General features: G+C 61.8%; 51 protein-coding genes (1 of these 51 cut by a window edge). 16 read left to right on the top strand and 35 right to left on the bottom strand.

The window, feature by feature from the left end:
• The 10 genes from ACGYK2_RS12055 to ACGYK2_RS12100 all read right to left on the bottom strand — a co-directional run.
• Nucleotides 1–1,773, bottom strand: partial view of a cellulose biosynthesis cyclic di-GMP-binding regulatory protein BcsB gene (locus ACGYK2_RS12055; protein ID WP_271689240.1) — the 5' portion only. It extends 171 nt beyond the left edge of the window; the window shows 1,773 of its 1,944 coding nt (coding positions 1–1,773); the start codon lies at nucleotides 1,771–1,773; the stop codon falls past the left edge of the window.
• A gap of 12 nt (nucleotides 1,774–1,785) precedes the next feature.
• Nucleotides 1,786–2,121 (bottom strand): Hpt domain-containing protein, encoded by a 336-nt coding sequence (locus tag ACGYK2_RS12060; protein ID WP_271689239.1) that lies wholly within the window; start codon nucleotides 2,119–2,121, stop codon nucleotides 1,786–1,788.
• 244 nt (nucleotides 2,122–2,365) lie between these two features.
• Nucleotides 2,366–4,666: a xanthine dehydrogenase family protein molybdopterin-binding subunit gene (locus ACGYK2_RS12065; protein ID WP_271689238.1), complete on the bottom strand. Its 2,301-nt coding sequence runs from the start codon at nucleotides 4,664–4,666 to the stop codon at nucleotides 2,366–2,368.
• 4 nt (nucleotides 4,667–4,670) lie between these two features.
• Nucleotides 4,671–5,141, bottom strand: a complete 471-nt coding sequence (locus ACGYK2_RS12070) for a (2Fe-2S)-binding protein (protein WP_067268082.1) — start codon at nucleotides 5,139–5,141, stop codon at nucleotides 4,671–4,673.
• A gap of 150 nt (nucleotides 5,142–5,291) precedes the next feature.
• Nucleotides 5,292–6,050 (bottom strand): SDR family NAD(P)-dependent oxidoreductase, encoded by a 759-nt coding sequence (locus ACGYK2_RS12075; RefSeq protein WP_271689237.1) that lies wholly within the window; start codon nucleotides 6,048–6,050, stop codon nucleotides 5,292–5,294.
• 27 nt (nucleotides 6,051–6,077) lie between these two features.
• Nucleotides 6,078–7,700: an ABC transporter ATP-binding protein gene (locus ACGYK2_RS12080; RefSeq protein ID WP_276154458.1), complete on the bottom strand. Its 1,623-nt coding sequence runs from the start codon at nucleotides 7,698–7,700 to the stop codon at nucleotides 6,078–6,080.
• Nucleotides 7,697–8,536, bottom strand: a complete 840-nt coding sequence (locus ACGYK2_RS12085; protein ID WP_271689235.1) for an ABC transporter permease — start codon at nucleotides 8,534–8,536, stop codon at nucleotides 7,697–7,699. Before ACGYK2_RS12085 ends, ACGYK2_RS12080 begins: the two co-directional genes overlap by 4 nt.
• A complete protein-coding gene (locus tag ACGYK2_RS12090) occupies nucleotides 8,533–9,504 on the bottom strand; it encodes an ABC transporter permease (RefSeq protein ID WP_271689234.1) in 972 nt (323 codons plus the stop codon). Before ACGYK2_RS12090 ends, ACGYK2_RS12085 begins: the two co-directional genes overlap by 4 nt.
• Before the next feature lie 75 nt (nucleotides 9,505–9,579).
• Nucleotides 9,580–11,154, bottom strand: a complete 1,575-nt coding sequence (locus ACGYK2_RS12095; protein ID WP_271689233.1) for an ABC transporter substrate-binding protein — start codon at nucleotides 11,152–11,154, stop codon at nucleotides 9,580–9,582.
• Between the two features lie 99 nt (nucleotides 11,155–11,253).
• Complete coding sequence (locus ACGYK2_RS12100) at nucleotides 11,254–12,072, bottom strand: GntR family transcriptional regulator (RefSeq protein ID WP_271689232.1); 819 nt, start codon at nucleotides 12,070–12,072, stop codon at nucleotides 11,254–11,256.
• On the opposite strand from ACGYK2_RS12100, the gene ACGYK2_RS12105 reads away from it, so the two are divergent.
• From ACGYK2_RS12105 to ACGYK2_RS12125, 5 genes are read left to right on the top strand one after another with little or no spacing between them, the layout of a single operon-like run.
• Nucleotides 12,037–13,065 carry a histone deacetylase family protein gene (locus ACGYK2_RS12105; RefSeq protein ID WP_271689231.1) on the top strand — a complete coding sequence of 343 codons (1,029 nt, stop codon included), beginning with the start codon at nucleotides 12,037–12,039 and terminating at the stop codon, nucleotides 13,063–13,065. The two genes, ACGYK2_RS12100 and ACGYK2_RS12105, sit on opposite strands and share 36 nt — an antisense overlap.
• Entirely contained in the window at nucleotides 13,062–14,624 is a 1,563-nt protein-coding gene (locus tag ACGYK2_RS12110) for an acetolactate synthase large subunit (protein WP_271689230.1), read from the top strand. The genes ACGYK2_RS12105 and ACGYK2_RS12110 overlap by 4 nt, the downstream gene beginning before the upstream one ends.
• A gap of 17 nt (nucleotides 14,625–14,641) precedes the next feature.
• The gene (locus ACGYK2_RS12115; protein ID WP_394374302.1) at nucleotides 14,642–15,931 is read left to right on the top strand and encodes an ArgE/DapE family deacylase; all 1,290 of its coding nucleotides are present in this window, start codon (nucleotides 14,642–14,644) and stop codon (nucleotides 15,929–15,931) included.
• Entirely contained in the window at nucleotides 15,928–17,040 is a 1,113-nt protein-coding gene (locus ACGYK2_RS12120; RefSeq protein WP_271689228.1) for a phosphotransferase, read from the top strand. The genes ACGYK2_RS12115 and ACGYK2_RS12120 overlap by 4 nt, the downstream gene beginning before the upstream one ends.
• 3 nt (nucleotides 17,041–17,043) lie before the next feature.
• On the top strand, nucleotides 17,044–18,375 hold the full coding sequence (locus ACGYK2_RS12125; RefSeq protein WP_271689227.1) for an aspartate aminotransferase family protein: 1,332 nt from the start codon (nucleotides 17,044–17,046) through the stop codon (nucleotides 18,373–18,375).
• A gap of 10 nt (nucleotides 18,376–18,385) precedes the next feature.
• Here ACGYK2_RS12125 and ACGYK2_RS12130 read toward each other — a convergent pair whose 3' ends face one another.
• The 9 genes from ACGYK2_RS12130 to ACGYK2_RS12170 all read right to left on the bottom strand — a co-directional run bounded on the left by ACGYK2_RS12130 (nucleotide 18,386) and on the right by ACGYK2_RS12170 (nucleotide 30,177).
• Nucleotides 18,386–20,002: an ABC transporter ATP-binding protein gene (locus ACGYK2_RS12130; RefSeq protein ID WP_271689226.1), complete on the bottom strand. Its 1,617-nt coding sequence runs from the start codon at nucleotides 20,000–20,002 to the stop codon at nucleotides 18,386–18,388.
• 19 nt (nucleotides 20,003–20,021) lie between these two features.
• Nucleotides 20,022–20,840 carry an ABC transporter permease gene (locus ACGYK2_RS12135; protein ID WP_082852164.1) on the bottom strand — a complete coding sequence of 273 codons (819 nt, stop codon included), beginning with the start codon at nucleotides 20,838–20,840 and terminating at the stop codon, nucleotides 20,022–20,024.
• A 2-nt stretch (nucleotides 20,841–20,842) separates the two neighbouring features.
• On the bottom strand, nucleotides 20,843–21,799 hold the full coding sequence (locus tag ACGYK2_RS12140; RefSeq protein ID WP_271689225.1) for an ABC transporter permease: 957 nt from the start codon (nucleotides 21,797–21,799) through the stop codon (nucleotides 20,843–20,845).
• Between the two features lie 82 nt (nucleotides 21,800–21,881).
• Nucleotides 21,882–23,453, bottom strand: a complete 1,572-nt coding sequence (locus ACGYK2_RS12145) for an ABC transporter substrate-binding protein (RefSeq protein ID WP_271689224.1) — start codon at nucleotides 23,451–23,453, stop codon at nucleotides 21,882–21,884.
• A 395-nt stretch (nucleotides 23,454–23,848) separates the two neighbouring features.
• Entirely contained in the window at nucleotides 23,849–25,459 is a 1,611-nt protein-coding gene (locus tag ACGYK2_RS12150; protein WP_271689223.1) for a BCCT family transporter, read from the bottom strand.
• A gap of 48 nt (nucleotides 25,460–25,507) precedes the next feature.
• Nucleotides 25,508–26,635 carry a mechanosensitive ion channel family protein gene (locus ACGYK2_RS12155; RefSeq protein ID WP_271689222.1) on the bottom strand — a complete coding sequence of 376 codons (1,128 nt, stop codon included), beginning with the start codon at nucleotides 26,633–26,635 and terminating at the stop codon, nucleotides 25,508–25,510.
• A 3-nt stretch (nucleotides 26,636–26,638) separates the two neighbouring features.
• A complete protein-coding gene (locus ACGYK2_RS12160) occupies nucleotides 26,639–28,240 on the bottom strand; it encodes a sodium:solute symporter (RefSeq protein WP_271689221.1) in 1,602 nt (533 codons plus the stop codon).
• A gap of 60 nt (nucleotides 28,241–28,300) precedes the next feature.
• Nucleotides 28,301–29,068, bottom strand: a complete 768-nt coding sequence (locus tag ACGYK2_RS12165) for a PRC-barrel domain-containing protein (protein ID WP_271689220.1) — start codon at nucleotides 29,066–29,068, stop codon at nucleotides 28,301–28,303.
• Nucleotides 29,069–29,160: 92 nt separating this feature from the next.
• A complete protein-coding gene (locus tag ACGYK2_RS12170) occupies nucleotides 29,161–30,177 on the bottom strand; it encodes a sodium:calcium antiporter (protein ID WP_271689219.1) in 1,017 nt (338 codons plus the stop codon).
• A 205-nt stretch (nucleotides 30,178–30,382) separates the two neighbouring features.
• Between ACGYK2_RS12170 and ACGYK2_RS12175 the strand changes: the two genes are divergently transcribed.
• From ACGYK2_RS12175 to ACGYK2_RS12210, 8 genes are read left to right on the top strand one after another with little or no spacing between them, the layout of a single operon-like run.
• Entirely contained in the window at nucleotides 30,383–30,994 is a 612-nt protein-coding gene (locus tag ACGYK2_RS12175) for a gluconate 2-dehydrogenase subunit 3 family protein (RefSeq protein ID WP_231886308.1), read from the top strand.
• Nucleotides 30,994–32,778, top strand: a complete 1,785-nt coding sequence (locus ACGYK2_RS12180; protein ID WP_271689218.1) for a GMC family oxidoreductase — start codon at nucleotides 30,994–30,996, stop codon at nucleotides 32,776–32,778. Before ACGYK2_RS12175 ends, ACGYK2_RS12180 begins: the two co-directional genes overlap by 1 nt.
• 22 nt (nucleotides 32,779–32,800) lie before the next feature.
• Nucleotides 32,801–33,619 carry a c-type cytochrome gene (locus ACGYK2_RS12185; protein WP_271689217.1) on the top strand — a complete coding sequence of 273 codons (819 nt, stop codon included), beginning with the start codon at nucleotides 32,801–32,803 and terminating at the stop codon, nucleotides 33,617–33,619.
• An 8-nt stretch (nucleotides 33,620–33,627) separates the two neighbouring features.
• Nucleotides 33,628–34,128 carry a cytochrome c family protein gene (locus ACGYK2_RS12190; protein WP_271689216.1) on the top strand — a complete coding sequence of 167 codons (501 nt, stop codon included), beginning with the start codon at nucleotides 33,628–33,630 and terminating at the stop codon, nucleotides 34,126–34,128.
• Nucleotides 34,125–35,066: a cytochrome c oxidase subunit II gene (coxB, locus tag ACGYK2_RS12195; RefSeq protein ID WP_271689215.1), complete on the top strand. Its 942-nt coding sequence runs from the start codon at nucleotides 34,125–34,127 to the stop codon at nucleotides 35,064–35,066. The genes ACGYK2_RS12190 and coxB overlap by 4 nt, the downstream gene beginning before the upstream one ends.
• On the top strand, nucleotides 35,063–37,600 hold the full coding sequence (ctaD, locus tag ACGYK2_RS12200; protein WP_271689214.1) for a cytochrome c oxidase subunit I: 2,538 nt from the start codon (nucleotides 35,063–35,065) through the stop codon (nucleotides 37,598–37,600). The genes coxB and ctaD overlap by 4 nt, the downstream gene beginning before the upstream one ends.
• Nucleotides 37,597–37,926, top strand: a complete 330-nt coding sequence (locus ACGYK2_RS12205; RefSeq protein ID WP_271689213.1) for a hypothetical protein — start codon at nucleotides 37,597–37,599, stop codon at nucleotides 37,924–37,926. The genes ctaD and ACGYK2_RS12205 overlap by 4 nt, the downstream gene beginning before the upstream one ends.
• A gap of 18 nt (nucleotides 37,927–37,944) precedes the next feature.
• A complete protein-coding gene (locus ACGYK2_RS12210; RefSeq protein ID WP_271689212.1) occupies nucleotides 37,945–38,661 on the top strand; it encodes a cytochrome c oxidase assembly protein in 717 nt (238 codons plus the stop codon).
• A 5-nt stretch (nucleotides 38,662–38,666) separates the two neighbouring features.
• On the opposite strand, the gene ACGYK2_RS12215 is transcribed toward ACGYK2_RS12210, so the two are convergent.
• The 10 genes from ACGYK2_RS12215 to ACGYK2_RS12260 all read right to left on the bottom strand — a co-directional run bounded on the left by ACGYK2_RS12215 (nucleotide 38,667) and on the right by ACGYK2_RS12260 (nucleotide 47,547).
• Nucleotides 38,667–39,308, bottom strand: coding sequence for a TrkA family potassium uptake protein (locus ACGYK2_RS12215; protein ID WP_271689211.1), 642 nt, complete (start codon nucleotides 39,306–39,308; stop codon nucleotides 38,667–38,669).
• 10 nt (nucleotides 39,309–39,318) lie between these two features.
• Entirely contained in the window at nucleotides 39,319–40,788 is a 1,470-nt protein-coding gene (locus ACGYK2_RS12220; protein WP_271689210.1) for a TrkH family potassium uptake protein, read from the bottom strand.
• 36 nt (nucleotides 40,789–40,824) lie between these two features.
• The gene (locus tag ACGYK2_RS12225; RefSeq protein ID WP_271689209.1) at nucleotides 40,825–41,520 is read right to left on the bottom strand and encodes a c-type cytochrome; all 696 of its coding nucleotides are present in this window, start codon (nucleotides 41,518–41,520) and stop codon (nucleotides 40,825–40,827) included.
• Between the two features lie 3 nt (nucleotides 41,521–41,523).
• Nucleotides 41,524–41,958: a cytochrome c gene (locus tag ACGYK2_RS12230; RefSeq protein ID WP_209217580.1), complete on the bottom strand. Its 435-nt coding sequence runs from the start codon at nucleotides 41,956–41,958 to the stop codon at nucleotides 41,524–41,526.
• 3 nt (nucleotides 41,959–41,961) lie between these two features.
• The gene (locus ACGYK2_RS12235; RefSeq protein WP_271689208.1) at nucleotides 41,962–43,566 is read right to left on the bottom strand and encodes a flavin monoamine oxidase family protein; all 1,605 of its coding nucleotides are present in this window, start codon (nucleotides 43,564–43,566) and stop codon (nucleotides 41,962–41,964) included.
• A gap of 88 nt (nucleotides 43,567–43,654) precedes the next feature.
• Nucleotides 43,655–44,623 (bottom strand): Gfo/Idh/MocA family protein, encoded by a 969-nt coding sequence (locus tag ACGYK2_RS12240; RefSeq protein ID WP_271689207.1) that lies wholly within the window; start codon nucleotides 44,621–44,623, stop codon nucleotides 43,655–43,657.
• A gap of 17 nt (nucleotides 44,624–44,640) precedes the next feature.
• Nucleotides 44,641–45,285 carry a hypothetical protein gene (locus ACGYK2_RS12245; RefSeq protein WP_271689206.1) on the bottom strand — a complete coding sequence of 215 codons (645 nt, stop codon included), beginning with the start codon at nucleotides 45,283–45,285 and terminating at the stop codon, nucleotides 44,641–44,643.
• A 204-nt stretch (nucleotides 45,286–45,489) separates the two neighbouring features.
• Complete coding sequence (locus ACGYK2_RS12250) at nucleotides 45,490–45,636, bottom strand: hypothetical protein (RefSeq protein WP_156505615.1); 147 nt, start codon at nucleotides 45,634–45,636, stop codon at nucleotides 45,490–45,492.
• A gap of 17 nt (nucleotides 45,637–45,653) precedes the next feature.
• The gene (locus tag ACGYK2_RS12255; protein ID WP_271689205.1) at nucleotides 45,654–46,841 is read right to left on the bottom strand and encodes a zinc-dependent alcohol dehydrogenase; all 1,188 of its coding nucleotides are present in this window, start codon (nucleotides 46,839–46,841) and stop codon (nucleotides 45,654–45,656) included.
• 10 nt (nucleotides 46,842–46,851) lie between these two features.
• Nucleotides 46,852–47,547, bottom strand: a complete 696-nt coding sequence (locus ACGYK2_RS12260) for an SRPBCC family protein (protein WP_271689204.1) — start codon at nucleotides 47,545–47,547, stop codon at nucleotides 46,852–46,854.
• 206 nt (nucleotides 47,548–47,753) lie between these two features.
• On the opposite strand from ACGYK2_RS12260, the gene ACGYK2_RS12265 reads away from it, so the two are divergent.
• A complete protein-coding gene (locus ACGYK2_RS12265; RefSeq protein ID WP_271689203.1) occupies nucleotides 47,754–48,509 on the top strand; it encodes a transporter substrate-binding domain-containing protein in 756 nt (251 codons plus the stop codon).
• Nucleotides 48,506–49,522 carry a cation transporter gene (locus ACGYK2_RS12270; RefSeq protein ID WP_271689202.1) on the top strand — a complete coding sequence of 339 codons (1,017 nt, stop codon included), beginning with the start codon at nucleotides 48,506–48,508 and terminating at the stop codon, nucleotides 49,520–49,522. The genes ACGYK2_RS12265 and ACGYK2_RS12270 overlap by 4 nt, the downstream gene beginning before the upstream one ends.
• A 98-nt stretch (nucleotides 49,523–49,620) precedes the next feature.
• On the opposite strand, the gene ACGYK2_RS12275 is transcribed toward ACGYK2_RS12270, so the two are convergent.
• Nucleotides 49,621–50,475: an SDR family oxidoreductase gene (locus ACGYK2_RS12275; RefSeq protein WP_271689201.1), complete on the bottom strand. Its 855-nt coding sequence runs from the start codon at nucleotides 50,473–50,475 to the stop codon at nucleotides 49,621–49,623.
• A 270-nt stretch (nucleotides 50,476–50,745) separates the two neighbouring features.
• Here ACGYK2_RS12275 and ACGYK2_RS12280 point away from each other — a divergent pair, with 270 nt between their 5' ends.
• Nucleotides 50,746–50,970, top strand: coding sequence for a hypothetical protein (locus ACGYK2_RS12280; protein ID WP_276154454.1), 225 nt, complete (start codon nucleotides 50,746–50,748; stop codon nucleotides 50,968–50,970).
• Between the two features lie 21 nt (nucleotides 50,971–50,991).
• Here ACGYK2_RS12280 and ACGYK2_RS12285 read toward each other — a convergent pair whose 3' ends face one another.
• The 5 genes from ACGYK2_RS12285 to ACGYK2_RS12305 form a co-directional block, all read right to left on the bottom strand.
• Nucleotides 50,992–52,056, bottom strand: a complete 1,065-nt coding sequence (locus tag ACGYK2_RS12285; protein WP_271689198.1) for a calcium-binding protein — start codon at nucleotides 52,054–52,056, stop codon at nucleotides 50,992–50,994.
• On the bottom strand, nucleotides 52,056–52,298 hold the full coding sequence (locus ACGYK2_RS12290) for a hypothetical protein (protein WP_271689197.1): 243 nt from the start codon (nucleotides 52,296–52,298) through the stop codon (nucleotides 52,056–52,058). The genes ACGYK2_RS12285 and ACGYK2_RS12290 overlap by 1 nt, the downstream gene beginning before the upstream one ends.
• A 437-nt stretch (nucleotides 52,299–52,735) precedes the next feature.
• Nucleotides 52,736–54,580, bottom strand: a complete 1,845-nt coding sequence (locus ACGYK2_RS12295; RefSeq protein ID WP_271689196.1) for a TniQ family protein — start codon at nucleotides 54,578–54,580, stop codon at nucleotides 52,736–52,738.
• On the bottom strand, nucleotides 54,577–55,560 hold the full coding sequence (locus tag ACGYK2_RS12300; protein ID WP_271689195.1) for a TniB family NTP-binding protein: 984 nt from the start codon (nucleotides 55,558–55,560) through the stop codon (nucleotides 54,577–54,579). The genes ACGYK2_RS12295 and ACGYK2_RS12300 overlap by 4 nt, the downstream gene beginning before the upstream one ends.
• Before the next feature lie 3 nt (nucleotides 55,561–55,563).
• On the bottom strand, nucleotides 55,564–57,045 hold the full coding sequence (locus ACGYK2_RS12305; RefSeq protein WP_394374303.1) for a hypothetical protein: 1,482 nt from the start codon (nucleotides 57,043–57,045) through the stop codon (nucleotides 55,564–55,566).
• Nucleotides 57,046–57,242: the final 197 nt, after the last annotated feature.

Here is a 57,242-nt window from a genome sequence, read left to right on the forward strand (position 1 = left end):
GGTGGCGGTGGCAAGGATCACCCCCTCCTGCCCGATCAGCGCCAGATCGCCGCGGTCCAACACCATGGGGCGTTCGGGCGTCAGCTCTGGTGCAGGGCCATTGCCCGGACGCAGCCACAGGCCACGGGTGTCGCCCCGGGTGACGATCTGCACCACGCCAAGCCGCGACAGGTCTTCGCCCGAATAGATCAGGTTGTCTTGACGGTCGCGCACCTCGATCCGGCCCTGATCGAAGGTGATCAGTGGCTCTGCATCGCCGGGGTTCTGGTCAGAGATCACAAAGAAGGGCTCGTCCCCCTCAAGCGCGTCGACCGAGGCGCGCGGCAGGATAGGCGCGCGGTCCGGGATCACACTGCCCGCAACGCCCGCAAGCCACGGCAGGGTCTGCGCGAAATCAAGCGAAAGCGCGGGGTCGAGCACGACCTGAACGCCATCGGCGAATTCCTGTCGCAGGGTAAAGAAGTCCCGATCCTGCGCTGTGGAATCTGAAAGCAGCAAGGCGCTGCCGGGAAGGATTTGCGCCGGATAGCCCTGCGGTTTGAACCGGCACTCGCCGCCCGAGGGCTGGCGCTGGATCGACACGCGCAGCAGGTTATCCCGGCCCAGCAGGCCGCTCGGAACTGAAAAGGTCAACTGCTCTGGACGGCCACTGTCAAGCGGGCGGTTGCCCAGCAGCGTGTCATTCAGAAAGACCGAGGCCGTCGCCCCCCGCCCTTCGGGATCAAGCGCTGCGGCGACATGCAGGTTCACGCCAGACACGCCCTTGCCCGCCGGAAGGTCGGAGGATTGGAACGGCACGAAGAAGTCTTCGGTCGAGACCACGGGACGCGGGGTGAGGTCGCCCTCCAGCGCCGACAGCGGCAAACGGTCGTCAAAGCGGGCCGGTCCCCCGGCCACATCGACCACGGTCGCGCCTTCGTTCGACAGGGGCGACCATTCCGAGACCAGTTGCCACAGCCCCACCTGCGGATCGCTGCCGCGCAGGTTCAAGACGGGCAGGCCCGCTTGATTGTCCACGGCCATCTCGCTCGCCACGCCCGAGTTGGTCACGTCCAGTTCGATGGCCCCTTCGGACCATGCGCCCGATGTGCTGGCCCCGTCGCCGCCAAAGGTCAGCCGCCCGGCCTCAGCGTCAAACAGCGCAGCGGCGCGGGTCGCAGCGGCCAAGGCGGCGAGGGAGTCGTTGCCCCCGATGGCCAGACGCGTGTCCGCAGGGCGCAGCCCGGCGAATGCCGCCGATGTGTCGATCTCAGACGGGTCCAATTGCAAGGTCACGGAAGAAGCCGCCGTGATCTCAAGAAAATCGCCCGAAGCGCGTTCGTCCACGCAGACCCGATCGCTGAAAGCCCCGGAATAGGACAGGCCCACGGCGATGAACCCGCCCGACACGTCTTCGGGGCTGAGCGGCACCGGAACGCTCAGGCGCCCTGCCCCATCAGGCAGCGCCTGCGACAACACCGGGCGGCCCGCGACCGAGACCTGCAAATAGCGATCCACCTCGGTGGTGGAGGCATGTTCAAGCTCAAGCTGCAAGCTGCCCGAACTTAGCGCATCCGGGTTGGGCAGCGGGATATAGATCGTCGCATTGCCCGACAGCTGCCGGAAGGACAGACCATTTTGAAAGCCAAGCTCCGCCAAATCGAAGGTCCGCGCGATCAGCCCTTCTTGGACCTGCTCCGTGGGGGCGTTCGCCGCATCCTCACCCTGGGCCGTTTGGGCGTGAACTTGAAACGGCAGCAGGGCCGCCAACAAACCGATTGCGGGATACTTCATGGATAGGCTCTCTTAAATTTCTTCAGTGACACTGCGGGCATCGGCCAGAGCCGTTTCAATTATACGAATGTCATCGGTCGACAAGGGCGCGGAGGATTCATCGGCATCTTCGGCGACGCGCAGCCCCTTGCGTAGGCGATCTTCGATCTCGGCATATTCCAGCATCGCGGCATTGCCAGCCAGATCGTGCAGCATGCGGTGGACCTTGCGCGCCTTGGTCTCGCGCGGGTCAGCGCCATCCGTCTCGCGCAGCGCATCGGCCACGGCCTGCAACCGCTCCGGCATCCCTTCGATAAAGCGCTTTCGCGTCGCGGCGACGCGTTGTTCATATGTCTCGGTAGGTGCCACAGATCGTCCTTCGCACCCGCCCGCAAAGGAGCCCAGATAGCCCGTTTAGATTATTGTTCGAAACCTGTCAGAATTATGGCGCAATGGGCGATTTTCTAAGTTTTTAAGCGTTAATACTCAAAATTTCAGCCGTTGAATTTAGGCAGCCGCCGCGCTGCCCAGCGAATGCGCAGCCCGCCTCACTAGCCGGCGCCATCAGACCAAATGGAAGGCGGGCGCGACATGCCGCGCCCGCCTTCTCCTATCAGTTTTCCAGCGCCGCAAGAATCGCATCGCCAGTGATCGGCAGATGACGCACCCGCGCCCCATTGGCGTTGAAGATCGCATTGGCAATCGCCGGGGCGATGACCGTGGTGCCCGGCTCTCCAAGACCCACGGGCACTTCCGTGCTCTCGACGAAAGCGACCTCGATCTGAGGCACATCGACCATCCGCAGCGGCGTGTAAGACCCAAGGTTCAGGTCGACGACATTGCCGTCTTCAATCCGCGTGCCCTCATGCAGAGCCATGGACAGACCCCAGAGCGCTGCGCCCTCGCATTGCGCGCGCGCGCCGTCGGGGTCGACCACAGTGCCGCAATCGAAGGCCAGCCACATCTTCTCAACCGCGACGTCACCGGTTTCGGCATCCACCGCCAGTTTGACGGCGGCGGCGGTCCAAGTCGGCATGGTGCGCGACTGGCCAAAGGTGGTGGCGATCCCGATTGCCGTGCCCTCGGGCAACTCCGTCTGGCCATAGCCTGACATCTCGGCCACGCGCTGCAAAACAGCCGCTTGCCGCGATGCTCCGCCCACCGCATTGGGGGCGGAACCTGCGTTGAGACCCTCGGCCTTCAGGTGATCCAGGCGGAACTGCAACGGATCCGCGCCGACTTTATGCGCCGCCTCATCCATGAAGCTTTCCACGGCGAAGTTGGTCCAGCCCGGCCCGACCGAGCGCAGCCAACCGGGGCGGAAGGTTGCATTGGCCAGATCGTTCGAGATCGCCCGCACGCGATGCGCTCCGACAGAATACCAGTGATCCGCGCCGTCGATGGCAAAGGGGTCATAGGGTTCTTCGTTGACGCCCTTGGGCATGAAGCCCGGTGCCATCACCTGCGTCGGCCAACCGGCGGCGGCGTGATGCTCCATCCCGGTGATGGCCTTGCCCTCATCGAAAGCCATGCGCAGCTTTTGCACCGAAGGCGAGCGGATGCTGTCGAATTGAGCATCTTCCTCGCGGGAGAAGACCAGTTTCACCGGCTTGCCCACGGCCTTGGAGGCCAGCGCGGCGGGCACAATGTAATCGCCGTTCAGACGCCGGCCAAAGCCACCGCCCAGCATATAGCTGCGCATCACGATCTTGTCTGCGGGCACCTCCAGCGCGGCCGCTAGTGTCGGCAGGATCAGCGATTGCCACTGGTTGCCTGCATGGGTCTCCCAAACGCCATCGGCGTTTTGAAAGACGGTCGCGTTGACCGGCTCCATCTGGAAGTGCAGCACGGATTGCGTGGTGTATTCGGCCTCTAGCGTCTCGGCGGCGGCATCGAAGGCGGCGCCGGTCTCGGGCTGCTCGGTATGCAGGATCGACCCGGCATCGCTGTCGATCAATTCGCGTGAGCGGGCTTGGATATCGTCTTCGGAGACATCCGCCGTCTCGCCCGCCGTCCAATCGACGCTGATCTCATAGGTGGCCATCCGCGCGGCGTGGAGCGTTTTGCCCAGCACCACGACCCAGCCCGGCACGGTGCCCGAGGGATCGTCCAGCACCACGGTCTCAAGATAGCCTTTGACCTCTTTCGCGGCGCTGTCATCGACGGAATTGACCTTAGAGCCATAGCGCGTCGGCGGCAGCATCGGCACGCCGTAGACCATGCCATCGACCTTGGCATCCAGACCATAGATCGCCTGACCGGTGGTTTTCGTGTCCAGATCAAGCGGATGCACGTCCTGCCCCACGAGCCGCAGATCGGCATGGGGTTTCAGCGGCAGGGCCGCCAGTTCGTCTTCGGTAAAGCTGCGGTCAAGCCCTTCGGCCACCAGATCGCCATAGCTGATGCTCTGCGTGCCATCGGTCACGGCCCCGTCGCGCGCGGTCAGACCGGCGGGATCGACGCCCCATTTGGCCGCCGCCGCTTCGATCAGCGCGGTGCGCCCGGCGGCACCCGCCTGACGGTAGATCGGCCAGCTTTGCCAGATCGACCAGCTTCCGCCGGTGACCATCAGGCCCCATTTCTCAGCCGTATCGACGTGGGTGATGTGAACATCTTCCCATGCCACTTCCAGCTCATCCGCCAAAATACGCGCGATGGCAGTGCCGACGTGCTGGCCCATCTCGGCGCGAATGATGTTGACGTTGACCTGACCTTCGGCGTCGATCCAGTACCACATCGACGGCTCAAAGGGCTGGCCATTGGGCGCGATCGGCGTGCCATCGGGCACGGCAGGGTTCATCGCGGCATTCGACGCCTGCGGGAAGCCAAAGGCAACGCCAGCGGCGGTCATCGACACCAGAAACCCGCGGCGGGTCATCTGCGGTTGCGCGTCGGAGCCTTTCAGGCGGGACATCAGATTAGCCATTGTCGGAGCCTCCCATTGCGGTTGCGGCGTCGCGCACGGCTTGGCGGATGCGCGGATAGGTCATGCAGCGGCAGAGGTTGCCGGTCATCACCGCGTCGATGTCTTCGTCGCTGGGGTTGGGCGTGTCTTTCAACAAAGACGCCGCCTGCATGATCTGGCCCGACTGGCAGTAACCGCATTGCGGTACGCGCAGGTTGCGCCATGCTTCTTGAACCGGGTGCTTGCCCTCTTCGTCCAGCCCTTCAATCGTGGTGACCGACAGGCCCTCGACGTCCCCCAGATAGGTGATGCAAGACCGTGTCGCGGTGCCGTCGATATGCACGGTGCAAGCGCCGCATGCGCCGATGCCGCAGCCAAACTTGGTGCCGGTAAGACCGATTTCATCGCGGATCGCCCACAGTAGGGGCATGTCCGGGTCTGCGTCGACAGAGATCTGCCGCCCGTTCAATTCGAATTTTATCATGAAGTGGTGTCCCTTGGGGTATGCTTTGCCTGAGGGGAGCGCGCGTATAGCTGCCCTGATTGAGCGGCTGTACATAGGTCTAATGGCCGGGGATGACAGCGCAAGACTGCGCTGATCACGCGATTGTCAGAATGGTCGCGCGCCGCGCGGTCAGACGTGCTGCCCGCCGTTCACCTCGATCTCGGTCCCCGAGACATAGGAGCTTTCCGCGCTGCACAGGAAATAGATCGCCCGCGCGACCTCATCAGGCTGGCCGAGGCGGCGCATGGGGATGTCGCGCACGATCTTATCGGTGCCTTCGCTGAGGATCGCCGTCTCAACCTCGCCCGGGGCGATTGCGTTGACCCGCACGCCGAGGGGGCCGAAATCATGGGCCATCTCGCGCGTCAGCGCCGCCAGAGCTGCTTTGGAGGTGGCATAGGCCGCCCCGGCAAAGGGATGCACCCGCGACCCGGCGATGGAGGTGACATTCACCACCGATCCACGCCCGGCAGAAAGCTCATCCTGAAGCCCGCGCGCCAGCACCACGGAGGCGAAGAAGTTCACATGAAACACCTCGCCCCATGTCCGCAGATCGGTGTCGAGCGTGCTGAGCCGCGCGCCATCCTCGCCCTTGGGCGAGACGCCCGCGTTGTTCACCAGAGCATGCAAAGGGTTGCCCCCCAAAAGCCTTTTGACCTGCGCGACCGCCTCTATCGTCTGGTTCGGGTCACTCAGATCGACCTGCACATGGTCCTGCGCCCCGCCCGGCCAAGGGCATTCGGGCGAGAACGCCTGCCGCGAACAGCCGATCACCCGCCAGCCCTTGTCGGCGAAAGCCTTGGCCGTGGCATGGCCAATGCCCCGGCTGGCACCGGTCAGCAGCAGTGTCTTTTGGTCGTGATCCGCAGGTTTCATCGTCTGATCCATCTTGGGCGCAGCGGCTGAGGTAGCGCCCTAATCGGCCGCCGCCAGCGCGCGTTCATAGTCCTGCCCCGGAATAGCGTCGAGCAGGCTGCGCGTATAGGCGGTATCGGGGTCGTGCAGCACTTTGCTGACCGGCCCCGCCTCAACGATCTGGCCCTTTTGCATCACGATGATCCGGTCGCAAATCCGCGCCGCGACGCGCAGGTCGTGGGTGATGAAAAGCATCGACAGATGGAGCCGGGTTTTCAACTCGGCCAGCAGGTCGAGCACCTGCGCCTGAATGGAGACGTCGAGGGCCGAGACGGCCTCATCCGCGATGATGATCGACGGGTCCAGCGCCAATGCGCGGGCGATGCCGATCCGCTGCCGTTGCCCGCCCGAGAACTCATGCGGGAAACGTTTCATCGCGCTTTCGTCCAGCCCGACCAGTTCCAGCAACTCGCGCGCCTTGGCCTTGGCCTCCTTATCCGGGGTGCCATAGGCAACCAGCCCCTCGGTCAGGATGCGCGACACCCGCGCGCGGGGGTTGAGTGATGAAAACGGGTCTTGAAAGATCATCTGCAACTTGCGCCGTTGCGCCCGCAGTTCTGGCCCCGACATCTCTGCAATGTCGACGCCGTCCATCAGGACGCGGCCCCCGTCCGGGTCGAGCAGCCGCACCAGACAGCGCCCGACGGTGGATTTGCCCGAGCCGGACTCCCCCACGATGCCGATGGTTTCGCCGGCATAAAGCTCGAAACTCACATCCTGCACGGCCTTCACCACCCGACGCTTGCCAAAAAGCGTGCCAGAGCCGGTGGAGAAGGTCTTTTGCAGGCCCTCAACCTTCAAAAGCGGGCTACGTTCGACTTCTGCCGCGGCTTCGGTCTTGGTCAGCCGGGGGATCGCGTCGATGAGGGCGCGGGTATAGGGGTGCTGGGGCTTCAGCAGCACCTCTTGGGCCGGGCCAGCCTCGACGATCTCCCCCTTTTTCATGACGATCACCCGGTCGGCGATATCGGCCACCACGCCAAAGTCATGGGTGATGAAGATCACCGCCATGCCACGCTTGCGCCGCAGGTCTTCGATCAGCTTGAGGATCTGCGCCTGCGTGGTCACATCAAGCGCGGTGGTCGGCTCATCCGCGATCAGGATGTCAGGCTCCAGCGCCAAGGCCATCGCGATCATCACCCGCTGCCGCTGCCCGCCCGAAAGCTGGAAGGGATAGGCCCGGATCGTTGCTTCGGGGTCGGGAATACCGACCTCCTCCAACAGCTTGAGCGCCCGCGCGCGGCGTTCGGCCCCGGTGAGCGCGCCGTGGGCCTCGAACACCTCGGCGATTTGCGCGCCGATGCGCATCAGCGGGTTCAGCGCGCTCAGGGGTTCTTGAAAAATCATCGAAATGCGGCTGCCGCGCAGTCTCAGCATCTCTTTCTCAGACAACCCAAGGATCGACTGCCCGTCAAAGGTGATGCTGCCCTTGTCGGGCAGAACCCCCTGCGGCAACAGCCCCATCACCGCATTGGCCGACATGGATTTGCCCGACCCGCTTTCGCCGACGATGCAGAGGATCTCCCCCGGGGCGAGGTCAAAATTGATGTCCTTCGCGGCATAGAGCCTGTCGGCCCCGACCGGCAGAGCAATGGAAAGGTCACGGATGCTAAGCAGGGTCATTCGGATTTCCTCGTCAAGCGCGGGTTCAGCGCGTCGTTCAGCCCCTCGCCGATCAGGTTCAGCGCCAGCACGGTCAAAAGGATCGCCATGCCGGGCAGGAAGGACAGCCACCAAGCGGTGCGGATCACGGTGCGCGCGGCCCCGATCATATAGCCCCAGGACATGATGTTCGGATCGCCCAGCCCCAGAAAGGACAGCGAGCTTTCCAGCAGGATCGCCTGCGCCACCATGAGCGAGGCCAGCACGATGATCGGCGGCAACGCATTGGGCAGGATGTGGCGGGTAATGATCTGAAGATTGCCGAGGCCCGACAGGCTCGCCGCCTCGACGAACTCACGCGTTCTGAGCGACAGCACCTCGCCCCGCACCAGACGCGCGACCGGGGGCCATGACACGATGGAAATCGCGATGATCACAAAGGTCAGGCTGGGCTGGAAGATCGCCAAGAGCACGATGGCGAGCGCAAAGCTCGGGATGGTCTGAAAGAACTCGGTAAAGCGCATGAGCGCGTCGTCGATCCGGCCTGCGAAATACCCCGCCGCGGCCCCCACCGGCACGCCGATGGCCAGCGCCACAATGGTCGAGACCAGACCCACCAGCAGGCTCACATAAGCGCCATGGGCCAGCCCCGCCATGACATCGCGGCCAAGCGCATCGGTGCCCAGAAGCAGCCCGTCTTGGGTGAAAGGCGGCAGGAAGGGGCGCTGCACCATTTTCCACGGGCTCTGCGGAAAGAGGATGGGCGCAAGGATGGCGGCGGCTATGACGAAGGTCAGGATGACCAAGCCGATCACCGCGCCACGGTTATAGCTGAAACGTTTCCAAAAACTCATCATGTCGTCAGCCTTATCCGCGGATCAACAATGACATAGATGACATCCGTGATCAGGTTGAACAGCAGCACCATGGCCGCCGAGATGTAGAAGACCCCGAGGATCACGTTGTAATCCCGCTGGTTGATCGCCTCGAACATCAGCCGCCCGATGCCGGGCCATGCAAAGACGGTCTCGGTCAGGATGGCCCCGCCAAAGATTTGCCCGGCCTGAAGCCCGGCCAGCGTGATCACCGGCAAAAGCGCATTGCGCAGGATATGCCGCCGCTGGATCACGCCGCGGTTCAGCCCCTTGGCGCGGGCGGTTTTCACGAAATCCAGCCGCGAGACTTCGAGCATCGAGGCCCGCGTCATGCGCATGTAGATCGCCGTGAAAAACAGCCCCAGCGTCGAGGCCGGCAAGATCAGATGTTTCGCCACATCCAACACATGGGCGAGGCCCGTATAACCCGCACCGATGGTGGAATAGCCAAAGCCCGGCAACCATTCGAGCCAGACCGAGAACACCAGCGTCGCCATCAGCGCCACCCAAAAGAGCGGAGTTGCATAGAACAGCAGCGCGAAGGTCGAGATGATCGTGTCACCCCACCGCCCCTGCCGGGCAGAGGCCGCAACACCGGCGGTCACGCCCAGCACCAGCGACAGCACGAAGGCCACGCCGGTCAGCAAAAGCGTCGCGGGCAGGCGGTCGCCGATCATCTCGGCCACTGGCATCTGCTGGCGGAAGGAATAGCCAAGGTCGAGCTGCACCGCGCCTTTGATGTAAATCCACAACTGCATGTAGAGCGGCTGATCCAAGCCGAAACGCGCCCGCAGGTCTGCAAGAAATTTCTCGTCCGCCGCCCCGGCTTCGCCCGCCATGACCGCCGCAGGGTCACCCGGTGCCGCATGGATCAGCAGGAAATTGAAGACAAGGATCGCCAGCAGGATAAACACTGCCTTGACCAACCTGCCCAATATGAAACGTATCACGCTATCCGCCCCGTGTTGTTCTGTTAGATGCCCGAGCCGCCGTGGCGGCTTGGGCCATGAGCATTGTCGCTCTTGTTACTTATCGAGCCATACGTCGCGGAAACCGTCGTTCACGCCAAAGGCGGTGTTGACCGGGTTCTTCACATCGCAGCGGTAGATGGTGGGGAAGCCCAGTTCCAGAAGCCAGATGTTCGGCACATCCTCGACGATCGCGTCTTGGATCTCCTTATAGGCGGCCTTGCGCCCCTCCGGGCTGGCCATCAGGGCCGCTTCGGCAAAGAGCTTGTCGGTCTCGGGGTTTTGATAGTTTGCCACGTTGTTCCAAGGCGAACCGGGGGCGGCATTGTCGCCCATATAGGTCCGCGAAACGCCAAGCGCCGGATCGCCGTATTGGTAGAGATAGGTAAAGGCGAGGTCGAAGTCGCGGTCGGCAACCTTCTGGTTCCAGCCCGCCACATCCGAGGGCACGATCTCGGACTTCATGCCGATCTCGCTCAGGTTCTGTTTGACCGCCTCGGCCCAGCGCTGCCAAGTCTCACCGTAAGGCAGGCCCAAGATGCGGATGGTTTCGCCGTCATAGCTGCTCTCTTCCAGCAGGGCTTTGGCCTTTTCCGGATCATAGGAGATATCCGGCGTGTCGCCGTCATAGAAACGCGTGGAGGACGACAGCGGGCCGGTCGAAACCTTGCCCAGACCGTTCCACAGCGCGTCCTTGGCGAACTGGCGGTCGACGCCATGCATGATCGCCTTGCGCACCTTCACATCGTCGAGCGGCTTGTTGTCGTTGTTCACCCACATCCAAGACAGCGGACCGAAATATTCCCAGCCCTTGTCGGTGATGCAGGTATTCTCCATCGCCTGAATGCGCGCCACGTCGAAATTCTCGACCGAGCCGCCGGGCAGCACGTCGACCTTGCCGGTCTCATAGGCCACGGCGCGGGAGGCGGCGTCGGGGATCACATGGTAATAGACTTCGTCAACGTAGGGTTTCCCCTCCATATAGTAGTCTTCGTTCTTCACCAGATGGATGAAGCTGCCTTTTTCCCATTTGTCGAACTTGAAGGGGCCGGTGCCGATGGGCGTATTGTTCGCCTCGTTATTGGCGAAATCCGTGCCTTCATAGATGTGCTTTGGGATCATCGGCGCGGTGCCCGGCTCGAAAATACCGATGAAGGGGCCGAAGGGCTGCTTGAGGTTGAAGACCACCGTGTGATCGTCGGGCGTCTCGATGCTTTCGACATGTTCCATATAGGTGCGCATCCGCGAGTGGCTCTCGCGCAGGAACTTGTCCATGGAGAATTCGACATCCTCCGAGGTGAAGGGCTCACCGTCATGGAACACCACGCCCTCGCGCAGCTTGAAGGTATAGGTCTTGCCGTCTTCGGAAATCTCCCATGATTCAGCCAACTGCCCTTCGGGCTGGAGGTCGAAATCATAGCGCAGCAGGCTTTCGTATATATCGCCGCCGACCATCTGTGTCGGGCCGTTCTGCACAAGGCCGATCATCAGGCTGGGCGGCTCGGGCTGGATCACGACGTTAAGCGTGCCGCCGGACTTCGGCTCACCATCCTGCGCGGCCAAAGGCCCGGCCATCGCCAGCGCCAGAACGGTTGCGGTTAATTTAGTGGTTTTTAGCATGTAAATCCCCATTGGTTTTGCTGAAACTCGCCCAAGGGCAGCGTCCGATCTGACGTCGGCTTTTTGCAGTCGCTTGGGTGGTCGCCGCGAGATAGGCGGCGTCTTGGTGGCTCATTCACCTGTGGTGAATGATTGGATGTATCTTATGATCCCCTCCTTTGCGTCATCGATGTCTGCGCGCATTTCCGCAGCTGCGGCTGCGGGATCGCGATTCTCACAGGCTGCAATAATTGCCTGATGATGTCGAACCAGCCCCATCTGCTCTTGCGCATAGTACCCGGCGATTAGCGGCCCCATGCGGAGCCATAGCCCGCTCAGGATGGCCAGCAGGATCGGCATCTCCGCCGCCTCGACCAGCGCGAAATGGAACTCTTGATTATACTTCACCGCCTGCGGCCAGCGCCCGGCCACCGCTGCGGCCTCGTTCCGCTCCACGATCTTTTTCAAGCGGCGGATTTCCTTGGGGCCGACCATCTCAGCGGCGCGACCGGCGGCAAAGCCCTCCAGCTCGCGCCGGATGCTCGCGATTTCTAGATACTGCGCCTCTGTCAGCACCGGCACGCGCACATCGCGCACGCTACGCTGGACCAAAGCCTCATCCCGCAAGAGCCGCTGCACCGCGTCGCGCACCGGGGTCGAACTGGTGCCCAACCGCTCTGCCAAGCCGCGAATGGTGACCTTTTCATTCGGGCGAAGCCTGCCTTCCACCAAGTCCTGACAGACCCGATCATAGATCGCATCGCCCAATGAAACTTGATTGATCTCGGCCATCGCACCCTCATCCTTACTGGCCGACTTGCTGCCAGTTTTGATGCATGATGCATCATTTCTATTGAGCCTGCAAATTAAAACTGCGATGCTCCGCCACAACGACATCAGACCACAGGGAATGTGATGAAAGTCTTTTTCGACGAACGCCAGCTTGGCCATGCGCCGACACATTACTTTCGGCGCGGCGCGGCGATGCCGCATCAAGAACAGCCACAACGTGCTGAAATTCTACGCGATATGTTAATCGGCGAAGGGTTTGAGATCACCAAACCCCAGGACCACGGGCTTGCACCCATTAAAGCCGTACATAACCCTGACTACGTCGATTTCCTGCCCGATGCCCATTCCCGTTTCGTCGAAAGCGCGGGGCCGGATGCGCTGGCCATCCCCACCATGCACCCCGGCGTGCGGCGCGGGAAAGAGCCCAAGGACATTCACGGTCAATTGGGCTGGTGGATGACTGACACCTCGACCCCGCTGACCGAAGGGTCATGGGACGCGGCCTATTGGTCCGCCCAAACCGCCATTGAGACGGCCCAAACGGTGGCGACGGGTGCCCGCGCGGCCTATGCGCTCTGCCGTCCGCCCGGCCACCATGCGATGCGCGATTGCGCGAACGGTTTTTGCTTTTTCAACAACGCCTGTATCGCGGCAGAGCACCTGACCCAGACCTATAAGAAAGTCGCACTGATCGACATCGACGTGCACACCGGCAATGGCTCGCTCGATATCCTCTATGAACGCGGCGACATCTTCTTTTGCTCGCTGCATCCCGATCCGGCCACCTACCCCACCTTCTACCTTGGCCATGCCGATGAGACGGGCGAAGGCGACGGGGCGGGCAAATCACTAAACCTGCTGCTGGAGCAGGGCGCGCACCAAGATGAGGTGCTGGCCCTGCTCGACAAGGGCATCGCCGCGATCCGCGATTTCGGAGCCGAGGCGCTGGTCGTCTCGCTGGGCTTCGACATGGCCGCCGACGATCCGCTGGCCGCCGTGAAGGTCTACCCCGACGGCTTTGCCGAAATGGCGCGGCGCTTGGCGGCGCTGAACCTTCCCACTGCATTGATCCAAGAGGGCGGCTACCTTGGCCCCTCCCTTGCCGATAACGCAAAATCATTTCTCACAACATTCCGCGAGGCCACAGCATGAGCAAGACCCCCAAAGAAATGAACGGCGCGGAAAGCGTTGTGCGCAGCCTGCATGCGGGCGGGGTGGAGGTCTGTTTCGCCAATCCCGGCACCTCCGAGATGCAATTCGTCGACGCGCTGGACCGCACCAAACTGATGCGCTGCGTTCTGGGCCTGTTCGAGGGGGTGGTGACCGGCGCCGCCGATGGCTATGCGCGCATGGCGGGCAAACCGGCGGTGACCCTGCTGCACCTTGCCCCCGGTTTCGCCAATGCCGCCGCCAACCTGCACAACGCCCGCAAGGCGCGGGTGCCCATGGTCAACCTTGTGGGCGATCACGCGCTGCGGCACCAGAAATACGACGCGCCTCTGTCGGCGGATGTCGAAGGTGCCTGCGCGCCCTTCAGCGACTGGGTGCGTTCGGGTCGTGACGCGGACAGCTTTGCCGCAGATGCGATGACCGCCCTCGCGGTCGCCCAAGGCAAGCCGGGCAAGGTCGCCACGCTGATCGCACCCGCCGACATCGGCTGGGACGCGGGCGGCCAGAAGGCCGAGGTCGTGCCCCCCGCGGCCCCTGCCCCGCTGGACGAAGCCGCGCTTGATGCCGCGGTCAAAGCCTTGGAAAGCGGTGAGAAGACCGTGCTTTTGGTCGGCAGCGGTGTGCTGGAAAACCAAGAGGCGATGGCCTTGCTGCATGGTATCGCGGAAAAGACCGGGGCCGACATCCTCGCCCCGACCTCGAACCGCCGGTTGGAGCGCGGACAGGGGCGGTTTGCCGTCAACAAAATCCCCTATCCGATCAACGCGGCGCTCGAATGCCTTGCCCCCTACAGCCGCGCGATCCTGATCGAGACCCCGCCGCCGGTCGCCTTTTTCGCCTACCCCGGCAAGCCGAGCCTGCTGTTGCCTGTCGATTGCCACAACGTGACGCTCGCTCCCGTCGATGCCGATGGCGCCACCGCGCTGGCCGCTCTGGCGGACCGTATCGGTGCAAAACCCGCCACCCCGCGCGACCACGCGCGGCCCGCGGCACCTCAGGCGGGCGGCATCAGCCTGCAAAACCTCGGCGCGGCCTTGGCCAATGCGCTGCCCGAAGACGCAATCGTGGTGGATGAGGCGGTCTCCTCCGGCGGGGCCACTTTCCCGGCGGGCGACAGTGCCGCGCCGAACACTTGGCTCGCGCTGACCGGCGGGTCGATCGGCATTGGCATCCCCCTTTCCGCCGGGGCCGCCATCGCCTGCCCCGACCGCCCGGTGATCACGCTGCAAGCCGATGGCTCGGCCATGTACACCATTCAGGCGCTCTGGACCCAAGCGCGCGAGAATTCCAACGTCACCACCATCATTCTGGCCAACCAGTCCTATGAGATCCTCAAGGGCGAATTGCACAACGTCGGCGCCCAACCCGGCCCCGACGCGCTGAGCATGCTGAACCTCGACCGCCCGCAATTGGATTTCGTGGCCATGGCCAAGGGCATGGGCGTGCCCGGCAAACGGGTCGAAGACATTGCCGAGTTGATGCGCACCATCGAAGAGGCCGCGAAAGAGCCCGGTCCCTTCCTCATCGAAGCGATGCTGTAACCCCGAAAGGACACGCCATGCCCCTTGATCCAGACCTCAAGTCTCGCATCCTTCAGGCTGTCGAAGACGGATTTGCCGAACAGGTGAGCTTTACCCAAAAGCTCGTGCAAATGCCCTCCTTGCGCGGCCATGAACATGCGATCCAAGACCTGTTGTTTCGCAGCCTGCAAAGCCGTGGCTACGCGATGGACCGCTTCAAGATGGACCGCGCCGCGATCGAGGCGCATCCCGGCGGGTCGAAATACTCCGACGATCATTCCGACGCGCCCATCGTCGTGGGCATCCACCGCCCGCGCGATGAGCGAGGCCGCTCGCTGATTCTGCAATCGCATCTCGACGTGGTGCCCGAAGGCTTGCACGACATGTGGGACGATCCGCCCTATTCGGCCAAGATCGACGGCGATTGGATGTATGGCCGGGGCGCGGGCGATATGAAGGCGGGGGCGGCCGCGAATATCTTTGCGCTCGACGCGCTGCGCCGCATCGGGCTGCAACCGGCGGCAACCGTCTATGTGCAATCCGTGGTCGAGGAGGAATCCACCGGCAACGGCGCTTTGCAGACTTTCCTGCAAGGCTACACCGCCGATGCGGTTTTCATCCCCGAACCCGAAGAGGAAATGCTGGTCCGCGCCAACACCGGCGTCATCTGGTTTCAGGTGCAGTTGCGCGGCGTGCCGGTCCATGTGCGCGAAATGGGCGAAGGGGCCAATGCCATTGATGCCGCCACCCGCGTCATCACAGCCCTGCACGAGATGGAGGAGGATTGGAACGCCGAGAAGGGCGAGCACCCGCATTTCGAAGGCGAGGCCCATCCGATCAACCTTAACATCGGCAAGATCGAAGGCGGCGATTGGGCGTCATCGGTGCCGTCATGGTGCAACATCGATTGCCGCGTTTCCATCTACCCGGGCCGCAGCGCCGAGGATGCCGCGCGCGAGATCACCGAGCGGGTCAAGGCCTTCGCCCAAAGCGACAACTTCCTGTCGAACAACCCGCCCCAGGTGGTCTTCAACGGTTTCCACGCCGAAGGCTATGTGCTGGAGCCGGGCAGCGAGGCCGAAGCCGTCTTGGAACGCGCCCATGAAGAGGCCATCGGCGCGCCGCTGCAATCCTTCATGACGGCGGGCTACCTCGATACGCGGGTCTATGCGCTGTACAACCAGATCCCCGCGCTCTGCTACGGGCCGAAATCGCGCAACATTCACGGGATCAACGAATCCGTTAGCCTCAGTTCGGTCAAGAAGATCACCCAAGCCATGGCGCTTTTCATCGCTGAATGGTGCGGGACCGAAGGCACCGCCCCATGACCGAGGCCGGGATCACGCCCCATGGCGGCCTGCCCCCCTTCCTCAGCGGCGTGCTGGTCGAAGAGACCGGGGCCCAGACCGACCTGCTGGCGCAAGACCCGCCCGCCTTTGACGCGGCCCGCGCAGCAGAGGTCGCGCTGCGCTGCTATGGGATCTCGGGAGAGATCGAACCGCTAGCCGCTGAAAAAGATGCGAATTTTCTCATCACCCTGACCACGGGCGAAAAGGCCCTGCTAAAGATCACCAATGCCGCCGAAGACCGGGCGGTGACCGACATGCAGACCGCGGCGCTGATGCATCTGGCCGCCGCCGATCCCGAACTGCCCGTGCAACGCATCTGCGCCAGCCTGAACGGCAAAGCTGCCGAGGTCGCCACCGCCGCCGATGGGCAGCCCCATGTCGTTCGCCTGATGTCCTTCCTCGGCGGCACCGTGCTCAGCAATGCGACCCCGCAGCCCGGCCTCTACCGCGCCTTGGGCGATTTTCACGCACGGGTCACCCTTGGGCTGCGCGGGTTCTTTCACCCCGCGGGCGGGCATTTTCTGCAATGGGACATCAAACAAGCGGGCCATCTGCGCCCCCTTCTGGCGGATGTGCGGGACGCCGCGCTGCGCCAGCAGTTGCAGCATAGGCTTGACCAGTTCGACGCGGAAACCGCCCCTCGATTGCCGCATCTGCGGGCGCAGATCGTGCATAATGACTTCAACCCCCATAACATTCTGGTCGACGCGCCACAGGCGCAGTACCCCGTCGGGCTGATCGACTTCGGTGACATGGTGCATACGCCGCTGGCCTGCGATCTGGCGGTGGCCTGCTCCTATCAACTCGGCCAAGGCACAGACCCGCTGGGCGCCATTTGCGAGATGGTCGCGGGCTTCGCCGCACGGCTGCCGCTGGAGGCCGAAGAGGTCGCGCTTCTGCCCAGTCTGATCCGCCTGCGCCATGCCACCACCTTGGCGATCGGCGCCTCCCGCGCGCGGCGCTATCCTGAGAATGCCCCCTATATCCTGCGCAACGCCGCCGCCTCGCAACGCGGGCTTGCCGCGCTCGACCATGTCGGCGACGCCGCCGCGATCAAAGCCCTGCACCATGCTGCGGGAACGGAGTGACCGATGACCATGATCAACGCCTATGACAGCGCCCAGGCCGAGGCCCTTAGCCCCGCAGACCGCGCCCTGATCGACCGCCGCGCCAAGGCGCTTGGCCCCGCCTATCGGCTGTTCTACGACCAGCCGCTGCATATCACGCGCAGCGAGGGTGTCTGGCTTTGGGATAAGGACGGGCGCAGATATCTCGATGCTTATAACAACGTCGCATCGGTCGGCCATTGCCACCCCCGCGTGGTCGAGGCGATCACCCAGCAGTTGGGCGTGCTGAACACTCACACCCGCTATCTGCATGAAAACGTTGTCACTTACGCCGAACGGCTGCTCGCCACCATGCCCGAAGCGCTTGGTCATGTCATGTTCACCTGCACCGGGTCCGAGGCGAATGACATCGCCCTGCGCATCGCCCGCAGCTATACTCGGCGCGAGGGCGTCATCGTCACCCGCCTTGCCTATCACGGGCTGACCGAGGCGGTGGCCGAACTTTCTCCCTCCTTGGGCGACTTCACCCCGCGCAGTTCGCGCATCCGGCTGATCGACGCCCCCGACACACTGCGCATTCCGGCAGCCCTGCAAGGCGCAAAACTCGCCGCCGATCTGGCCCAAGCGATTGCCGAGATGCGCGCCGATGGGATCGAGCCTGCGGCCTTCATCGTCGATACGATCTTTTCCAGCGACGGGCTGCACCCCGATCCGGCGGGGTTCCTGCAACCGTCGGTCGATCTGATCCGCGCCGAGGGGGGGCTTTTCATCGCTGACGAAGTGCAACCCGGCTTTGCCCGCACCGGCGATGCCTTCTGGGGGTTCCAGCGCCACGGTCTGGTGCCTGACATGGTCACGATGGGCAAGCCGATGGGCAATGGCTTCCCCCTTTCCGGCACCGCGATGCGGCCAAAACTGGTGCAAGAATTTGGCGAAAGGGCACGCTATTTCAACACCTTTGGTGGCAACCCCGTGGCCGCCGCCGCAGGCATGGCGGTGCTCGACGTGATCGCGGATGAAGGATTGCAGGACAATGCCACAGCCGTCGGCGGTTTTCTCAAGAGCGGTTTGCAAGACATCGCCACCCGCTACTCTGAGATCGGCCATGTGCGCGGCGCGGGGCTGTTTCTGGCGGTCGAATGCGTCACCGCGCGCGAGACCAACGCCCCCGATGCCGCCCGCGCCAAATTCGTGGTCAACCATCTGCGCCAGAATGGCGTCTTGATCAGCGCCACCGGGCCGGGGGCCAACGTGCTGAAAATCCGCCCGCCGCTTGTCTTGCAGCAGGCCGAGGCGACGCTGTTTCTAGAGGCGACCGAAGCCGCCTTCGCCGCCGCGCGGGCCGAGGGGGTTTAACCCTGCGGCCCTACTGCGCCTCGCGCAGGGACCGCTCCCGCGCGCGGGCCTCGGTCAGCCATTCCGGGTCCATCTGCGGCACCGATGTCAGCAGCCGCTTAGTATAGGCCTGCTTTGGATCGCCGAAGATCTCGTCACGCCCGCCCTGCTCCACGATCTGGCCATTCTTGAGAACGATCACCTTATGGGCAATCGCCTCTACCGTGGCCAAGTCATGGGTGATGAACATGAAGGTCAGGTCCAGCTCGGTCTGCAACCGCACCAAAAGCCGCAGGATCCCTTCGGCCACCAATTGGTCCAGCGCGCTGGTGACCTCGTCACAGATGATGAACTCCGGCTCGGCTGCCAGCGCCCGTGCGATGCCCACGCGCTGCTTCTGCCCGCCCGAGAGTTCGCTGGGTTTGCGGTCAAGGAAAGCGCGGTCGAGGTCGACCAAATCCATCAGTTCCGCCACCCGCGCCTGAAGCTCTTGCCCCCTGCGGCCCGTGAACTTGCGCACCGGGCGGGCCAAAATCTCGCGGATACTGTGGCGCGGGTTCAGCGAGGTATCCGCCGATTGATAGATCATCTGGATATTGCGCAGCGTCTCGGCCCCGCGTTTGGCCAGTTGCGGCTCAAGCGGCGCATCGTTCCAGAAAAACTGCCCGGCGACGGGGGGCAACAGCCCCGCGATGACCCGGGCGAGGGTAGATTTACCCGACCCGCTTTCCCCGACGACGGCAGTGGTCTGGCCGCGCGGAAAGGTGAAGTTGAGGTTGTCCAGAACCGTCATCGGCCCATAGGCCGCCGAAACCCCCTCGCAGCGGATCAGCGCCGGAGCCTCCCCCGCCTCTGCATCGGGGCGGCGAAACGACCGCACGGCCCAGAGCGAGCGGGTATAATCCTCTTGCGGGGCGTCGAGCATGGTCTTGGTCGGCGCGGTCTCCACCGCCGCGCCATCCTTCATCACGCAGATGCGGTCGGCCATCTGGCTCACCACCGCCAGATCATGGGTGATATAGATCGCCGCCGTGTCATATTGCTCCACAATATCGCGGATCGCGCCCAGCACTTCGATCTGGGTGGTGACGTCTAGGGCGGTCGTCGGCTCGTCAAAGATGATCAGGTCGGGGCGGCAGGCCATGGCCATCGCCGTCATCGCCCGCTGCAACTGACCGCCCGACACTTGGTGCGGGTAGCGAAAGCCGATCTCTTCGGGGTTGGGCAATTGCATCTGACGGTAGAGCGCGACGGCGTCCTGCTCTGCCGCCGTGCGGCCCGAGACACCGTGCAAACGCGGCGCTTCGGTATATTGGTCGATCAGCGTCTTGGCGGGGTTAAAGCTTGCCGCCGCGGACTGGGCGACATAGGCGATGCGTTTGCCGTGCAACCGGCGCAATTGCCCGCGCCCCATGCCGATCAACTCGGTGCCGTCGAATTCGACGCTGCCCCCGGCAAAGCGCACCCCGTCGCGGACATAGCCCATCGCCGCCAGCCCGGCGGAGCTTTTGCCCGCCCCGCTTTCGCCGACAAGGCCCAACACCTCACCCCGGTCAAGCTCCAGATCGAGCCCCTTGATGATTACATTGGGCCGCGCGCGGCTGCCTGCCTCAAGCCGGAGACCGCGAATGTTCAGAAGATTTCCCATATGCTTGGCCCCTGCTTGGTTAACTTTTCAGACCGCTGGCGCGGTGCAGCATCCAATCGACGATCAGGTTGATCGCAACGGTCAACAAAGCGATGGCAGCCGCCGGGATCAGCGGCGTGATATCGCCAAAGCTGATCAAGGTGGCGTTCTCTTTCACCATCGATCCCCAATCCGCCGTAGGCGGCTGAATCCCGATGCCAAGAAAGGACAGCGCCGCGATGAAGAGAAACACAAAGCAAAAGCGCACGCCGAATTCAGCGATCAGGGTGGACCAGATGTTGGGCAGAATCTCGCGCCGCAGCAGCCACGGCGTGCGCTCTCCGCGCAGCTTGGCGGCCTCGACGAAATCAAGGCCGACGACATTCATCGCCGCCGCGCGCGACAGGCGGTAGACCGGCGCCACATAGATCACCGCGATCACCCCGACCATATTGGGGATCGAGGGGCCGACAATGGCCAAGAGCATCAGCGCCAAGATCAGCGGCGGCACGGCCATCAACACGTCGACGAGCCGCGACAGGACTTCGTCCAGCCAACCCCCTTTAAGCGCGGCCAGCATCCCCAGCGTGGCCCCGACCGAAAAGGAAATGGCCGTGGTCAGCAGCGCCAGCCCGACCGTATTGCGCGCGCCAAAGATCATGCGTGACAGCATATCGCGGCCCAGATTGTCGGTGCCAAGCGGATGCGCACCACTCCACGGCAGATAGGCGTCGCCCACCACTTCCGTCTCGCCATAGGGCGCGATCCACGGGGCGAAAAGCCCGGTAATCGCCACCAGGACCAGCACCACCATGCCAAAGATCGCCGAAGGGGGCGCGGATTTCAGCAAAGATTTCATCGTTATCTCCCGTGCCGCAGACGCGGGTTCGACATGATCGAGATGATGTCGGCCAGAACGTTCAGCGTGATATAGACAGCGGCGAAGAACAGCCCCACGGCCTGCACCACCGGGAAATCCCGGCTGGAGACGGCATCGACCAACAACTGGCCCAAACCGGGGTAGGAAAAGACGACCTCAACCACCACCACGCCGACCACCAGATAGGCAAGGTTCAGCGCCACCACATTGACGATCGGCGCCAGCGCGTTGGGCAGCGCGTGTTGCAGAATGATGCGCCAGCGCGGCACGCCCTTGAGGCGGGCCATCTCGATATAGGGCGAGGCCAGCACGTTGATGATGGCCGCCCGCGTCATCCGCATCATATGCGCCACGACCACCAGAATAAGCGTCAGCGCGGGCAGAAAGCTGCGATAGAGCGCGTCCCAAAGCCCCGTGGCGCTGTCGATCCGTGCCAGCGTCGGAAAGACGCCTGCTTTGATCGACAAAATCAGGATCAGGACATAGCCCACGAAAAACTCGGGCATGGAGATGGCGGAAAGCGCGGTCAGGTTGACGCCGCGGTCAAACAGCGTGTTGCGCCACAGCGCCGCCAGCAGCCCAAGGATCACCGCCAGCGGGGCGGCAATGACGGCGGCATAGACGGCCAGAAACATGGTATTGGCAAGCCGCGGCCCCAACAGCTCAGACACCTCGCGCCCCGAGGCCAGAGAGGTGCCGAAATCACCGTGCAGCACGCCGCCAAGCCAATCAAAATACCGAAGATGCGCTGGTTGATCGAGGCCGAGTTCGGCGCGAAAGGCCGCGAGGGTCGATTCAGTCGCCGATTGGCCAAGGATTTGCTGCGCCAGATCACCGGGCAAAAGTTCGATGCCAACGAACATGAGGGCGGATACGACAAAGAGGGTCAGAATGCCGAGGGACACTCGGCCGATAACAAGCTTCTGAAGCCGGGACATTTTAAGGTTTTCTCCGGCCCGGGGCGGGCCATTGGTGCGGGAAACGGACGGCCCTTGGGGGCCGCCCGCGTGAAGCTGTGGCTTAGGACATCCACCAGCGTTCGATGAAGCGCTGGCTGTCGAGATCCCACATCTCGGACACTTCCTCGGGCATCTGAACGCTCTCGCTCATGGCCGAGACATATTGACCAAAGGCCGGGATCAGCGCGCCGCCCTGCTCTTTCACGATCTTCTGCATCTCGCCGTACATCTCGGCGCGGCGGGTCTGGTCCAGCTCGGGCCGGGCCTGCAACAGCAGCTCATTGAAGCGCTCGTTGTCCCATTTGGTCTCGTTCCACTCCGCATCGGCGGCATAGCCGGTCGAGAACATGAGGTCAGGCGTCGGACGGCCACCCCAATAGGAACAGCAGAAGGGCTTTTGCAGCCAGACGTTCGACCAATAGCCGTCATCCGGCTCGCGCTTCACTTCGATGTTCAAGCCAGCAGGCCGCGCGCTTTCGGCGAAGAGCACGGAGGCATCCACGGCCCCGTTGAACGCCGCATCCGAAGTCGAAAGCGTCACGTCGAGGCTTTCCAGCCCCGCCTGTTTCAGATGGTACTTCGCCCGCTCCGGATCATAGGTGATCTGTTCCAGATCGTCGTTGTAATAGGGCATGGAGCGCGAGATCGGTTGGTCATTGCCCACGGTGCCATAGCCGCGCAGAACCTTTTCGATCATGTCTTCGCGGTTGATGCCGTATTTCAGCGCCATGCGCACGTTCAGATCATCGAAGGGCGCCGTGTTGGTCTGCATTGGCATGATGTAATGCAGGGTGCCGTCCTGGGTGTGGATCTTCACGTTGGGCGCGCGGCCCAGAAGGTTGATGGTTTTGAGGTCGGGCCGGTCGATCAGGTCGACCTCACCGGTCATCAGCGCGTTCATCCGGGCCGCCGGGTCGCCGACTTTCAGGATCACGACCTTGTCGAAATGCGCGCGGCCTTCTTTCCAGTAGTCATCGCGGCGCGAGAGTTCGACCCGCACGCCCGGCTCGAAGACATCGATCACATAGCCGCCGGTGCCGATGCGGCTGTTGGGGTCGATCGTGCCATCGCCGGTGTCTTGGCGAATGCCGAGGTGGTAATCATTGAAGATGAACGGGAAATCCGCGTTGCCGGCGGCCAGTTCAAAGATCACGACCTTATCGCCATCGGCGCGGATATCGGTGATCTGCTCAAGCAGCGGTTTGATACCGGATTTGGACTCGGGCCCCATGTGGTGACGGATCGAAGCGATCACGTCATTCGCCGTGGCCGCCTTGCCGTCCGAGAATTGCGCATTGTCGCGCAGGCGGAAGGTCCATGTGGCCGCATCGCTGCTGGCCTCAAAGCTCTCTGCAAGGTCGGGCTGGGCGGTGCCGTCGGGGGCGATCTCAGTCAATGTGTTGAAGACCGCATAGCCGCTGGCGAACATGAAGTCGTTGTTGAAGGTCGCAGGATCAAGGCTGTCGGAGGTCGAGCCTTGGGTAAAGCCCACCCGCAGGGTGCCGCCCTTCTTGGGTTGCGCCTGTGCCCGCGCTCCGCGTGGCAGGATCAGCCCTGCCCCCACGGCGGCGGCGGTCCCGGCTAGAAAGCTGCGACGGCTCGGGCCGGTTTGACGGTTTGTGAAATTGGTCATTGTATCCCCCTTTGTTTGTTTTCTTGCTCGAACGCTCTGACAAAGCGCTCGGCGTCTTGCTGCGGTGCCGCGTCATTGGCCGCCGCCCTCGCACTGGCGTGGGCGCTTTGCCCAGCCGCAGGCGCGGTCGAAACACGCGGCCAAAGGATGGCGCGCGCCCCTCTGCGCTGCGATCCGTCGCGGCATTTCGCCCGCCGCAACGATCTTGGCCATAGGCATAGCCGGTTCCGACGCCGGGGTATAGATACCCCGGTCGCCTGTCGCGAAGTTACGTTACGGCTAGTGATGTTTTACGGGAAGATCAAGATGTTGAGGGTTGGCGGGTGGGAGACCTCCCCCGCCGCCCCCTCCTGCGACCGCTGCAAACCGGCGGTCAGTCGGGGCTACAAACCGCCTTAGAAATCCCTTAGCTTTGGCCGCCCGTTGACCGAAACATTGTCGATATCCTCAAGCTTAAAGCCGCGTACCAAGGACGGTATCATCATGCAGACCAGCACAAAGATCGGCAGCCCCACCACGGTGATCACCTGCTGCAAGGCGGTCAGCCCAGTGTCGCCCGTCAACAGGATCAGCATCGCCGCCACCAGCCCTTCGGCAAGACCCCAAAAAACCCGCTGGCGCACGGGGCCGGGTTTGGCATGGCCGGTGCAAAGCATATCGACGACCAGTGAAGCGGAGTCCGACGAGGTGGCAAAGAAAATCGCGACGATGATGATCGCCACGCCTTGGACGAAGAGCGTGAAGGGGAAATGCTCAAGAAAGACGAAAAGCGCGAGGGGGATGCTCTCTGCCACCGCCCGGCTGATCTCGCCCGCCTGATCGCCCATCGCTTCCCGCGCCGCCGTGCCGATGCCGTCAAAGCCGATGGCCTGCCAACCGAAGATCGAGAACCAGATCAGCGTGAAGGCCGTCGGCGCAAGCAGAACGCCAAAGACAAATTCGCGAATGGTCCTGCCGCGCGAAATCCGCGCCACGAACAGCCCGATGAAGGGCGACCAGGTCACGGTCCACGCCCAGTAAAAGACGGTCCAATCCCCCTGCCAGCCCCAATCCCCGTTCGACGGGTTCCGATTGGCCAACATATCATTCCAAAAGGCCAGCCGCGGCAGGTTTTGCAGATAAAGCCCCGCGGTTTCGACAATGCCGCGCAAAAGAAACAGGGTCGATCCGGTCACCAGCACGAAGATCATCAGCAGAACTGCCATGCCGATGTTGATATTCGACAAGAGCTTCACCCCGCTGTCGAGCCCCGCCACGATCGAGCCGACGGCGACCATGGTCAGCACGGCGAGGATCATGATCTTCAAAAAGGTCGAAGCATCCCAGCCGAAAAGCTCGGACAGGCCCGCCGCGATCTGCGAAGAGCCGAGACCGAGGGACACCGCCACGCCGAAGATCGTGCCCAAGATGGCCACGATATCAATGGCTTTGCCCACCGGCCCGTGAATACCCTCACGCAGTAGGGGATAGAAAACCGAGCTGACGCGCACCGGCAGATCATAGCGGTTGATGAAATAGGCAAAGGCCAGACCCGGCAGCGTGAAAATCGCCCAAGTGTGCAGCCCAAGGTGATAGATCGCGATTGAAATCGCATCTTTCGCCGCCTGTTCCGAATAGGGTTCCACCCCCGGCAATGGCGGTTTCTGGAAATGGCTGATCGGTTCGGCCACGCCCCAGAACATGAGCACGGTGCCGATGCCCCCGGCGAAAAGCATGGTGAACCACGACAGGTTCGAATACTCCGGCTCAGAGCCTTTCGGCCCCAATCGGATATGGCCGTGGCGCGACGCGGCGGCCCAAATCAGAAAACCCAGCCAGACATTCACGCCAAGAATGAAGAACCAGCCAAGATTGGTCACGACCCAAGCCCGACCCACGGCGAAGATGTCTCCGATGGGTTCGGGCACCGCGATCAACAGCAGAACGAAAAGCGCGGCGAGCCCGGCTGAAATGAAAAAGATGACCGGGTCTGTTTTCAGGCCAAGACGCCGTGCGAGATTTTCCACCTATTTTTTCCTTTGTTGTTCGTTTCCTTGGTCGGCCCTGCGCCCCCTTTAGGGCATCACCGGAGCCTCGCCTTTCGATGACATGTCCGGCTCATCACGGCTGCGGATCTCCATATTCCCTCGCAGACGTGGCAGAGCTTGGGGATGCTCTTTTTGCAGCCAGTCGATCATCTTCTCGCGGATTTCACAGCGCAGATCCCATGCCTGTGGTGAGGTCCGTGCGCTGACAAGACCGCGCACGGCGATACTGTCTTTCTCGGTCTCAGAAACCTGAAGGTTGACCACCTGCCCGTCCCATAGGGGGGAGGCTTTGGCCAGTTCCTCAAGCTTCGCGCGCATTTCGCCAATCGGCACCGTGTAATCGAGATACCAAAACACCGTCCCGATGATCGACGCGCTTTCGCGGGTCCAATTCTGAAACGGCTTTTCGATAAAATAGGACAGCGGCACCACCATGCGCCGCCAATCCCACAGGCGCACGACGACATAGGTGGCGAAGATCTCTTCCACCCAGCCCCATTCGTCTTCGACGATCACCACATCTTCGAGCCTGATCGGCTGAGTGATGGCGATCTGAAGCCCCGCGATCAGATTGGTCAGCACCGGGCGGGCCGCCAGCCCAACCACCAGCCCCGCCGCCCCGGCCGAGGCGAAAAGCCCGGCCCCGTATTTCTGCACGCTTTCAAAGGTCAACAGCACCCCAGCGGCGGTGAAAATCCCCAAAATGATGGTGACGGTCCGGCGCAGCACCCGCGCTTGGGTCACGAACTTGCGGGCCGAAAGATTGTCTTCGACATCCAACCGATGCCGCCGCACGGCGCGTTCGGCGAAATGATTGGTCAGCAGGATCAGCGTCCAGCCCACGAGGATGATCAGCAAGACCAGAAACAGATGCGCCGCACCGTCCTGCCAGCCATAGAGCCGTACATTCGGCAGCACCCAAGCGAGCGCCGCGACCACGGCAGCAAGGCGCAGCGGTCTGCGGGCCCGGCGCAGCAAGGACCGCCCAGTGATGTTCTTTTCCGAGATTACGCGGTCGAGAATGCTGGATCCGATCCAATGCGCCGCCAGCCCCGCCGCGCAGGCCAGAAGCACGGCAAGCAAGGGGCTAACGAAATCGGGCGCGGCTTCAAGCTGCGTCGCAACACCTGTCGCTATGCGGTCCAGCGTCTCCATCGCTTAGGCCCACCAAACCACCATCGCCAGCGTGGCCACAACAAGCAGCCCGGCCCAGAGGGTGCGATCCTGCCACAGCGGTTTCTCCCATTGGGTAAAGATCTCCTTGGCCTCTTCCCCCTGCCAGACAAGGTCTTCGATATTCTCTTTTTCCTTCGGCGAGGTGGCGTAGGAAATACCGAAATGCAGGATGATCCCGATGGTCATCATGATCGAGGACATCACCGTATAGTGGATTTCCGGCAGCCCCATATAGGCCCAGTAATTCGTCACCTCTTTCAACACGAAAAGCGGAATGCCGATGATGAGGCCAAACATGATCGTCCAAAACGCGCCGTTGCCGTTCAACCGTTTGAACATCAGGCCGAGGATATAGACCACCACGATGGTCGGCACAATATAGGACAGCGAGGATTGGAAATAGCTGAACAGGCTTTCAAACCCGGCAATCATCGGGGCATAGATCGCACCAAAGACCATGACGCCCGCGGTGACCAGCTTGCCCATCCAGACCTGACGTTCTTCGCTCACGTTGAACATCGGCTCGGCAAAGTCCTTTACCACCAAGGTCGAGGCGGAGTTCAAGGCGGAGTCGAGCGAGGACATGATCGCCGCAATCAGCGCCGCCATGATCAGCCCGCGCACGCCAATCGGCATCAACTCAAACGCCAGCGTGGGGAAAGCAAGGTCAGGCGTTTCAAGATCGGGGTAGAGCTTGAGCGCAATCACCCCCGGCAGCACCATCAAAAAGATGTTCGGCAGTTTCAGGAAACCGGCGAAAATGGCCCCGATCTGCCCTTCCTTTAGGTCCTTTGCTCCCAATGTCCGCTGAACGACGAACTGGTTGATCGTCCAATAGTAAAAGCCGAGCAAGATAACGCCCAAAAGCCCCGTCCACGGCAGGAAATCATCGTCCGCGGGCAGGATCATATGGGTCATATCTTCGGGCGTGCCGGTGAACAGTTCCTCCCAGCCGCCGATCTCATCAAGGCCGATCCAGAACAGGGCCGCGGCCCCGATGATGAGCAAGATCGCCTGTACCGTGTCAGTGACAACCACCGCGGAAAGCCCGCCCAGAATGGTGTAGATGCCTGCGACCAAGGCCAGCACCGCGACGGCAGCCCAAAGGTTCAGGTAGCCGGTGACGTTGGAGATGACCAAGCCGCCCGCATAAAGCGCCCCGGCGGTGTCGATGAACATGATGGCAAGGATGGTGAAAAGCGAAAACGCCCGACGTGAGCGGACGTCATAGCGCTCTTCCAGAAATCCCGGCACGGTCGAGATCTTGGCCCGCAGGTAAGACGGCAGAATGAAGATCGCGAATAGGATCAAGACCAGCGCCGCAGTCCATTCGTAGTTGAAGATCACGACGCCATTCGCATAGGCCCCGCCCATTAGCCCCACAAAGCTGGAGCCGGACATGTTGGAGGCAAAAAGCGAGAAACCGATCAGATACCAAGGCAGCGACCGACCGGCGAGGAAATAATCCTCGGACCCGCCGGATTGTTTGCGCGAAACGTAAATGCCATGGGCGACGACACCGATAAAATAAGCCACCACAATCGCATAGTCGATCAGGTGTAGATCAAATTTCGCGCTCTCCATCATGCTCTCCTAAAATATTCTTTGCGCCTAATTCCGAGGTTGGCCCGCGCGGCCAGTGGCTCAGTTGTCCTCTTCCCAAGGCTCCATTTCCTGCAATTGCTTCTCGGTCGCCGAGACATAGGCCCGCAGATCGTCCCCGCCCAAACGGCGCAACTCGATCATATCCAGCGGCACAGCGACCTGCGTTTCGCCCAAGCCAAGGAAGCCGCCGATGTCGAGGATCACCATTTTGATCTGGCCATCTTCGCTAAAAGTGACCTGCGAAATTTCACCGATCCAATTGTCGTTCTGGCCAAAGACCGCGAGCCCGAGGAATTCTTCGGAATCCAGATCGCTCAATTTAACGATCTCGATCTTCTCACCGCCCTCACGCATATCGGCAGCGCGCAGGCGCACGTCGTCTTCGTTGTATTCAGGGGCGGCTTTCAGATCTTCTTTCTGGCCGGTATAGAGCAGAAAGAACTCGTTCTCTTCATCCGCGTCCGGCAGGAAACGCAGATCATCAAGGGACAACACCCGCGTCGCCCCTTTGCCCAGAAATCCGCCCGCATCGACGATGATGCCGCGCAGTGTTCCGTCGCGGGTGATGACCACTTCGGACACCTGCCCGGCCATGGTCCAGCCTTCCATCGGCTCTTTCAATTCTTCGAGGTCGATATCGGCCAGCGGCGCATCCTTGGCGGGCAGAAACATCTTGTGGCCATTCAGGCTCGACAGGGCGATCATCGTGTCTTGGGGAATGAATTGCGGTGTCTCAGTCTCGGATCGCAGTGCCGTCGCGGCGAGGCTGCCAATCAGCGTAATTGCTAGAAGCGGCGCATTTCTCATGACTATCTCCTGCTGAAAATTCGGGCGGGCGAGGCCGGTAGCATCATGGGGATAACGGTAACTTGATGAGATAGTTCCCTTGTTACGTGAATTTACAAGACCTGCACCGCCAGCGCGCCTGCGTAGATCACCAACAAGCCGATGCTCTCCCAACCGATCCCCTTGCGCTGGCGAAAGATCAGGCCAAGGATCAGAACCGCCGTCATCATCATCGCCACGGTGAGCCAGAACAGGTCATCCGCCGTGATCGCGTGATAGAGCGAGCCGTCCCGATACCCGATGTCCGACAGGGTCAGGAACAGCGTGTCGAACGTATTGCCGCCGATGATCCCGCCCACGGCCAATTGCAGCGCCCCGCGCCGCACTGCGACGAGGGTGGTGACAAGCTCGGGCAGAGAGGTGAGCACCGCCGTCATCGTGGCCCCCACCACGGTATCCGACAGGTCGAACCGGTCCGAGATTTCCGCCGCAATCCGCGCCACGGCGAAGCCGGAAAGACCCATGAGCACCAGCAAAATCAGAAAGGGCACGACCAATGCGCCCACGGGTTTCTCGGCCTCTTCGTCGTCCTCCGGCTCATCCGCGCGGGTGTCCGAGGTGGATACCGGATGCCACATCGGCTCTTCCCGCAGCCGGGCGGTGGCCCGCATGCCATAGGCGTAGAGCGCGAACAGCGCGACACTGGCGGGATGGACACCCCAGAACGCCACCTCCGGCGCGGTGAAGGCCATCAGCGGCACCGTCAGCAGAAGCAGCAGCAGCCCCGCTTGAAAGACATTCGCCAGATCAGCTGCCGCATGTTCGAGGTTGGCCCTACGGTAAATCATATCCGCTAAGGCCAGAAAGGCCGTCTGCGCCGCGATCCCCCCGATGCCGTTCGAAAAGGCCAATGAGGCCCGCCCGTCCAGCGCCGAGGTCAGTGAGACGACGGTGCCAGACATGGAAGTGGCCGCGCCGAGCAAAGCCGCGCCAACCAGCGCCTCCCCCCAGCCGGTCCGGTCCGCGATCTGGTCGCTGAGCCCCGTCATACGGTAGCCGGTCACGAGAATGATAAGCCCGGCGAGGCCGCCAAGAGCGAAGAGGATCGGGGTGGAAAGGCTTGCAAACATGCCCGGTCAACGCGCGAGGGGGCGATCCGTTCGCGAATTAGTGAAAAAGTTCACAAAGTTCCGGAACCCCACGGGAAGTTTACCGTTGTTGTGATGCAGACCTATTTTTTAAGCGGAGCCGCAATTTATGGCAAAGCTCTTTTCACGGCGAGCTATTTTAGCCCAAATCGCACTTGGTACAGGTGCCGCGACAGTCGGATTGCCGGTGCAACACGCCTTTGCCGCCCGCGATGACCGGCCTTGGGCGTTTTTCACGAATGACGAAGCGCGGTGGATGGCCGCCGTGGTCGATGTTTTCATTCCCCAAGACGAGTTTCCCTCGGCCTCGCAAGCCGGTGTGGTCGACTTTATCGATTACCAGATGGCCACGGCCTATGGCGCGGGGAAAGGGCTCTACCTTGAACCGCCTTTTCCCGATGGGGCTGTGGCGGAACAGGGATATCAGCTTGAATTCACACCGGCCCAACTCCTCCGCCAAGGAATAGAGCAGGCGCGCCAATTGGGGGATTTTGCCACGATGGATGCCACTGCCCGCGCCGATCATGTCGAAGAACTATCGAACCGGGATGATTTTATCGGCACGCTGATCGCGGAACTGTGGAAGCTGACCCGGCAGGGGTATTTCGCCGATCCGATCTATCTGGGTAATCACGATTACGCCGGCTGGCGCATGGTCGGGTTCCCGGGGGCGCATGCCTATTACACTGAGCGGGTGGACGAACACGAACGCTCGGTCACGCCGCCGCCGCGTGGCATTGCCCATGATCGTGGCGGCTCCCCCTATCCGCCCCGCGCGATTGGCGGAGGGTCTGACTGATGACACCCAGAACGCTTCCCAAAACGGATGTCTTGATTATCGGCGGTGGCTGGACCGGCCTGACTGCCGCCTACGAATTGGCCCATGCCGGACAGCGCTGCGTCGTGCTGGAGCGGGGCAAACAACGCCATACCGCCACATCCTTCGGCGCGCCCGAGGAGCATGACGAGCTTAAATACGCCCACCGTTACGAGCATATGGTCGACGTCAAGAAAGAGACGCTGACCTTTCGCAACAACCGTGACCAACGAGCGCTGCCGATGCGGCGGCTGGGGTCTTTCCTGCCCGGATCGGGCTTGGGCGGTGCAGGCATCCATTGGAACGGCCAGCTTTGGCGGCCCCTGCCCTCTGACCTTGAAATGCGCAGCCATTACGAAGAGCGCTACGGCAAGGATTTCATCGGCCCCGAGCTTAGCATTCAGGACTGGGGCGTCACCTATGATGAGCTTGAACCACATCTCGACTTTTTCGAACGGATTTGCGGAGCCGCCGGGCAAGCTGGCAACCTAAACGGCGACGCACTTGCCGGGGGGAACGTCTTTGAGGGGCCGCGCAGCGCGGATTACCCCAACCCGCCGATGCGCCAGCCCATCTCCAACACGCTCTTTGGCAAGGCGGCCGAGCGGATGGGGTTGAACCCCTTCCCCATGCCCTCGGCCAATGTGACCAAAGCCTATGTAAACCCCTATGGCGCGCAGCTGCACCCCTGCACCTATTGCGGCTTTTGCGAGCGTTTCGGCTGCGGCTACTATGCCAAGGCCGACCCGATCATCTGCGTCTATGACCGGATCAAGGACCACGAGAATTTCGAGATCCGCCTGAACGCACAGGTGTTGCGCATCGAGAAGAGCGAAGACGGCAAGACCGCCACCGGGGCGATCTATCTTGATGAGAACGGCGAAGAGGTCTTTCAGCCCGCCGACACGATCTGCATGAACGCCTATGCGCTGTGGAACGTGCATCTGATGCTCGTCTCCGGCCTTGGCAAACCCTATGACCCCGAGACCCGCACCGGCGTCGTTGGGCGCAACTACAGCTATCAAACCGTGGCCGGGGTCGATGCCTTCTTCGACGACAGTGTGAAAACCGACCCCTATATGGGCGCGGGCGCGCTCGGCGTGGTGATCGACGATTACAACGGCGACAATTTCGACCATAGCGATCTGGGCTTCGTCGGCGGCGGCTATATCGCCTGCAAACAATACCATGGCCGGCCCATCGGCTATCAGCCGGTGCCCGAAGGCACGCCGAAATGGGGCGCGGAGTGGAAACGCGCGGTGCGCGAGAACTACAATCATCACGCCGATCTTGTGGTGCATGGCTCTTCGGTCTCGACGCCCGAGAATTACCTCGACCTTGATCCGACATGGACCGATGCCTATGGCCGCCCGCTGCTGCGCATGACCTTCGATTTCCCCGAGAATGACCGCAAGATGTCAGACTATGTGATGCAGCGCGCGATGGAGGTCGCCCGCGAGATGGACAATGTGACTTCCGTCAGCGGCAGCAACAACGCGGCGATCGACAGCCACTATGACATCGTCCCCTATCAGACCACCCATAACGTCGGCGGCGCGGTGATCGGCACCGACCCCGAGACCAGCGTGGTCAACCGCTATGGCCAGATGTGGGACCATCACAACGTCTTTGTTTTCGGTGCCTGCCTGTTCCCGCAGAACCTTGGCTACAACCCCACCGGGCCGCTGATGGGCCTCGCCTATTGGACGCTTGAACACATGAAACGCGACTACCTGCCGAACCCCGGCCCCTTGATGGATGCCTAAGACAGATCGAAAGGACCGCCCCATGACATTCCGTACCGTTCTGACGACCTGTAGCGCGATCGCCGTTCTCGGCATTTCCGCCGGTTTCATCCGCGCCCAGAATTACGAGGCCGCCCCCGGCATCTCGGCGATGGAGCAACGTTTGCAAGACAACGTTCTGCGCTTCAACGCGACAGTGAACACCGAGGTCGACGACGATGTGCTGGAGCTGGGTCGGCTGGTCGCCATGGGCGGATCCGAGGCGGGCGACAGCGGCATGGCCTGCATCACCTGCCACGGCGGCGATGGCGCGGGCGACGGCTCGGGCGCCTTCCCACGGCTGGCCGGTCAGGCCGGGTGGTACACCTATAAGCAGCTCAAGGACTATGCCTCGGGCGACCGGCAGAACCGCGTCATGTCGGGCATCGCCAAGAAGTTGACCGAAGAAGAGATGGAGGCTGTTGCTGCCTATTACGCCACGATCGCGGCCCCCTATACCCCGCCCTTGGGCGATGTGGATGGCATGACATTGCAATGGGGCGGCCAGCTTGGCGCTGTCGGCTCGGCTGAGCGCGGCGTGCCCGCTTGTGTAAATTGTCACGGGCCAAGCGGCCTCGGCAACCCGCCCTCGGTGCCCTACCTTGCCGGGCAATATGCCAGCTACATGGCGCATCAATTGCAGATGTGGAAAGAGGGCAAGCGCGACAATGACGTGGACAACGTCATGTCCGCCATCGCCAAAAAGATGACCCAGAAAGATATCGAAGCCGTCAGCGCCTATTACAACCGTGTCCGCCCGACGCAGCCGCTGCCGCCCGAGACGTCACCGCTGTTGGAGCCTTCCACGGCGCCGACGCAGTGAGCTGAGGCATGCGCGTCTTCACCGTCATATCGGTTCTGCTGCTGACCGGCCTCGCGATGGTCTGGTCGGCCCTGCCGCCGCAAAGCAGCCTTGCCGCCGCTGTGTCAGGACCGATCCGAGAAGCCTCGCGGCAGGTGTCGGACTGGGCCCGGATCAACATTCGCCAAGGACTGGTGGAAAAGACCCCGGATTACGAAGCCGCCTCGCGCCGGTTTCTGGATGCCGACCCGCAGCGCGGGGTTGCCCTGATCCGGCTTCATGGCTGCGGCGCTTGCCACCGCGTGCCGGGGCTGCGCGATGCCCAAGGTACCGTTGGCCCTGATCTGCATGACTTCGCCCAACAATCCTATGTCGCGGGCGTTCTGCCGAACCGCCCCGGCGATCTGACCCGTTGGTTGATGAACCCACCCGCCCATAGCCCTGAGACCGCCATGCCGAACCTAGGCCTGAAACGTGACGAAGCGCGCGACATTGCCGCCTATCTTCTGGGATCGGAGGTGCGCGAATGAGCGAGACCGCACAGTCCACGCTTGGCGAATACGGCGTGCAATCCGCCCTCGCGCCAGAGGGGGTCGGTGCCACGGCGATCAACGGGCTGACCATCGGCATGACCGTGGCCTTTGGCGTGGTCTTCGTGTTGCTGCTGCTTTTCGTCTGGGGTGTCCTCGCTGGAAGGCTCGCCCCGCAAAAATGGTGGATTTGGGCAGGCGGCATCGCATTGCCGTTGGTCTCGGTGCTGATCCTGATGGGTTTCTCTACCGTCATCCTGCAACGCATCACCTCGGAAGACCCCGAAGCGCTGGTTATCGAAGTGACCGGCAAGCAGTTCTGGTGGGACGTGGTCTATGACCCCGAAGGCTGGGCCATGCGCGGTGCCAACGAGATCGTCATCCCCAAGGGCCGCCCTGTCACCTTTCGGCTGAAATCCAGCGACGTGATCCATTCCTTTTGGGTGCCAAAGCTCACCGGCAAGATGGACATGATCCCGGGGCGGGTGAACAGCCTGCCCGTCATGGCGACCGAGACGGGGCGCTTTCGCGGGCAATGTGCTGAGTTCTGCGGGCTGTCGCACCCCAAGATGGCCTTTGAGGTCGTCGTGATGGAGCCCGAAGACTTCGACGCTTGGATGCAACGCGGCAGTGGCGAGGCGCGAGACGCGGCCACCACGGAGTTGACCCGCGGGCGCGATGTCTTTGTCGAGGCGGGATGCCCCGCCTGCCATACCATCCGCGGCGTGGCTGAGACCGGAACGCTTGGGCCCGACCTGACCCGCGTGGGCGCGCGCGGCAGCCTTGGCGCGGGGATGTACCGCATGAACCAAGGCACGCTCGCGGGTTGGATCGCGGATCCGACCGCGATGAAACCGGGGGCCAAGATGCCTTCTTACAATCATCTGCCGGGGCCCGACCTGCGCGCGCTCTCGGCCTATCTGGCGAGCCTTAAATGACGGACCGTAAAGCATATGTCGTGGATCTGCCCGAGGATCAGACCTATTCCGGCAGCGCCAAGGGCGCGCCTGACAAGGGGTTCGAGCAGATTTGGGATTACCCGCCGGGCATCCGCTATCTGTCCTCGGTCAGCCACCGGGTGGTGGGCAAACGCTTCCTCGTCACTGGCTTCGTCTTTTTCCTGATCGCTGGTTTCCTCGCCCTGCTGGTGCGCACCCAACTCATCGTGCCGGACAACACCTTCCTCGATTCCGAGACCTACAATCAGGTCTTCACGATGCATGGCACGATCATGATGTTCCTCTTCGCGATCCCCATGCTTGAGGGGTTCGCGGTGCATCTCATCCCGCTCATGGTGGGCGCGCGCGACCTTGTGTTTCCGCGGCTCGGGGCCTTTGGCTATTACTGCTACCTGTTTGGCGGCATCATCGTGCTGTCGTCCTTCGTCTTCGACGCCGCCCCCGCGGGGGGCTGGTTCATGTATGTGCCGCTCTCGACCAGCGCCTATACGCAGGACCTCTCGGCGGATTTCTGGCTCATCGGCATCACTTTCGCCGAGATCGCCAGCGTGACCGCGGCGGTGGAGATCATCGCCGCGATCCTCTGCACCCGCGCGCCGGGGATGAGCCTCACCAAGATGCCGATCCTGATGTGGTATCTGCTGATCACCGCCTTCATGATCGCCGTGGGCTTCCCGCCGCTGATCATCGGCTCGATCCTTCTGGAGGCCGAGCGCCTTCTGGGCCTGCCCTTCTTCGACATCGCGCTTGGCGGCGATCCCCTGCTCTGGCAGCACCTGTTCTGGCTCTTTGGCCACCCCGAGGTCTACATCATCTTCCTGCCCGCCGCGGGCATGGTGGCGACGATGCTGCCGACCTTCGTGGGCAAGCCGCTTTTCGGCTACGGGTTTGCCGTGGCCGCGGTGGTGACGATGGGTTTCCTCAGCTTCGGCCTCTGGGCGCACCACATGTTCGCCACGGGCCTGCCGGTGATGTCGCTGACGCTGTTCTCGGCCGCCTCGACGATGGTGGCAATCCCGACGGGGGTGCAGATCTTCTGCTTCCTCGCCACGCTGGCGCAGGGAAAGCCGCGGATGGAGGTGCCGATGCTCTTCATCCTCGGCTTCCTGTTCATCTTCGTGTTGGGCGGCCTCACCGGCGTGATGGTGGCCGCGGTGCCCTTCAACCTGCAGGCCCATGACAGCTACTTCGTGGTGGCGCATCTGCACTACGTGCTGATCGGCGGCTTCGTCTTCCCGATGTTCGGCGCGCTCTACTACTGGATGCCGCATTTCACCGGGCGGATGATGTCGGACACGCTGGGCCGCTGGGTCTTTTGGCTGATGTTCATCGGCTTCAACGTAACCTTCTTCATGATGCATCTCACGGGCATGCGCGGCATGCCGCGGCGGATCGCCAGCTACCCCGAAGGGCTGGGCTGGGACCGGCTTAACATGCTGTCGTCGATCGGCTCCTACATTCTCGCCGCGGGCGTGGTGCTTTTTGTCTTCGACTTCTTTTGGCACCAGCGTCACGGGCTGCGCGCGCGGCGCAATCCTTGGGGCGCGGGCACGCTCGAATGGCTCTATCCGCCAATCCCGCCGGGGTTCAACTTCCACGCCATTCCCCCCGTCCGCTCGCGTGAGCCGCTTTGGGATCAGCCCGAGTTGCTGGACCGCCCGGCCCATAAGGTCGAAGGCGCGCTGCGCCCCACCACCGACCACCGGCGCGAGACTATGGGCAATGACCCAGTGACCGGCGCGCCGATGCAGATCGTGCGCCTGCCCCATCCAACATGGGTGCCGCTGATCACGGCCTTCGGGCTGGCGCTTGGCTTTGGCGCGACGCTGGCTTCGGCCTATTGGCTGGTGGCGGTCGGTTTCGCCATCGCGCTGGCGGGGATCACCGCGTGGATTTGGGAGCCGTCGGACAGCGGCGTGCTGCGCGACAGCGGCTTGGGCAAACTGCGCCTGCCGGTTAATATCGTCGATCCGCGCAGTCACCTGCATTTGGCGGTGGTGGGCACGATGCTGATCTCCGCCGCACTCTTCGCCTCCTTGCTCTTTGCCGGGCTTTACCTGTGGAACACCCAGCCCCATTGGGCCGAGACGACACCCGCCGCTGATCCGCTCATGGCGGGTCTGGCAGCCCTCGCCGCTCTGGGCCTGCTGCTGTTCAGTTGGGCCAGCCGCCGGGCGGCCTATGGGGCCAAGGTCAAATCGGTCATCGCCGTCGATCTGGGACTGGCCGTGGGCGCCATCGCCCTGGGCGCGCTGTTGTTCCTGTCGATCCAAGAGGTCGATCCCTATGGGTCGGCCTATGCCGCCGTGGGCTGGGCGCTTTTCGCCTTCGTCGCGGGATACCTTGCCGTGGTGCTCTACTGGTCGCTCATCAATGCGCTGCGCAAAGCCGTGGGCGCGGTCCAGCCGGGGCAGATGCTGCCCAACCTGCTCATCGCCACATTCGCCAAGGTGGTGGCCATCATGGGCGGGGTCACGGCGGCGGCCTATCTGCTGGCAGGAGGCGCGATATGAGAGGTCTGACCAAAGGCATCGCCAAACCGGCCCTGCTCTGGGCGCTGCATTTCACGCTGATCTACGCGCTGATCTCAGCCGCCTGCGCGCCGCGCGCACTGCTGGGGCAGGACCACCTGCTGATCATCGCCGTCGTGCTGACGCTTGCCATGGCGATGGTGCAAATCTTTTGGATGTGGCGGGGCGCACATAGCGGTCGGCGGTCGGACCTGAACCGGGATGAGACCGCCCTTCTGCGCGCGGGATGGTGGACCGGGCTGATCTCGCTCATCGCCACGCTGGCCAATCTAACCCCGGTGCTGATCCTGCCCGGCTGCCACGGATAGAGAGAGAGGAGACCCCTCATGCAACAGGACGCCTATACCCCATTCTGCGGCACACCGCCCCTCCCCGGAGAGCTTTTGACCCGCTGGACCCTCGACCCCTTTCTGCTGGTCGGGCTGGTGGCATTTGCGGCCCTGCTCTGGACGCGGGCCGAGCGGCGGGGCCAAGCGCTGAGCGGTGCGGCGCTGGTGGCCTTCTTGTTCATCTCACCGCTCTGCGCGGCCTCAATGGCGCTGTTCTCGGCCCGGGTGGGGCAACATATTCTGCTCACCCTCATCGCCGCACCGCTGATCGCGGCGGCACTGCCGAAAGTACGGCTGCCGCTCTGGCCCCTCGCCTTGGTCTTTGCCCTGCTGTTTTGGGGGTGGCACAGCCCGACGCCCTATGCGGCGACCTTGCAGTCCGACCTTGTCTATTGGGCGATGCATCTGTCGCTGACGGGCTGCGCGATTGCGCTTTTCATGGGGTTTCGCGGTGCCGGGGCGCAGGCGGCGGTGCCTGCGGTCTTTACCGCAGCACAGTTGACCGCTTTTGCGGTGACCCTCACCCTCGCCCCCACGGCGTGGCATGGCTGGCACGAGCTGACCGCCCTGCCCTATGGGCTTTCCGCCTTGGCTGACCAGCAACTGGCGGGCGCGTTGATGTGGGTCGCAGGCGGCGGGCTGTTCATGGTGCTGGTGGCGCTTCAAGTGCGGCAACTGCTGCGGCACGACAGCTTGGCCCAAAGCGCGGGCTGAGCGGGTTAGCCTGCCGCGAAGGCTTTGGTCAGGTCTTCCTGCCTGTCGCGCGGCAGAACCACGATCAGCACGTCGCCCGTTTGCATGGTGACATCCCGCCCCGGCAATTGCTCTTCCCCATCCCGGATCAGGGCCACAACGCGGCCTTGGCCCGGCAGGTCCAACCGCTCCCCGGCCAAACGCTCGGGCACGGTGACGCGGGTCAGCAGCAGATCATCCTGTAGCAGCGGCTCTTTCATTGCCTCGTCATCGCCGGTCAGCATATCCACGATGTCTTCGGCGACCTTGGCATGGGGGTTGATCACGTCGTCCAAGCCCAACTCGCAACAGACCCGCAGCAGCGCGTTCGAGGTGATCTGCGGGATCACGCGGCCATAGCCGATGGACCGACCAATGAGCGCCGCGAGGATGTTGATCTCGGAGGCATTGGTCACGGCGATGCACACGTCATCTTCGTCGCGGAACGCCTCGCGCAGCACATCGGGGTTGCTGCCGTCACCCTCTATCATGCCGCAGTCGATCCGCTCTGCCGCTTGTTCCAACAACTCGCGCGACTTGTCGATCAACACGACCTCGCGGTCGGTTTCGATCAACTCCTCCGCAATGGCGAGGCCAAAGCTCGACGCGCCGATGATGACGATACGCATGGGTAATCTCCTAACTCGGGCGGGTCCAACTGCGTGGCAGCAAAAGCGCCAGCACCGCGATGAATTCCAATCGGCCCAGCCACATGGCGAAGGCGACCGAGAGTTTCAGATCGCCGGGCATGTCCGCCCCCACCGCCCCGGTTGAGAGGCCCACGGTCGAAAGCGCTGAAATCGTGTCGAACAAGGCGGGCAACGGGGCATAGCCATGGGCCACGAAGTGAAACCACAAGAGCCCTGCAAAGCTGAAGTAGATGAGCACCAGCGCCAAAAGTGACACGACCGCTTCGGTCGACACGGGCCGGCCACTGTGGCGCAGGGGGGCGATGGCATGTTCCGTCAGCCGCACATGCTGCACCGCATGGACCACTGCCCCGATACAGACATGCAGACGGCTGAGCTTTAGCCCCCCCGCCGTCGATCCGGCATCGCCGCCCCAGAGCATCGCCAGCAACAGGATCAGCAAGGCAGGACCGGCATCATAGACCGGGCCCGTGGAAAACCCCGCCGTCGTCAGCCCCGAAATCAGGTTCAGCGCATGGGCGTAGAGGCTGAGCTCGCGATCTTGGGAGGTGGTCAGCACCGCGGCGAGGTAAATGACCAAGGCCACCGCAATCGCCACCAGCACCCGCTGGACCGAGCCGAGCTTCCAAGCCTCACGGTGCCGCCCCTGGCCGACAAAGACAAAGACCAGCAGCGATATCGCGCCCAAGACGCAGGACAGGATGACCATGCCCTGCCCCAGCGGAGAATAGCTGGCCAGACTGTCGGGGCGGGGCGAAAATCCTGCGGTCGAAATCGCGGCGAGGGTCAACACCAATGCCTCACGCCAATCGGGGATCACCAGCATGGTGAGCAGCACCATGACCAAGGTCAGCGCGCTATAGACAGTCAGAAGCTGCCGCGCCTGCTCTCGGGTCGATGAAATGCGATCCCCCTGCTGGATATCGACCCGCCCCAGACGCCGCGCCGGGCGGCCCCGCGGCAGCAGTAGGGCCAGCACCGCCGTAGCGATCACCAGACCGCCGCACCACTGCATCCAGCCGCGCAGGACATGGCCCGCGAAAGGCCAGCTTTCCGCCTCCTGCGCGACGGTAAGGCCGGTGGTGGTGATGCCGCTCACCGCCTCGAAAAACGCATCTATGGGGGGCATGCCAAGGGCAACGAAAGCGGGTGTGGTCAACAGCGCGGCGATGAGAAAGACCAAAGCCACGGTCATCATCGCCTCCATCCCGCGCAGATCATCGGGCAGCGGGCGCGACCGCACCGTGACATGCACCATGCCCGAGAGGACAACCGGCGCGAGCAAGACCAGCGCTAGCGGCAAGTCCCCCTCGGCCAAGGCCCAAGCACCGGGCGGCAGGCACAACGCGCCAAAGATCGGCGCGTGTTTGCCGAGGGTCAGCGCAATTACACGCGGCCGCGCGACGGTCATCACGGTCGAGGATCCCGACCGGAAGAAAGAGGCCGGGCGAATTGCCATCAGCTTGGGGCCATCTGTATCCGTAGTGGTGTAGCTTTATTCCGCATCAGGCGGCGTCTGTTGGTAGTATAGGGCAACCGCGCGGATTTCCTCATCGCTAAGCGATTTGGCGATGTCTTCCATGACGTTAAGCGGCCCATTCGCCCGGTCGCCGTTCTGCCAAGCCACCAGTTGATCGGCGATATACTGCGCCGATTGCCCCGCCAAACGCGGGATCGCCGCGCCGCTTGTGTCGCTGCCACCGTGACATTGGTTGCAGGCTGGCACGCTGTCACTGCCCGAGGCCGCAAGCGCGCCGCCCTGTTGCACCACATCCGGCGGGGCCCCGTGATCGAACTTGGACAGTTTCGGCGCGACGGAGGCGTAGTAATCCGCCACGGCCAAACGCTCTTCTTCGGTCAACTGCGTGGCGATGGGCACCATGATCGGGGAAAACCGTTCACCCGCCATGAAGGCCTGAAGCTGCGCTTCGATATAATCGGCAGGCAGCCCGGCCAGACCGGGCATTTCGCCCAAGCCTGCGCCTGCGTCATCCAGCCCGTGGCAGGCCATGCATTTCATGCCGACGCCGCCCTGCTGCGCGCCGCCCGAGGCGACGGTGCGGCCCAAAGCGGTATCCGGGGCACGTTCCACGCCGCCATCATCGGCGTCGTCGAAGAGCGGTGGCGGAGACTGCGCCGCGGCAGCACAGGCGACGAAGGTGGCAAAGGGAACAAGAATTGAAAGTCGCATGGTCTACCCCTCCTCCAGATCGGCGAACTCGGCCCGCATACGCTTGACCTCTTCGGCGGTGACATCGCCTTCGTAGTCATTGCCCAAGTTGGTTTGGATGTAGGACACGATGGCGGCGACCTGTTCATCATCCAGCCAATCGGCAAAGGCTGGCATGGCGCCATTGCCTTCAAGGATCAGGTTGACCGGATAGCGCTTGTGCCCCAGCCGTGGGTTGGCGGCCAAAGCGGGGTATTTCCCGGCGCCATATGCCCCCTCGCCCTCTGGCCCGTGACAGCCCGAACAGGCGCGGCGGTAAAGATCGGACCCCTCGCTATCGGTGAATTTCTCTGTGGTGGAGCCTAGATCACGCCGACCGGCATCGACCTGAGAATTGTCCTCCTGCGCAAGGCTCGGCGTGGCGAGCGCCATGAGCAGGGGAAAGATCAGATAACGCATGGTTCAACCCTCCTTCACCGCGCGGTCATGGACCTGTCGCACCGCATCCAGCGCAGAGAGCAGAGAGCCTTCCTGCCACCCCGGCAGATAGCTGATATGCTCCCCCGCGCAGACGAAACGGTTGTCCATGGTCGCGGCGATCTCATAATCGCGGCCCCGGTCATCCCAATCGGAGTAACAGCCCAGCATCCACGGCACCCGGTGCCAGCTCAGCACCACACCGCTGCTAAACTCATCGCGGTACTGCGGGTGGATCCGCGCGCCCTGCTCCAAGACGGTTTCCAGCCGCTCTTCGGGCGACATCGAGTTGAAGGCATAGGCATGGGGCCCATAGGCATAGCAGCCCAGCAGCACGCCCGGCCCATCGGAATGCATCTCAGCCGAAGGATAGCTGATCTCGGCAATCGGCAGGTCGGTCAGGGTGATGCCGCCGTAAATTTGCTCATCCCGTTCCCAAAAGCGGCGCTTCATCTCAAGTCCGGCTTTCACCGCCTCATGGTAATGCAGCGCCCGCATGACGCGGCGCATGTCGGCAGAGACATCGACATCAAGCTGGCTGAGCACGGTGAAGGGGATGGTGCAGATACAGTAATCCGCCGTTTCAACCCCGCCCTCGCCTTCGCCATCGGCGCTGGAATACTCCACCTCGACCCCGCTTTCGGTCTGCCGGATCCGGTCAACCTTGGCGTTATAGGTGATCGTATCCTCCACCTCACGGGCAAAGGCATGGGCGATCTCTTCCATGCCGCCCACGGGCTGGAACATCGGCGCATGGTGGCGGTAGGTCGTGTGGTTGCGCATCTTCTCCCAAAAGCGGGATTTCAGCAGGTCTTCCAAGGCAATCGGCTCAGAAGGTTCAGGCGCGGCGTTGTAAAGCCCCCCGCCCGGCGCGCCATTCTCAGGATAGCCGCGGTATTCAGCGGTATCGAGACTGGCCTCATAGCTGTAATCATTGTTCAGGATGCCAAAGGATTTCAGGGATTCCAAAAGGATCTCAGTGTCCTCTTTGGTCAGCGCGCTATCAAGCCGCCCTTTATCGACCGATTTGGCCAGCAATTCCGTGATCTGGCCCACGTAATCCGCCCAAGCATGGCCATAGCGAATTGGTCTGCCGTCGAATGCCGTTTGCGAATGGAGATAGGCGTTTTGGTTTTCCTGAACGAATACTTCCAGCGGCACGTTCAACCGGTGGCAATAGTCCAAGAGCGCCAGATGGTGATGCGGAATGCGCCACGGGCCGATGTTGATATATTGCCCTTTGGAGAATTCGACCTTTTGCTTATAGCCGCCCAATTCTTCGAATTCATCGCCGCCTTTGAGGGTCCAACAGCGGCCCCCGGCGCGCTTTTGATACTCTAGGATGCTGACTTCGTAGCCCGCGTTGCGCAGTTCCAGCGCGGCGCACATGCCCGCAAGACCCGCCCCCAGCACAACAACCTTGCGCCCCTGAGGCGCGCCGGAAAGTTCGATGGGGCCTTTGTAAGGGCTTTGCCGGGCATGCCCGAGGGAGGACATGGCGTGCAGCATGGTGGAGGAACCAGCGGCCAGACCGATCATTTTCAAAAGATCGCGCCGTGATGGGGGCCGGACGTTGGAGGGGTGGGACATAAAGACCGCTCCTATTTCAGGTAAATTTTTTGACCAATTAACGAAAGAACGCCCGCCGTTGGTCATTGTTCCAAGAAGGTCGGAAAAATCACGATCCGCCGCGCTTGAGTTTCATTGCATCAAGCAGGACATTGACCTGCGCGGCGTCCTGCGGCGGCACGAGGCCGGTCGCATCTTTGCCTTCCAAGGTGTCCAAAAAAGGCTCCACCCCCTCGCCCGCATCAAGCGGGGGAAGCTCTATGCTCTCGACCGGTTTCTGCTGGCCTCTGCGACCGAAATCCAGCACGCCCGCCCGCAACCGCGCCCAACCGGCCTCGCCCACGATGTCCAACTCAAGGCGCATTTCGCTATCCGTCCAGCCTGCCTCAACCACGCCGGTGGCGGGTGGGGTCGCGAAATGGATCAGGGCCGCGCCGTGGTCATCCACCGGCCAACCAAGCGCGTTGCCCGTGACCGCATGGCCCGAGGCGATGGGGCCGACGAGCCATTGCAAAAGGTCGATGACATGCACCGCCTCATCCACGAACCCGCCATAGCAGGCGCGCGCCGGGTCGGTCATCCAGCAATCGAGGTCGAGCCAATCGGCATAGCCGCCGTCATGGGAAAAGCGTCCGCGGGCCTCTAACACCCGGCCCAATGCGCCCCGCGCGATACTCTCGTGCAGCTGGTTGAGCGCAGCGGATTTGCGCAGGAAATACCCCGTCGCCAAGACCAAGCCCTTTTCGCAGGCCAAGTCAGCGCAGCGGCGCGCCGCTTCGGCGCTGCCCGCCATCGGCTTTTCGACAAAAACCGGCAGACCGGCGTTCAGAGCGGCGGTGATGTCCTCCTCATGAAACACCGTTTCGCTGCACACAATTGCGCCGCGCATATCCAATCGGGCAAGGTCAGACAAGGCCACCCCGCTGGCCTTGAACTGGCCACAAAGCGCCTCTTGGCGGGCCTCATCCCGGTCGAAAACATGCGAGACGCGCCAGCCGCGCTGTTCGATATGCGCCAGATGGTCGGACAGATGCACATGCGCCCCGCCGAGCAGAACCAAATTCTTGTCAGTTGTCATAACTGTTTCCCCCCGCATCAATCGCCCAACAGAAAACGTGACAGCGTGATCTGAACCGCGAAAACAGTGTCGCCGCCTTCGGTGTGGTTCACGTAGCTGAGCAATGACGCATCGAGCGGCGCGTTGCCCTCGTCGAGATCGTAGTTCACCCCGACCTCATAGCCCGTATAATCCAGAATATCGTCCCGCTCGACAAAGGCATAGGCATCAACGCGGTCGTTGAACGTATAGCCGCCTTCGAGCTTATAGACCCAATCGCCCCACTCCGGCTCGACCCCCAGATCGACGGTGGCCCGCCACTCTTCGCTCACGCTATAGTCGAATTTGCCATGCAACTCGCCGCGCACATCGCCCGTCTCATCGCGCAGAAAGCGGGTGTAATAGGCGTCATAGGCCAGTTTCTCCGTGAGATCGCCACGGTGGCCCAGCGTCAGTTCGAATTGCGCGTCATCCCTTGGGTCGTCCAGCGATAGAACGAGGGCATGGAAATAGGCCGGGCCATAGGCGACCTCCGCAAAAGCCTCGATCTCCGCGCTTTCGGCGGCACCGGGGCCATCGTTGAGACGGTAAAAGAATTTCGGCGTGACGCCCACCTCTAGGCTCCAATCCGAGGCGGAGGTGTTCCGCTCCATCTCTGGGGCTGTGGTGGTTGTCTGATCCACCGTTTGCGCCAAGGCCCCAGCGGGGGCCAGAAGGCATATGAGCGATAGGGTTTTGTGAAACTGTGGCATCCTTTTCTGCCTTTCTATGAAATCGGTCAATATTCGCGGGGTCTAATCTGCCCCTTCTGCGTGCGTGAGATGGCGCCCGGAAAATGCCCGGGCGATACGAAAAAGCAGCGCGATTTTCTCGCGCTGCTTTGCCGTTCACTTCTCTTGCTTCACCACCTTTTGCGGGTTCTTTGGGTCGAACTCCTCGGGGCGGTGCGCCGCGCCCTCGTGGTCGTCCTGCGCATTGTGGCGCTCACGATGGGGCGGGCGTTTCTCTTTGGCGTGATCTGGCTCGTTTGGCATGTCACTCTCCTTTTTTGCTATGCAGCGGCCTGCATGCCGGGTTTGAGGACCACTTTGGTCCAGTCGTTCTGATCGAAGCGGAAGTTGTGATAGCCCTTGGCGGCCTGCTCCAGCGGCAGGCGGTGGCTGATCATGAAGCGGGTGTCGATCTCGCCCTCGGCGATGCGGTGCAACAGCTCCTTGGTGTAGCGCTGCACATGGGTCTGGCCGGTGCGGATTTGCAGACCTTTCTCCATCATCGCGCCCAAGGGGAACTTGTCGAGGAAGCCGCCATAGACACCGGGCACCGAGACGCGACCGCCCTTGCGGCAGGCCATGATCGCTTCACGCAGCACATGGCCCCCATCGGCACCGACGCCGACCGCTTGTTTGACGTTGTCCATCATCGTATCGGGCGCGAAACCGTGGCTTTCCATGCCGACCGCATCAATCACCGCATCGGGGCCGTGACCGCCCGACATCTCCATCAGCGCCTCCAGCACATGGGTCTGGGTGTAGTCGATGACCTTCGCCCCCATCTGCCGCGCGAGGTTCAGCCGGTTCGGGTAGTGGTCGATCGCGATGACCTGCGCGGCCCCCATCTTGAGCGCGCTTTGCACGGCGAAAAGCCCCACCGGGCCGCAGCCCCAGACGGCGACGGTGTCGCCCTCTTCGATGTCGGCGTTTTCGGCGGCCATCCAGCCGGTCGGCAGGATATCCGACAGGAACAGCACATCGTCATCGTCGAACCCTTCGGGAATGACGATCGGCCCCACATCAGAGAAAGGCACCCGCACATATTCTGCCTGTCCGCCGGGATAGCCGCCGGTCAGATGAGAATAGCCAAACAACCCGCCGACCGCATGGCCGAATTGCTTTTCGGTCAAATCCTGTTTGTCCGCCGGGTTGGAGTTGTCGCAGGCCGAATACTGGGTCTTTTTACAGTGAAAGCAGGAGCCGCAGGAAATGGTGAAAGGCACCACCACCCGCTGGTCTTTCTTAAGGGTGCTCTTGGGGCCGGTCTCGACCACCCGGCCCATGAACTCATGGCCCAGAATATCGCCCGCCATGACGCCGGGGATCACGCCATCATAAAGGTGCAGGTCAGAGCCACAGATCGCGGTCGAGGTGACCTCGATAATGGCGTCGCGGGGGTTGACGATTTCCGGGTCGGGGACCGTATCGACCCGCACGTCGTGCTTGCCTTGCCATGTCAATGCGCGCATGTCTCTCTCCTCACTTGTCCGATTTGCGATTGGCGGAGGTGGCGATTTCGCCTGTCTCCATCAGCATTTTGAACCGCTTCAAATCCCGCCGCCCCTGAAGCGCGGGTTCGGCCTGAAACAGCTTGGCGATCCAGCGCCCCAGCTCCCCGGCGGGCGGGTTATAGGCGATGATCGCCTCCACCTCGGTGCCCCGGTCGCCCGGCGCGTCGCGGAACGAGACTTTGCCCTCGGTATCAATCTGCGAACTGTCGAGGGCGCGCCACGCGATCTCTTCCCCCGGTTTGTCACTGACCACCTCGGTCTCGACCCGCAGGTCTGTCCCCGCCGGGCCTGCGATCATCCAACGGAACTGACCCTTCGCGGCGTCGATCGGCTCGACCGCCTTCACGTTCTCCATGAACTCTGAGAGACTTGTGAAGTCGCGCCAGTGGCGGTAGAGTTCGTCACGCGGACGGTCGATCGTCACCGTGCGTCCGACAACGGCATAATCCCCGAAACGCGCCTGTTTCGCACTGCGCCCGGGCGCGGAATCTGCTGGCCGATGGCTCAGCCCGTCACGATCCCGCCGCGCGGCGTAGAGCGCATAGGCAGACGCCCCGGCAAGCGCACCGACGCCGAGCCCCCAGAACAGAGAGCTTTGCCGCTCTGTCAGCGCGTCCCGCGCGCCCTCAGCGGCGCTGCGTTGGTCGTAAGGATAAGATGTCATCAAGAAACCTCCTGTTGCTGAATATGGCAGACCGAGTGTTTCAACTGGAACGCGAGGGTCGCAGCAGGTGTTCCGAAGAAGTGGCTCCAAAGCGCGGCTCCGGCGGAAATCAACCGATCGCGCACGGGGGGCGCGCTGCCAGTAACAGGAACCTTTCGGGAAACCGCCCGTTGGTCCCCTGCGATCCGGCCCAAAGGAATAATGTAATGACGCCCCGCGAAACTACGCCCCATGGTGCCAAAGGCGTGGACAATTCAATTGTTTTGAAAATCTTGATCCCCCTCGCTGCCCTAAGCCTGCTCGCCGCTTGCGACGACCTGCGGTTCCCTCGGGATGTGGAAGACACCCTCGAAACCGTTCTCTCCGACCAGAAAATGACCGTGGCGGTATCCGAAAACCCACCATGGGTCGTGCTGGCAGACGGCCAGCCGCCGCAGGGGGTCGAAGCCGAACTGACCCGTGCCTTCGCCGAAACCTTGGGGGTGGCCATCGAGTGGAAACACCTCGGCGCCTTCGCAGCGTTGGAGGGGTTGGAGAAGGGCGACATCGACCTCGCCATCGGGGGTTTCACCCGCAAGGACGTGACCCCGGTAAAAGGTGCCGCGCCGAGTTACCCCTATTTCGAGGAGTCCTTTGTCATCGGCAGCCGGGGGCCAGACGCCCTGCCCCATGACATCGAAGGCCAACGCGTTTTCGTACCGCCCCACCTGCCCCTTGCCGCGCTGGTTGAAAAGGAAGGTGGCATTCCGGTGGATCAATGGGCGGAAGGTCTCAACCTCGCCGCCGTCCCCCATTGGCAACTTGATGAGAAAGACCTTACCGCCACCGAAACCACGCTACAGCGGGCGCAGCATGTCGTTGCCGTGCAGCAGGGCGAAAACGCTTGGCTGATGGAGATCGAAGGCTTTCTTCGAGATGAGGCCGGAACCATCGGGGCGCGTTTGCGCGCATCCGCCCCATGACCCGCTCCATCCGCACCATGCCCGAGGCGCAGAAGAAGGCGCTGCACCGCGCGCGCTGGCTTGAGGTCATCTGGATTGCGGTCTTGGGGTCGATCGTGGCGGCGATCTATTTTGCAGTGGGTAGCAGCCAAGCGATGAAAACCGCGTGGATCGAAGACCTGCTCAGCTTCGTGCCGCCCATTGCCTTTCTGGTTGGCTCGTGGATCGAAGGATGGAAGCCCAACCGCCGTTTCCCACTGGGCTATATCCGCGTCACATCAATCGCTTACCTGATCAGCGCCGTGTCGCTCGGCGGGGTCGGGATTTTTCTTATCGTCGACTCGTCCATCGCGCTCATCAAACAGGAGCACCCCACCATCGGCAGTGTCGAGCTTTTCGGCACCACCATTTGGTTCGGCTGGGTGATGATCGCGGCGCTGGCCTATAGCGTCGTGATGCCGGTCATTTTCGGCCACCTGAAAATGAAGCCCGCCAAGATGCTCCATGACAAGACGCTCTATGCCGATGCCATGATGAACAAGGCAGATTGGATGACAGGGCTTGCCGGGATCGTGGGCATCCTTGGGATCGGGATGGGCTGGTGGTGGGCCGATGCGGTCGCGGCCATCGTGATCGCCTTGGACGTGCTGCACGACGGTTTCAAACACACCGGCGCGGCAATCCGGGACCTCAGCGATGAGATGCCGCGCACGATAGAGGATAAAGAGTTCGACCCGCTGATCGAAGAGGTGCAAAATACTTTCAACGCGCTGCCATGGGTCGGCGAAAGCCGCCTGCGCCTGCGCGAAGAAGGGCGCTTTCTGACCGGCACGATCTATGTCGTGGCGCATGAAAACGGTGCTACGCCCGAGAGGGTCGAGGCGGCGGAGGCCGAACTGCTCGACCTGCATTGGCGCATTCACGACATCTCGATCATGCCACGGACTGAGATTGCAGAGTCGGTCACGATTGAAGGGGCGGATGACGGCACTCTGCCGCTGCGGTCCGGCGCCCGGCGGCGTCCGGTGGGGTGACCGGGGGCGCATCGCGTCCAAAATAAACCTGACCTACAGACACGCCCCCGGATTGCGTTTGCCCCGCGCCATCGCACGCGGGGCAACATTCATCTGGCTTATCCGCCGACCAACGTGCCGCCGTTCGGGTGCAACACCTGCCCGCTCATATAAGACGAATCCTCGCAGGCGAGGAACAGCAGCGACGGGGCCACCTCATTCGGCTGACCGGGGCGGCCAAGGGGGGTATTTTCGCCGAATTCCTCAAGCTTATCCGCCGGGAAGGAAGCCGGGATCAGCGGCGTCCAAATCGGCCCCGGGGCCACGCCGTTGACCAAAATACCCTTGGGCGCCAGCTTGCTCGCCATCGCCCGCAGGAAGGACAGGATCGCCCCTTTGGTCGATGCATAGTCGAGCAACAGGTCCTGACCCTTATAGGCGGTGATCGAGGTGACACAGATGATCCGCGCGCCCTTTTTCAGATGCGGCAGCGTTGCCTGCGTCATCAGGATCATGCCGATGATATTGGTGCGGAACGTGCGTTCGATCTGCGCTTCTTCGATGTCTTCGAGGCTTTCCTGCGCGTGCTGTTCGCCCGCATCATTGACGAGAATGTCAATCTTGCCAAAGCTCTCCATCGTGCGGCTTACGGCATCTTTGCAAAAGGCTTTCTCACCGACATCGCCTTCCAGCAACAACGCCCGGCGGCCCTCGGCCTCCACCAATCGCTTGGTCTCTTCCGCGTCGCGGCTTTCGTTGCGGTAGACGATGGCGACATCCGCCCCCTCGCGCGCATAGAGCAGCGCGGTGGCGCGGCCGATCCCGCTGTCGCCCCCGGTGATCAGCGCCACCTTACCCTTGAGCCGGTCGGAACCGGGGTAGCGCGGGGTGTAATCGGGCGCGGGGTCCATCTTATGCTCCCGCCCGGGCTGGCTTTGCGGGGTGTTGAGGGCATCAAAATTCTGACCTGTCATGGTGCATTCCTATCTGTTGTGGCCCCACGCGGGCGGGGCGTTCAAAAAACTAGGGTTACAAAGGGGCAATGATCGCTTTGCCGGTCTGGTTTCAGCGCGGCAGCGGGATGAGAGAAATTTCGCGCATCACGGGTGTTGCGCGCAGGGGCCGGTCGCCTTTCCGCGTCGCCCCCCTTCCAGCGGTGGCAAGCCCCCGCCAATCACCAGCGGGCCAAGGAACCAAGCATCAGCCCCATGGTTTTTCAGGTAAGCTTGAAAAGGAGTATACCCATGCGAATGAGCGCATTGCTGATCTTCGGCGCCGGTGCCGCGAGCCTCGCCTATCTGATGAACCGCCAGTCCCGCGCCCAAAGGGCGGTGGCATATGACCGGGCGCAAGACCACGTCCGCGTCGCGGGCCCGCGCGAGATGATCGACCCACCCCGCAAATGGAATATCGTGGACGAGACGGTCGACGAGTCCTTCCCCGCCAGCGATCCGCCCGCGACCTATTGATGGCGGGCTGCGCGTGGCCGGTTAGACTACGAAGTTCCGATTCTGAGCCACCGCGCTTTCCGTCAGGTCGCCTTGCAGAAAGATCACCCCATGCGCGCCGAGGCCGACCGCAACACCGCCCTCTCGCGCCGTGATTTCAAGATCATTGAGCCCCCTGATGCCAGACAGTGAGAGCTGGATCACGTCGACGCCGGGGGCGAAGTCGGTGATGATATCGCCCGTGGCCACTTCGCCCTCAGAAAAGCCGAAAACGTCGTCGCCGGTCCATCCCGTGACGGTGTCTGACCCCGCCCCGCCGACGACCGTGTCATGCCCGATGCCGCCGTTTAGCTGGTCTTGCCCCTCCCTGCCGGAACGCTGATCGTCGCCCCGGTTGCCCAGCAGATGGTCATCCCCCTGCTGGCCGACCAATAGGTCATCATCGTCGAAGCCGCGCAGGGTGTCGTCTCCGCCCCAGCCGTGGAGCGTGTCCTCCCCCGGTGCGCCGCGCAGGTCGTCGTCACCGCGCCCGCCAGTGAGACTGTCGTCACCGCCATGGCCATTGATCACGTCGTCGCCATCCCCGCCGTGCAGTGTGTCGTCCTGACCAAAGCCGCCGATCGTGTCGTTTCCATCCGTGCCGGTCAGATCGTCCGCCGCGCCGCTGCCGTCGATCTTTTCCCCGCCCGCTGTCGGCCCGGCGTCGAAGGTGATCTCGATCACTTCGAAGGGTTTCAACCGCAGCTCGACCTGTGGGCTGTCAAAGCGGCTGTCGGTGAATTGCGCGCGCACGTCATGTTCATCGTAGAAATAGGCCCGCCCATCCACCTGAACAGAGGCCGAAGGGGTATGGCCGCCATCGCTGCGCCAATGGAACCCGTCGGAACTTTGCGCGGATTGATCCATGCCGATTTGAATGCCGGTCGCGGTCGCCCCCTCGGGCACCAATCCGGCGAAATCGACATCGAGGTTCAAAACCTCCATCGAGCGGGAGGAGACATAGATCACGGTCTTATCTTCGGACTGATAGGCGTTGATCTCGAAACTGCCATCGTCGCCCTCGAACTCGGTCGCGACCAATTCAAGCCCGGGCAGGCTCTCGCTCATCAGATCAAAGATGCCCCCGTGACCGAGTTGGTCAGCCGCCCGTCGGGATCGAGAACCGGGCTTTCCTTGGGGCCGCCCGCAAGGTCGCTGTCCGTATTGTGCTGAACGGGCCAAACGAAGGCGCGGTCGACCCCTGTTTCCAGCATGTTTTCAAACTGCTCCTGAATGGTCGAGGCGGACCTTATGCCTACCTCATCATAGTCCCGCGTGCGTATGTTCCATTCGGTGATATGCAGGTCCAAGTTGATCCATGGATGCTTCCTCCTATCAGTGATGTGACCCACATCACCTTGGCACATTGCGATGCCGTCGGGAGGGGGTATCCACCCCATCAGTTCTCAGTGACAATCAACAGGGGCGGCCCTCCATTTTTCACATAAGGGGGCCCAGAACGCCAAAATCGGGCGTTTCCGCCCGATTGACTTATTTTGCTTGCGAAATGGACATTTCAACCCGGCCAATGGCTATTTATTGGTGGTCAGAACACATGTGAAAACCAACAAGAGTCTGCAATTGCTCGAAGGCGGACAGAATAAGATCAATAACTTACGCAAGACATTACCAGAAAAGGCTAACGCACCTTGCAACTGCGACCACTATAAAGTTGCAACTCACCCGACAACGGAACAAAAAAAGCCGCGCATCAGCGCGGCTTTTCCTTCGGATCCTATAGTAATCATCAAGGCGGAACTGAAATGGCCCGCAGTCGATCATACAAATAGACACCTATCTCTTTTGGATCTTGAACTGGGTCGATACCGGCAGCTCTGAGCTTGCCAATAACAACCCAATGGTTGGTTCCGTCGCGTTGGATCAGTTCGCCAAGTGTCACATATTGTCGCTTGAAACTATTCACTTCCGCCTGCTCAATTCGGACCTTGATTGGCCCTGGCAGCCGATCCTCCACCCACTCGATTAACGGTGTATTACCTTTAAGTCCGAGCAGAAGATCCAATGCAGTCAGAGACACCCCCAGCTGCTCGGCCGCGGCCTTTTTGGTCAAAGGCAAATGCGAAGTATCACGCGGCAGAACCGATTGAACTTCGGAGGGATCCAACAGGAGCGCAAGATAGCCCTTCGTGCCATCGACAATCTCAACATTGTGCAAGTCACCTGCAAGCAAGGAACACATGATCTCCCCTGAGTATCTCTTCGCTTCTTGAGCCGCTTGGGGTATTGGAACCTGCCCCGGTGTCGCTCGTGAGACATATGTTGCTCGCTTAGTGAGGCGTGCCAGTAGCCGATCTACTTCGCGGGCATCTACCCCCCGTAAGACCTGAGTGAGGATGCGGTAGCCGCTATCAAGTGGCTTCAAGAAGCCCTCTCGAAGCAACATTTCCACTTGGGGTCGTGTAGCGTTCATGCGAGTTGGCAACTTCGCTACAGGAACCGCCCGTTGAAGCTCTCCTGCCAGTTCTTCAGCCGCATCTGCCTCACATGTGTCCATGCCGGTCATCCGATCGGGGTCTTCGGACGAGATCAGCCCTCGGGACACGAAGGCACGATGGACTGTCTTGGGGTGAAGATTAAATTTCACCGCAACGGAATGTGCATGGTGGCGGCGCGTCTTAACGACCTCCTCACCAAGGAGGTCTGTTCCTGGCGATACGGCCATGTTCTCAAGAATGAATTCTCGCAAGATGGTCCGGATCGGCCCTGGATCGCGCCCTGTTTTGTCGAACTGTAACCATTCATAGAAAAAGCCAAATATAGTGTGCGATCCAGCCTTCCCATGGCGAAGCTCAACGTTACGAAGAACGTCAAAGAAAAGTGCTCGAATACCAGTTTCACCTTCCCCGGTCACATCGAAACCCAACCGCCCCGCATCTTCCCAGTCTTGGTCATTAAACCCGCCCAATCTCTGCTTTGCGCCCCACCCCGCGAGAACACCGACCATTTCGGACGCACGGAACGCTTGCTCGATATCTTGACTGTTGAGCCACAGCGCCGATGTATGTTTGCCACGCAGTCGCCGAAGCACATAGGTTTGCAATGGAGACGGCGGCCGTAAGTCGCTTTGGTCCACAAGACGATGCAGTTCTCGCGCATCAGGAGCCAAGGTCTGCAAATTGCGCATTTGATCAGACCACGCAGTTTTAGCGGCGGATTGAAGCGCACAGCCGTGAACTTCACACGTCCTCACCGCCTTAAAGAGCCAGGGCCAACGCGCAACTCGCTGTCCATCCCCCTGCCCCTCGTCTTCAAGAAGGCAATGAGGACAATAGGCTGTTCGATTTCCGCCCAAAAAACTGCTCGAGAACTCATGCCCGCGAAATCGATATTGACGGGCCTGTAGGCGTTCAGGTTGGTGAGCGACCAAGGCTTCGAATGCAATGCCGGTAAGCGCAGCAAGTTTCGACATTGCTGATCGCTTACCAGCGAGCAAATCTGGCAGCGGAAGCTGCAGATCGTGGAGAAACTCCGGAAGGTTGAGGTCCACATGGTGTCGCGCAGTGCGAATTGCCCAGGACACAGAGCTCTCGTCTTCTTGCAAAGGCACCTGCGGCACAAGGATACCACTCATTGCCGCCTCCCCTTGCCTGAGTTGGCCCTATTGGCACGGACCTCCCGATCTTCCCACGCTGAATAGTTTCCTGTTGCGAAGACATTCTCGTCGAGTGGACAACTCTCTTGCATAAACCAATAGTCGATGAAGTCCTGCCGAGTAAGCGAAGGTCGACGAGACCTTAGTGCAGTTTCAATAGCGCCAATTGCGATCTCGATAGCCATGCCAAACTGATCGCGGGCAGCATGCAGAAGGCATTGAGTGAGGTCTGGATCAATCTCGACTCCGAGTTCAACGCGACCGGCGTAGGACCTAATCAGATTCATCAAACCGTCGCCATCGCTTGCAAACGAGATCGGCGGCAGCCGGACTTGTGAGAAACGCCTCGCAACTTGATGATCAGATCTCAACAGCTCGGCGACAGGCTCTGTGCCGCACAGGACCACCACGATCGCTTGCGGGCCTTGCATGAGAGACTTGAGTGTCTTGAGCAGATCCTCCTTCTCTCGCACATTCCCTGCATTATAAATATCGTGCGCCTCGTCGATCCAAAGCACCTTTATTCCGAGAACACTGAGACGGTGCTTGACCATTTCCCAGATCGCCCACCGTTCTCTTCTTTCGGATACCTGCGGATAGCCCAGTGCTTTGAGCAGTTCCAGGCCAACGCTTTTCAATGTTGCTGGGCTGGGGACAGTAACTTGAAGACATTTCGTGACTCCGAGCTCACCCTTAAAGTGCAGACTCGGGTGTTCTGACAGAATATGACTAACGAGTGCAGTTTTACCGCTGCCTGGCGCGCCTACGATTGCGACACCCCGAGTTTCTTGCCCTTCGGCAAAGAACCGAGGGGAAAAACCGGCTCCTTCGCCGAAAAACAACCGGTTGAACGCCGTTCGAGTTTGGTCATCGCGCTGCGTCTCGACATGAATTGCGGATAGCTGCTGTATAGCTCGCTCAATTGACGCCAACGTGACGATGCTTGCATGCGTTGTCATTGGTCAAAACTTCCAATCGTTCTTCTTAGGCTTCGAGGAGAGGGCATCGAGCTGTTCAGCCCTATGGCGCCCAATTCCTGGATCGCTTGGAGGTCCGACATCGATGAGGGTTCCATATTGAGAAGCGGTCTTCTGCGAGGCATTCCTCGTTCCCGCATAGAAACCAATCCCCAGATCTTGTTCGAAGCGCGCTATCCCATCCTTGGTCCACTGCTCCGAAAGGATGCCCGCCTGTCGGCCGGCTGCCGCGTTCATGCGATCGATTTCCTCTAAAGCGGTGGCAACGACTGAGCTGGCGATTTCGCGAGCATTTGGATCTCCCCGACGGATCAGGTTTCTGCAAAGGGTCCAGTCGCGTGCAGTCCGCCCCTGGAGCTCGGGCAAAACCGCCTCCACAGCCACCCATTCATCATTGAGCGACACTTCGATCGCACCGATGTTTTCCGGCAACCAACGCAATTGCAGAGAACACGATCCCATTTGCCGGAAATGACGTCCCAGTCGCTCACTATTGTAAGAAACGCCTAAGACAGTGAGACCGGATTTATCGATCTTCCGTTCGAGTTCGACACCAAACGCGATACGTTGGGTTCGCAAGTCAGGTCGCGGTCGAACTCCATAAAGATTGGAAAGCCGTTCCCAACATTCAAAGGGTGTTTCGCCGCCCAATCCCTCATGCGGAGTATTGTGGTAAACATCTACAACCCAGCGCACCAGCATTGTTGCAAAATCTTCCACGGTATTCACCGCTCTCGCTTCGGAAGGGTAATCCCCACGCTGGACAACGTCAGAAAACGTGCGACCTGAAAGCCGGCCCACCAGATTAGTCGAGGTTGTTTCAAGCGCGCGCTCGATCGTGCCCCTGAGCTGTGGCAACCCTGCCGGGGCGCGCATCAGGTCCAAAGAAGCAAATGTTGCAGCGGCAATAAATCGATAGTTTGCGAACGCGCTTCCGTTGTCAGTTACCAGCAGGTCAGGAATGCCATGCATGTGCCATGGCGACAGTGCGCCCACCGCGTCCGCGTGATGCCCCTTATCGCGCATAATCATTTGCAAACAGTCGATCGCGGCCGAAACGTTTTCGGACTTGGACAACGTGACACCCACCAAACATCTGGTCGTGCAGCAGATTGCTCCGATCAAGTGCCAGCGCTTCTTCCCACCGTCGAGCTCCATCTCCTGAACAAGCTCTGGAGCCAATTTTTCTAATAGACGTGTGGACTTGGCGATTGTCATCAAATCAACGGTCCAGCCGTCCATTTCCACCCGCTCGAGGGGACGCCCGAGTTGAAGCCCCGCGCCGACAGGAAAGAATTCCTTCCTCGCAGCGTCCTCACCTTTTCGATGCAAGGTCACTTCGAATGGCGTGAACTCCCGGAGGCGCGCACGAATAGTATTTCTTGACGGAATAGGTAGCTGCGGCTGCCTCGCTCTTTCTCGCGCGCGGTTTTCGCGCTTGAAACTCTCAATAGTATCGGCGACCACGGCGCGCTTAGTCGGAGAGTCCGGATGGAGGTAAGCCGCTACACACCTTTGCAGCAGTGCTTCGGTCTCAGAGCATAACCGGCTCCCCTTTCGGCCAGATTTCCACCTGCCGTCGACTAATGTTGATTGTCACTGAGAACTGACCCGGTATTTTCACCGAGATTTGACCCACCCTCAGTTATGCGTCGTGGTTTATG

Origin of the sequence: Sulfitobacter sp. 1A10359 (genome assembly GCF_043558145.1) — a bacterium.
Lineage (GTDB): Bacteria > Pseudomonadota > Alphaproteobacteria > Rhodobacterales > Rhodobacteraceae > Sulfitobacter > Sulfitobacter faviae.

Coding starts and splice junctions, on each gene's coding strand:
- ACGYK2_RS12065 (WP_271689238.1), bottom strand. CDS start 4,666: ATGTCCCGCCTGAAAGGCTCCGACGCGCAACCGCAGATGACCCGCCGC.
- ACGYK2_RS12070 (WP_067268082.1), bottom strand. CDS start 5,141: ATGATAAAATTCGAATTGAACGGGCGGCAGATCTCTGTCGACGCAGAC.
- ACGYK2_RS12075 (WP_271689237.1), bottom strand. CDS start 6,050: ATGGATCAGACGATGAAACCTGCGGATCACGACCAAAAGACACTGCTG.
- ACGYK2_RS12080 (WP_276154458.1), bottom strand. CDS start 7,700: ATGACCCTGCTTAGCATCCGTGACCTTTCCATTGCTCTGCCGGTCGGG.
- ACGYK2_RS12085 (WP_271689235.1), bottom strand. CDS start 8,536: ATGATGAGTTTTTGGAAACGTTTCAGCTATAACCGTGGCGCGGTGATC.
- ACGYK2_RS12095 (WP_271689233.1), bottom strand. CDS start 11,154: ATGGGGATTTACATGCTAAAAACCACTAAATTAACCGCAACCGTTCTG.
- ACGYK2_RS12105 (WP_271689231.1), top strand. CDS start 12,037: ATGAAAGTCTTTTTCGACGAACGCCAGCTTGGCCATGCGCCGACACAT.
- ACGYK2_RS12100 (WP_271689232.1), bottom strand. CDS start 12,072: ATGGCCAAGCTGGCGTTCGTCGAAAAAGACTTTCATCACATTCCCTGT.
- ACGYK2_RS12110 (WP_271689230.1), top strand. CDS start 13,062: ATGAGCAAGACCCCCAAAGAAATGAACGGCGCGGAAAGCGTTGTGCGC.
- ACGYK2_RS12115 (WP_394374302.1), top strand. CDS start 14,642: ATGCCCCTTGATCCAGACCTCAAGTCTCGCATCCTTCAGGCTGTCGAA.
- ACGYK2_RS12120 (WP_271689228.1), top strand. CDS start 15,928: ATGACCGAGGCCGGGATCACGCCCCATGGCGGCCTGCCCCCCTTCCTC.
- ACGYK2_RS12125 (WP_271689227.1), top strand. CDS start 17,044: ATGACCATGATCAACGCCTATGACAGCGCCCAGGCCGAGGCCCTTAGC.
- ACGYK2_RS12130 (WP_271689226.1), bottom strand. CDS start 20,002: ATGGGAAATCTTCTGAACATTCGCGGTCTCCGGCTTGAGGCAGGCAGC.
- ACGYK2_RS12135 (WP_082852164.1), bottom strand. CDS start 20,840: ATGAAATCTTTGCTGAAATCCGCGCCCCCTTCGGCGATCTTTGGCATG.
- ACGYK2_RS12140 (WP_271689225.1), bottom strand. CDS start 21,799: ATGTCCCGGCTTCAGAAGCTTGTTATCGGCCGAGTGTCCCTCGGCATT.
- ACGYK2_RS12145 (WP_271689224.1), bottom strand. CDS start 23,453: ATGACCAATTTCACAAACCGTCAAACCGGCCCGAGCCGTCGCAGCTTT.
- ACGYK2_RS12155 (WP_271689222.1), bottom strand. CDS start 26,635: ATGGAGACGCTGGACCGCATAGCGACAGGTGTTGCGACGCAGCTTGAA.
- ACGYK2_RS12160 (WP_271689221.1), bottom strand. CDS start 28,240: ATGGAGAGCGCGAAATTTGATCTACACCTGATCGACTATGCGATTGTG.
- ACGYK2_RS12165 (WP_271689220.1), bottom strand. CDS start 29,068: ATGAGAAATGCGCCGCTTCTAGCAATTACGCTGATTGGCAGCCTCGCC.
- ACGYK2_RS12170 (WP_271689219.1), bottom strand. CDS start 30,177: ATGTTTGCAAGCCTTTCCACCCCGATCCTCTTCGCTCTTGGCGGCCTC.
- ACGYK2_RS12180 (WP_271689218.1), top strand. CDS start 30,994: ATGACACCCAGAACGCTTCCCAAAACGGATGTCTTGATTATCGGCGGT.
- ACGYK2_RS12185 (WP_271689217.1), top strand. CDS start 32,801: ATGACATTCCGTACCGTTCTGACGACCTGTAGCGCGATCGCCGTTCTC.
- ACGYK2_RS12190 (WP_271689216.1), top strand. CDS start 33,628: ATGCGCGTCTTCACCGTCATATCGGTTCTGCTGCTGACCGGCCTCGCG.
- coxB (WP_271689215.1), top strand. CDS start 34,125: ATGAGCGAGACCGCACAGTCCACGCTTGGCGAATACGGCGTGCAATCC.
- ctaD (WP_271689214.1), top strand. CDS start 35,063: ATGACGGACCGTAAAGCATATGTCGTGGATCTGCCCGAGGATCAGACC.
- ACGYK2_RS12205 (WP_271689213.1), top strand. CDS start 37,597: ATGAGAGGTCTGACCAAAGGCATCGCCAAACCGGCCCTGCTCTGGGCG.
- ACGYK2_RS12210 (WP_271689212.1), top strand. CDS start 37,945: ATGCAACAGGACGCCTATACCCCATTCTGCGGCACACCGCCCCTCCCC.
- ACGYK2_RS12215 (WP_271689211.1), bottom strand. CDS start 39,308: ATGCGTATCGTCATCATCGGCGCGTCGAGCTTTGGCCTCGCCATTGCG.
- ACGYK2_RS12220 (WP_271689210.1), bottom strand. CDS start 40,788: ATGGCAATTCGCCCGGCCTCTTTCTTCCGGTCGGGATCCTCGACCGTG.
- ACGYK2_RS12225 (WP_271689209.1), bottom strand. CDS start 41,520: ATGCGACTTTCAATTCTTGTTCCCTTTGCCACCTTCGTCGCCTGTGCT.
- ACGYK2_RS12230 (WP_209217580.1), bottom strand. CDS start 41,958: ATGCGTTATCTGATCTTTCCCCTGCTCATGGCGCTCGCCACGCCGAGC.
- ACGYK2_RS12235 (WP_271689208.1), bottom strand. CDS start 43,566: ATGTCCCACCCCTCCAACGTCCGGCCCCCATCACGGCGCGATCTTTTG.
- ACGYK2_RS12240 (WP_271689207.1), bottom strand. CDS start 44,623: ATGACAACTGACAAGAATTTGGTTCTGCTCGGCGGGGCGCATGTGCAT.
- ACGYK2_RS12250 (WP_156505615.1), bottom strand. CDS start 45,636: ATGCCAAACGAGCCAGATCACGCCAAAGAGAAACGCCCGCCCCATCGT.
- ACGYK2_RS12255 (WP_271689205.1), bottom strand. CDS start 46,841: ATGCGCGCATTGACATGGCAAGGCAAGCACGACGTGCGGGTCGATACG.
- ACGYK2_RS12260 (WP_271689204.1), bottom strand. CDS start 47,547: ATGACATCTTATCCTTACGACCAACGCAGCGCCGCTGAGGGCGCGCGG.
- ACGYK2_RS12265 (WP_271689203.1), top strand. CDS start 47,754: ATGACGCCCCGCGAAACTACGCCCCATGGTGCCAAAGGCGTGGACAAT.
- ACGYK2_RS12270 (WP_271689202.1), top strand. CDS start 48,506: ATGACCCGCTCCATCCGCACCATGCCCGAGGCGCAGAAGAAGGCGCTG.
- ACGYK2_RS12275 (WP_271689201.1), bottom strand. CDS start 50,475: ATGACAGGTCAGAATTTTGATGCCCTCAACACCCCGCAAAGCCAGCCC.
- ACGYK2_RS12280 (WP_276154454.1), top strand. CDS start 50,746: ATGCGAATGAGCGCATTGCTGATCTTCGGCGCCGGTGCCGCGAGCCTC.
- ACGYK2_RS12285 (WP_271689198.1), bottom strand. CDS start 52,056: ATGAGCGAGAGCCTGCCCGGGCTTGAATTGGTCGCGACCGAGTTCGAG.
- ACGYK2_RS12295 (WP_271689196.1), bottom strand. CDS start 54,580: ATGAGTGGTATCCTTGTGCCGCAGGTGCCTTTGCAAGAAGACGAGAGC.
- ACGYK2_RS12300 (WP_271689195.1), bottom strand. CDS start 55,560: ATGACAACGCATGCAAGCATCGTCACGTTGGCGTCAATTGAGCGAGCT.